Source organism: Marinoscillum pacificum, from assembly GCF_024714495.1.
Classification (GTDB): domain Bacteria; phylum Bacteroidota; class Bacteroidia; order Cytophagales; family Cyclobacteriaceae; genus Marinoscillum; species Marinoscillum pacificum.
Window position 1 is genome coordinate 1 of sequence record NZ_JAMZMJ010000023.1, and the last position, 50474, is coordinate 50474.

General features: G+C 37.3%; 43 protein-coding genes and 1 pseudogene. 41 read left to right on the forward strand and 3 right to left on the reverse strand.

Annotated elements, in window-relative coordinates; all coding sequences use genetic code 11:
- The first annotated feature begins 1114 nt into the window (after positions 1-1114).
- The 38 genes and pseudogenes from NXS00_RS26250 to NXS00_RS26430 all read left to right on the forward strand — a co-directional run bounded on the left by NXS00_RS26250 (position 1115) and on the right by NXS00_RS26430 (position 44117).
- Positions 1115-2269 (forward strand): YjbH domain-containing protein, encoded by a 1155-nt coding sequence (locus NXS00_RS26250; RefSeq protein ID WP_258102276.1) that lies wholly within the window; start codon positions 1115-1117, stop codon positions 2267-2269.
- A 191-nt stretch (positions 2270-2460) separates the two neighbouring features.
- Complete coding sequence (locus tag NXS00_RS26255; RefSeq protein ID WP_258102277.1) at positions 2461-3603, forward strand: hypothetical protein; 1143 nt, start codon at positions 2461-2463, stop codon at positions 3601-3603.
- 35 nt (positions 3604-3638) lie between these two features.
- The gene (locus NXS00_RS26260; RefSeq protein ID WP_258102278.1) at positions 3639-4421 is read left to right on the forward strand and encodes a hypothetical protein; all 783 of its coding nucleotides are present in this window, start codon (positions 3639-3641) and stop codon (positions 4419-4421) included.
- A 42-nt stretch (positions 4422-4463) separates the two neighbouring features.
- Positions 4464-5264, forward strand: a complete 801-nt coding sequence (locus NXS00_RS26265) for a polysaccharide biosynthesis/export family protein (protein ID WP_258102279.1) — start codon at positions 4464-4466, stop codon at positions 5262-5264.
- Between the two features lie 40 nt (positions 5265-5304).
- Positions 5305-5583: pseudogene (locus NXS00_RS26975) on the forward strand (Wzz/FepE/Etk N-terminal domain-containing protein); the annotation flags it as partial.
- Positions 5584-5793: 210 nt separating this feature from the next.
- Positions 5794-7608 carry a GumC family protein gene (locus tag NXS00_RS26270; RefSeq protein WP_258102280.1) on the forward strand — a complete coding sequence of 605 codons (1815 nt, stop codon included), beginning with the start codon at positions 5794-5796 and terminating at the stop codon, positions 7606-7608.
- A 30-nt stretch (positions 7609-7638) separates the two neighbouring features.
- Positions 7639-8409, forward strand: a complete 771-nt coding sequence (gene rfbF / locus NXS00_RS26275) for a glucose-1-phosphate cytidylyltransferase (protein ID WP_258102281.1) — start codon at positions 7639-7641, stop codon at positions 8407-8409.
- An 82-nt stretch (positions 8410-8491) separates the two neighbouring features.
- Complete coding sequence (gene rfbG / locus NXS00_RS26280) at positions 8492-9580, forward strand: CDP-glucose 4,6-dehydratase (protein ID WP_258102282.1); 1089 nt, start codon at positions 8492-8494, stop codon at positions 9578-9580.
- Positions 9581-9585: 5 nt separating this feature from the next.
- Complete coding sequence (locus tag NXS00_RS26285; RefSeq protein WP_258102283.1) at positions 9586-10434, forward strand: NAD-dependent epimerase/dehydratase family protein; 849 nt, start codon at positions 9586-9588, stop codon at positions 10432-10434.
- A 6-nt stretch (positions 10435-10440) separates the two neighbouring features.
- Complete coding sequence (gene rfbH, locus NXS00_RS26290) at positions 10441-11742, forward strand: lipopolysaccharide biosynthesis protein RfbH (RefSeq protein ID WP_258102284.1); 1302 nt, start codon at positions 10441-10443, stop codon at positions 11740-11742.
- 8 nt (positions 11743-11750) lie between these two features.
- A complete protein-coding gene (locus tag NXS00_RS26295; protein WP_258102285.1) occupies positions 11751-12833 on the forward strand; it encodes a glycosyltransferase family 4 protein in 1083 nt (360 codons plus the stop codon).
- Positions 12830-13792, forward strand: coding sequence for a glycosyltransferase family 4 protein (locus NXS00_RS26300; RefSeq protein WP_258102286.1), 963 nt, complete (start codon positions 12830-12832; stop codon positions 13790-13792). The genes NXS00_RS26295 and NXS00_RS26300 overlap by 4 nt, the downstream gene beginning before the upstream one ends.
- 35 nt (positions 13793-13827) lie before the next feature.
- Positions 13828-14847: a CgeB family protein gene (locus NXS00_RS26305; protein WP_258102287.1), complete on the forward strand. Its 1020-nt coding sequence runs from the start codon at positions 13828-13830 to the stop codon at positions 14845-14847.
- Between the two features lie 3 nt (positions 14848-14850).
- Positions 14851-15510 carry a sulfotransferase family 2 domain-containing protein gene (locus NXS00_RS26310; protein ID WP_258102288.1) on the forward strand — a complete coding sequence of 220 codons (660 nt, stop codon included), beginning with the start codon at positions 14851-14853 and terminating at the stop codon, positions 15508-15510.
- On the forward strand, positions 15507-16202 hold the full coding sequence (locus NXS00_RS26315) for a sulfotransferase family 2 domain-containing protein (protein WP_258102289.1): 696 nt from the start codon (positions 15507-15509) through the stop codon (positions 16200-16202). Before NXS00_RS26310 ends, NXS00_RS26315 begins: the two co-directional genes overlap by 4 nt.
- The gene (locus tag NXS00_RS26320; protein ID WP_258102290.1) at positions 16199-16882 is read left to right on the forward strand and encodes a sulfotransferase family 2 domain-containing protein; all 684 of its coding nucleotides are present in this window, start codon (positions 16199-16201) and stop codon (positions 16880-16882) included. The genes NXS00_RS26315 and NXS00_RS26320 overlap by 4 nt, the downstream gene beginning before the upstream one ends.
- A 30-nt stretch (positions 16883-16912) precedes the next feature.
- A complete protein-coding gene (locus NXS00_RS26325; protein ID WP_258102291.1) occupies positions 16913-18403 on the forward strand; it encodes a lipopolysaccharide biosynthesis protein in 1491 nt (496 codons plus the stop codon).
- Entirely contained in the window at positions 18400-19872 is a 1473-nt protein-coding gene (locus tag NXS00_RS26330) for an O-antigen polymerase (protein ID WP_258102292.1), read from the forward strand. Before NXS00_RS26325 ends, NXS00_RS26330 begins: the two co-directional genes overlap by 4 nt.
- A 320-nt stretch (positions 19873-20192) precedes the next feature.
- Positions 20193-21017, forward strand: coding sequence for a glycosyltransferase (locus NXS00_RS26335; protein ID WP_258102293.1), 825 nt, complete (start codon positions 20193-20195; stop codon positions 21015-21017).
- A gap of 11 nt (positions 21018-21028) precedes the next feature.
- Positions 21029-21580 (forward strand): WcaF family extracellular polysaccharide biosynthesis acetyltransferase, encoded by a 552-nt coding sequence (locus NXS00_RS26340; RefSeq protein ID WP_258102294.1) that lies wholly within the window; start codon positions 21029-21031, stop codon positions 21578-21580.
- A 3-nt stretch (positions 21581-21583) separates the two neighbouring features.
- On the forward strand, positions 21584-22480 hold the full coding sequence (locus NXS00_RS26345; RefSeq protein ID WP_258102295.1) for a sulfotransferase domain-containing protein: 897 nt from the start codon (positions 21584-21586) through the stop codon (positions 22478-22480).
- Positions 22481-23224: a glycosyltransferase family 2 protein gene (locus NXS00_RS26350; RefSeq protein WP_258102296.1), complete on the forward strand. Its 744-nt coding sequence runs from the start codon at positions 22481-22483 to the stop codon at positions 23222-23224. It begins immediately after the preceding gene.
- Between the two features lie 21 nt (positions 23225-23245).
- The gene (locus NXS00_RS26355) at positions 23246-24133 is read left to right on the forward strand and encodes an NAD-dependent epimerase/dehydratase family protein (protein ID WP_258102297.1); all 888 of its coding nucleotides are present in this window, start codon (positions 23246-23248) and stop codon (positions 24131-24133) included.
- Between the two features lie 1490 nt (positions 24134-25623).
- Positions 25624-26187 carry a hypothetical protein gene (locus NXS00_RS26360; RefSeq protein ID WP_258102298.1) on the forward strand — a complete coding sequence of 188 codons (564 nt, stop codon included), beginning with the start codon at positions 25624-25626 and terminating at the stop codon, positions 26185-26187.
- Between the two features lie 1150 nt (positions 26188-27337).
- Positions 27338-28450 (forward strand): GDP-mannose 4,6-dehydratase, encoded by a 1113-nt coding sequence (gene gmd / locus NXS00_RS26365; protein ID WP_258102299.1) that lies wholly within the window; start codon positions 27338-27340, stop codon positions 28448-28450.
- A 69-nt stretch (positions 28451-28519) separates the two neighbouring features.
- The gene (gene fcl, locus NXS00_RS26370; RefSeq protein ID WP_258102300.1) at positions 28520-29452 is read left to right on the forward strand and encodes a GDP-L-fucose synthase; all 933 of its coding nucleotides are present in this window, start codon (positions 28520-28522) and stop codon (positions 29450-29452) included.
- On the forward strand, positions 29421-30407 hold the full coding sequence (locus tag NXS00_RS26375) for an MraY family glycosyltransferase (protein ID WP_258102301.1): 987 nt from the start codon (positions 29421-29423) through the stop codon (positions 30405-30407). Before fcl ends, NXS00_RS26375 begins: the two co-directional genes overlap by 32 nt.
- A gap of 152 nt (positions 30408-30559) precedes the next feature.
- Complete coding sequence (locus NXS00_RS26380) at positions 30560-32488, forward strand: polysaccharide biosynthesis protein (protein WP_258102302.1); 1929 nt, start codon at positions 30560-30562, stop codon at positions 32486-32488.
- Positions 32489-32497: 9 nt separating this feature from the next.
- Complete coding sequence (locus NXS00_RS26385) at positions 32498-33205, forward strand: YjbH domain-containing protein (RefSeq protein WP_258102303.1); 708 nt, start codon at positions 32498-32500, stop codon at positions 33203-33205.
- A gap of 61 nt (positions 33206-33266) precedes the next feature.
- Entirely contained in the window at positions 33267-33965 is a 699-nt protein-coding gene (locus NXS00_RS26390; RefSeq protein WP_258102304.1) for an SOS response-associated peptidase, read from the forward strand.
- Between the two features lie 103 nt (positions 33966-34068).
- A complete protein-coding gene (locus NXS00_RS26395) occupies positions 34069-34749 on the forward strand; it encodes an IS4 family transposase (RefSeq protein ID WP_258102305.1) in 681 nt (226 codons plus the stop codon).
- On the forward strand, positions 34703-35242 hold the full coding sequence (locus NXS00_RS26400) for a transposase (protein WP_258102306.1): 540 nt from the start codon (positions 34703-34705) through the stop codon (positions 35240-35242). Before NXS00_RS26395 ends, NXS00_RS26400 begins: the two co-directional genes overlap by 47 nt.
- A gap of 227 nt (positions 35243-35469) precedes the next feature.
- A complete protein-coding gene (locus NXS00_RS26405) occupies positions 35470-37560 on the forward strand; it encodes an OmpA family protein (RefSeq protein WP_258102307.1) in 2091 nt (696 codons plus the stop codon).
- 73 nt (positions 37561-37633) lie between these two features.
- Positions 37634-39166 carry a hypothetical protein gene (locus NXS00_RS26410; protein ID WP_258102308.1) on the forward strand — a complete coding sequence of 511 codons (1533 nt, stop codon included), beginning with the start codon at positions 37634-37636 and terminating at the stop codon, positions 39164-39166.
- A gap of 50 nt (positions 39167-39216) precedes the next feature.
- Complete coding sequence (locus NXS00_RS26415; RefSeq protein ID WP_258102309.1) at positions 39217-41157, forward strand: OmpA family protein; 1941 nt, start codon at positions 39217-39219, stop codon at positions 41155-41157.
- A gap of 49 nt (positions 41158-41206) precedes the next feature.
- Positions 41207-42214 carry a 3-oxoacyl-ACP synthase III family protein gene (locus NXS00_RS26420; RefSeq protein WP_258102310.1) on the forward strand — a complete coding sequence of 336 codons (1008 nt, stop codon included), beginning with the start codon at positions 41207-41209 and terminating at the stop codon, positions 42212-42214.
- Complete coding sequence (locus NXS00_RS26425) at positions 42214-42807, forward strand: hypothetical protein (protein WP_258102311.1); 594 nt, start codon at positions 42214-42216, stop codon at positions 42805-42807. The genes NXS00_RS26420 and NXS00_RS26425 overlap by 1 nt, the downstream gene beginning before the upstream one ends.
- Entirely contained in the window at positions 42804-44117 is a 1314-nt protein-coding gene (locus tag NXS00_RS26430; protein ID WP_258102312.1) for a toxin-antitoxin system YwqK family antitoxin, read from the forward strand. The genes NXS00_RS26425 and NXS00_RS26430 overlap by 4 nt, the downstream gene beginning before the upstream one ends.
- 10 nt (positions 44118-44127) lie before the next feature.
- Here NXS00_RS26430 and NXS00_RS26435 read toward each other — a convergent pair whose 3' ends face one another.
- The gene (locus NXS00_RS26435) at positions 44128-44958 is read right to left on the reverse strand and encodes an alpha/beta fold hydrolase (RefSeq protein ID WP_258102313.1); all 831 of its coding nucleotides are present in this window, start codon (positions 44956-44958) and stop codon (positions 44128-44130) included.
- A gap of 57 nt (positions 44959-45015) precedes the next feature.
- On the opposite strand from NXS00_RS26435, the gene NXS00_RS26440 reads away from it, so the two are divergent.
- Together NXS00_RS26440 and NXS00_RS26445 are read left to right on the forward strand one after the other, a co-directional pair.
- Positions 45016-45726, forward strand: coding sequence for a sulfotransferase-like domain-containing protein (locus tag NXS00_RS26440; RefSeq protein ID WP_258102314.1), 711 nt, complete (start codon positions 45016-45018; stop codon positions 45724-45726).
- 89 nt (positions 45727-45815) lie between these two features.
- Complete coding sequence (locus NXS00_RS26445) at positions 45816-46637, forward strand: phosphate ABC transporter substrate-binding protein (RefSeq protein WP_258102315.1); 822 nt, start codon at positions 45816-45818, stop codon at positions 46635-46637.
- Here NXS00_RS26445 and NXS00_RS26450 read toward each other — a convergent pair.
- On the reverse strand, positions 46634-47719 hold the full coding sequence (locus NXS00_RS26450; RefSeq protein WP_258102316.1) for a glycoside hydrolase family 130 protein: 1086 nt from the start codon (positions 47717-47719) through the stop codon (positions 46634-46636). The genes NXS00_RS26445 and NXS00_RS26450 overlap by 4 nt on opposite strands.
- A gap of 31 nt (positions 47720-47750) precedes the next feature.
- Here NXS00_RS26450 and NXS00_RS26455 point away from each other — a divergent pair, with 31 nt between their 5' ends.
- Positions 47751-48650, forward strand: coding sequence for an aminotransferase class IV (locus tag NXS00_RS26455; protein WP_258102317.1), 900 nt, complete (start codon positions 47751-47753; stop codon positions 48648-48650).
- Between the two features lie 9 nt (positions 48651-48659).
- Here NXS00_RS26455 and NXS00_RS26460 read toward each other — a convergent pair whose 3' ends face one another.
- Positions 48660-50114, reverse strand: a complete 1455-nt coding sequence (locus NXS00_RS26460; protein WP_258102318.1) for an alpha-amylase — start codon at positions 50112-50114, stop codon at positions 48660-48662.
- Between the last annotated feature and the right edge of the window lie 360 nt (positions 50115-50474).

Consider the following 50474-nt stretch of genomic DNA (forward strand, 5'->3'; position numbering starts at 1 on the left):
CCAACCCCTCTAATATCAATCATCCAAAAATTATTACTCCGTCTTGTCTCCCCTTGCTAATGGGAGATGGGTTAAATCCATTAAATGAAATTAGTAGGCGATAACACTAATTTAAATACAACTGTAATGTCGAGGCACGAGACATATATCTCGCCAATACCTATAAATATCGTGTGCGAGCGAATCCAAGCAATCTCATACTACCTATACTAACCCCGCTAATATCAATCATCCAAAATTTATTACTCTGTCTACTTCTCCCCTTGCTAATGGGAGATGGGTTAAATCCATTAAATGAAATTAGATAGGCGATAACACTACTTTAGATACAACTGTCATGTCGAGGCACGAGACATCTATCTCACTAGTACCCTTATCTATCATGTGCGAGCTAATCCAAGCAAGCTCACACCACTATCAGTCCTGTAGTATGAAAGAATTTCATCAAAAACCCTCCCCCAACCCCCTCCCTTAAAATGGAGGGGACTAAACCACAAAATAAAACCAGTTTGTCATGTCGAGGCACGAGACATCTATCTCCCCAGCACCCATAACTATCGTGTACGAGCGCAGCGAAGCAATCTTACACTAACACACCAACCCCTCTAACACCATTCCTCCATAATTTTTTCGTCTGTTTATGTCTCCCCTTCACAAGGGGAGATAAGTATGACTGATAAAACAATGAAAGTTCGTCATCGGTATCGCAGCGAAGCAATCTTACACTTCCGTCATTCCAGCGCAGGCGGGAATCACATAAAGTATCAACTATCTCCAACCCCTCTAATATCAATCATCCAAAATTTATTAGTCTGTCTACGTCTCCCCTTGTTAATGGGAGATGGGTTAAATCCATTAAATGAAATTAATAGGCGATAACACTATTTTAGACACAACTGTCATGTCGAGGTACGATACATCTATCTCACAAGTACCCTTATCTATCATGTGCGAGCGAAACGAAGCAGCCTAACACCATGTCATTACCCTATCTCATCATTCCTCACACTTCAATCATCCGACATCTAACTTATGTCTTCTAACATCCCACTTTCAGCAACTGACATCTAGTTTCCAACATCCATCTAACCAACTATTTCACTATTTTGCAGCCATGTTGAAAAAACTACTGCCATTTATTCTTTTCATCGGATTATTAACATCCAGCAAAGCACAGGAAGTCTCTCATTGGATGATCTCAAAAGGCTTCGAAAATGTCCAAACTTTAAGCAGGAATGACACCTTATTTATTTCCTATGAAAATCGAGTCCATCGTTATGAAGTAGCTGCCATAAAAGAAATATTAAACACCTTACCAATTCCAGATGGAACAAACACGCTGGTAATTTTCCCAAAGTACCAGAACCTACCTACCGTACAGTTAATAATCCCGACAAGTCTGGATCAATATCTCTCTAAAATAACTCTTAAAACAGATCTTTGGTCTTCCACAGGATTTGGAGAAACAGTATCAGAAAACCAATCAACATTCAAAGCTGATTTAAGCATTGGTCCCTGGATTTACGGAACACAAATTGGGAACTATGACGACCCAATCAAAATAGAGCTAGACCTTGCTCCTACCTTGCATTTACAATTAGCAAAAGGTCTCAAACTCACTGGACAACTTCTGGTTCCTGTAATCAACAACTACTCCGACAATGGTATTCGTCCCGGTATTTTGACTTTGGAGCAATCTGTAAAACTTCCTTTCAACACTTATGCCACCGCTTCTTTTGGACAATACAATCCAAGAAGATACGGAGCTCGACTTCATGCGATGACCTATACCAAAGATGGACAGTGGGGACTTGGAACTACCCTGGGTTATACACAACCATCCTCCATATCCGGTGAGCTAACCTATGATTTCTACGAAAACAGAGCGACACACATTGCTCGAGTGAACGCCTCCTGGAGATGGTTAGAACAAGACCTAATTCTGTCGGGAAGTTTCGGCACTTTTTTATATCAAGATTTGGGAGTGAAAGTAGAAGCACGACGACAATTTAAAGAAGCGCAAATTGCGGTATTCCTTCAAAAGACTTCCATTAGAGAAAATGCAGGCTTTTCCTTATTTCTACCAATTCCTACAAAAAAATATTCTTCCATCAAACAATTCAGAGTTAGAACAGCTCGTCATTTGAGGTATCGTTATCGTTTTAGAGGACAGACTTACGGCGGAGAAGAAATGCAACCGTTTTACGATATAGTTTTGAAATTGACAGAACTTAATCCTGCATTTCTATACAATAAAATATTCGAATAAGTCAATTTTTTATGAATTTCACAACGCACCATTGAATTCTTTCACTATTTTAGTATTCTGACAATTTTCCACAATTAATTAATGGTTAATTGATTGAAAGAGAAGGAGTACCGATATTTATTCCTAACTTTACTTTATAGTTGCATAGAATATGCAATGCTGAAGCGAACTCGAGAAAATACTTATCCGTCATGAAACTCATCAGGCAATCAGCTTTTATTACAAGTATCCTCGCTTTGATTATTTTCATTGCGTGCAAGCGAACTATCGGCGGTATCGATAGAGATACACCTCCACTACCTAGTGGAAATCAAATGATTTCGTTACAAGTGGCTACCACGGATGGTTCTGCTCTACCAACTTACACGGTTTTGGTAACAACTCCAGACGGATCTACTAATAGTTCCACCTCTGGCGATCCAGAATTCATTATTGACCCGATAATCTCGGGAACTTACACCATTGAAGTAACTACAGATGCAGGAGGTCATATTGGGCAAACCAAAGAAATCATAGCTAATGTACCTGCTGAACCATCAGATGATTACGTAACTGGTGCCACATTCTTTCTTACTACCAAGAATCCAGCAGTAACCATTGATAATGCAGCAGGTGGTACGATCAATGTTCCCGCGATGGGCACTGGAGCGGGAGGAATAGGATCACTTCCAACCACAATCACAATCCCTCCAGGAGCTCTTCCAGGAAATGGCAGCACCGCCATAAGTGTAACACCAACACCTTCAGACGGCAGTACATCCAATAACGGAATTAAGGGGGTGGAATTCCATTTTGAGCCGACCCCATTACAATTCACCACACCGATTACAATCGAAATGCCTTTAGGCTTATCACAAACAGCTGTAAACAGTGGAGCTGAAGTGGTATTTCAATATGAAGATGGGGAAACAGAACCTGTTACGCTGAGTAGTGATGGACAAATGGGAACAACTCAAATCTCACACTTTTCTACCTGGACAGTGGTACTAGATATGAACCTGATCATTACTAGTAATGCAAGATCTCAGACTTTCAGCTCGATATGTAGTGAGGGTTTAGATGAAAGCTTCACTTTTTCAGGATCATACGGTCCTATAGTTTCCAATTTACTGCAAATACCAACTCAATATCAAACGGTCATCATTAATGGAACTGTTGTAAAAGAGCCAATTGCTTATTTTAGGTTGTCAGGTACCGCTACAGCATTTACTTTTGGATATCGATTGGAAACATCTAATGGCAACCTTCTAGAACAAAGAAACAACATACCTCTTTGCTCTGAATGCTACACCACAACCTACTCTAGTACTGAATGTCACGATTCAGGAGGATGATCTAATGCTTTAACCCGCTAATGAGCCAAACAACTATGAAAAAAATTATTCTAATAGCTTGCGTATTCATCTCGCTTACTGCTTTTAGTCAAAGCAGGTATAGCAGGGGTCCGTCATTCAAAGAATTTGGTATGGGTGTTGGAGCTTTTTGGCCAGCACTAGACTATTATAATGAGCGAACTGGATATGAATTCAATCAAGGGTTGTCTAGCCAGTTATATGGTAACATCGCCTTGAATTCCATCATTGGTGTACGCTTAGGCGTCGGGTACAACTACATTAATGGAACTCAGCAAGTAACCAGCGAATGGGCTGAGGAAACTTCGATTGGTATTATGCCATTAAATGCCGAATTATTGTTTAATTATGGTGTTGGAGGTCGCTCAGGTTCACAGAAATTTTCAAGAAGTGCATTTACACCAAACTTCTATATAGGTGGTGGAGGTGGGTATGATTTCCTTTTCATAAAATACAGTACACCTACCGGTGGCAACCAAAATAATGTTGGAGCTACGTTTTCGTATCATGCTTTGTTAGGAGTTCAGTTCCCGATTGGACCTATGAAGCTTGGGTTAGAAGGACAGTATATTTTTGGTTCCTATTCACAGGCGTTTGTTCTTAACAACGGAAGTGAAAGTGCTGAGGTGGTGTCTATCAATGGCCCCAAAGCCTTTGTAACCATAGCCTACCCGCTCAACAGCATTTCCAGCCACAGTAGAAGCTCCTACGGAAGACGAAGAACTTATCACTCTAAACGTTACAAGCGTGGAGGATTATTCAAGGCACTATTTAGAAGTAACAGACCGAGAAGACGTTAGTCATAGTATTCGATTTTCCATCTAATTATTCGTCGCATTATAATGAAAATCCAGATTGCTCTTTGGAGCATAATACTTATTGGCATAGTAGGACAATCATGCATACCTAATAAAAAGGTGGTTTATCTTCAGCCAAATGAAACCAGCTCTCTTCCTCTTGACTCTTTGATTGAAACCAGCTACAATCAATACCAACTTAAAAAGGGAGATTTGATCAATGTGGAGGTTCGTTCAAGTGACCCCATGCTAGCGCAGATTTTTATTCCTACTATTAATGGAGCTAATCTAGGTCAAGTTGCTACAGCTGGTAATAACCTTAACTATATTCAAGGGTATGCACTGAATGCAAACGGAGATATCGAATTACCCTTAGTTGGCTTTATACATATAGAAGGCCTAACTATTGAAGAGAGTAAAAAGTTGATTTCCTCAGAAATAGCTAAATTCATTAAGTCGCCATATATTTCCGTAAAACTTGGTGGTATTCCCTATGCCACTCTTGGGGAGTTCAATAGACCCGGACGATACTCGGCACTACAATCTCGACTTACAATATTAGAAGCTATAGCCAACTCTGGAGACCTCACTATTCTGGCTAATCGCAAAAAATTCACATTGATTCGTCAACATAAAGAAGGAATTAAAAGGCACCTTATAGATCTCACCGATGAAGAACTACTCATCTCGCCCTACTATTATATACAGCCTGGTGATCAACTATATGCTGAGCCACTTAAAGTCAGACAATGGGGTGTAGGAGTAACAGGCTCACAAACCTTTACTACTATACTGTCTATAGTATCCAGCACTTTGCTGATCATCATTACCGCTAATCAACTTTAAACCAACTGTGAATCAAGAAAATTTTCAACAGCAGTTTTTAATGGAGGAATCCGGAGAATCCGATATCAAACATTACTTATTTTTAGTACTCCAAAACTGGAAATGGTTTGCACTTTCGGTACTTATCTTCCTTTTGGGAGCATACCTACTAAACCGTTATACTACACCTCAATACTCTGTAAGTGGAACTTTACTCATCAAAGAGTCCAAACAGAATGCTTCTGATGAAATTCTTAAGGAACTGGACTTCTTTAGTAGTTCTGTCAATATCGACAATGAGATTGCTGTATTAAAATCCTATTCGTTAACGAAACAAGTTGTTGACTCTTTAAACCTATTCATTTCAGTAAGTAAGGTTGGAAGATTTAAATCCTCAGAAATTTTCAAAGAGCAAACACCATTTGATTGGAAAATAAAAAAAGCATTCGAAACTTTAACTCCACAAACGCTAACCATTTCAATTTTAAGTGACAATAAGCTAAATATAAATATCATAGATCCAGAAAGAGGATCAAGTGAAAACATCATATTGGATATTACTGAAGAATACCAAAACGAGGAATTTAACCTATGGGTAAACCCAGATGAATTCACAACAACAGAACCTGGAGACGTCTTTGAATTAAATTTTGGATCTCCTGAAAAAACTGCTAAAGAATTAAGAAAACAGTTGCAAATTAATCAGTACAATAAAGAAGCAAGCATTGTTAAAATAAGTCTGGAATCACCGAACCAACTCAAATCAAAAGCAATCATTCGTTTAATGATGCAATCTTACATAAACAGAGAATTGCTATTAAAGAATGAGAAAGCTAAAAGGACTGTTGAGTTCATTGATAAACAACTCTCAGGAATTCAATCAGCTTTAAATGAAGCTGAAACAGAGATGGTAGATTTTAGAACAGAAAACAGCCTAATCAACATTAGTCAAGAAGGAGAGGCTTTATATACTAAAATCCAAGAGTTAGAAAAACAAGCACAAGAGACTGATTTGAAATTCGAATATTATCAATACTTGCAAAAGTACTTAAATCAACCAGTTAATAACGAAAGTGTTGTTAGCCCCTCAACAGTTGGTATCACTGACCCCCCGCTAATCAATTCAATAGTTCAATATAATGAATTAAAAAATCAGCTGACTATTACCGATTCCTATGCATCAGATATCAACCCTCAGGTTCAAAGCATCAAATCGCAAATGATTTCGGTAAAGTCAATAATAAGTGAAAATATCAACAACCTGATCAATGCTACCCAACTAACTCAATCAAACTTAAAAAGACAAATTCAACAGGCTGAACATGAATTAGACCAATTACCAAGCAGTGAACGAAAACTAATTAACATTCAACGTCAGTTTAACCTCAATGACAACCTTTATGTATACCTACTAGAAAAGAAAGCTGAAGCAAGTATTGCTTTAGCAAGTACAGTTGCGAGTACTGAGATTTTAGATGAACCTTTACTTGAAGCACGTACAAGACCCAAAAACTTAAAAAATTATCTCCTGGCCCTAGCTTTTGGATTGTTCATACCTTTTGGCTTCATAATTCTGAAAGAATTCTTCACAAATACTATTCAAGATTCTACAGAAATTGAAAAACAAACATCACTCCCCATCCTTTCTTCTATAGCACTGAGTCATAAAGATAAAGAATTGGTAATGAGCCATTTTCCTCGTTCAAGAACTTCAGAAAGCTTCCGTAATATGCGAGCAAGTTTGAAGTATTTAATGCCCGAGAACAAAAATACTCATGCAATCATGTTCACCTCCTTCACTTCAGGGGACGGAAAAACCTTCTGTGCGATGAATACAGCAGTCATGATGGCTCAAGCAGGTTATCAAACAATTCTATTGGGTTTAGACTTAAGAAGACCTAAAATTTATGACACTTTTAAATTGGAGAATTCTAGAGGAATAAGCAACCTGCTTCTAAGTAATGAGAAAAATGAAACTGACGATTTTATTTACGATTCAAATATTGAAAATCTAAAAATTATTCTTTCTGGACCAACGCCCCCTTTACCCAATGAGCTTTTTATGAGAGATTCCTTCCATAAACTAATGAAGGATTTAAGTCAAAATTATGAGTTCATCATAATCGACACCCCTCCTATTGGCCTAGTATCTGATGCATATGAAATCTCGAAATACGCGGATACTACACTTTTTGTCATTCGACATCAATTAACTCCCAAAAAATCAATCGATTTCCTCAAAGACATTCAATCGAAGAACCTTATTAACAATCTCGGAATTCTATACAATGGAGTAGATTACCATAAATTGACCAGCTATTACGGATATAATAATAAGAAGTATAATGCTTATTACGAGGATTAAATTTTAACAAAACATTAAGAGAACTAAAGAATGAAAATTGTAATACTTGCAGGTGGATTTGGTACCCGTTTGTCTGAAGAGACAGCACTTAAGCCAAAACCCATGGTAGAAATTGGAGGTAAGCCTATTATCTGGCATATAATGAAAACTTATTCCCATTACGGGTTCAATGATTTTGTTATCTGTTTGGGCTACAAAGGGTATGTGATCAAAGAATATTTTGCTAATTATTTTTTGCATCAGTCAGATGTTACCATTGATATGAATTCTAATTCTTTCGAATACCATAAGTCAGAAGCAGAACCCTGGAAGGTTTCATTAGTGGATACAGGGGCTAACAGTATGACTGGAGGACGAATAAAAAGGGTAAAAGAATACATTGGTAATGAACCATTTATGCTTACCTATGGGGATGGTGTAGGCAATGTTGACATCAAAAATTTAGTCACCTTCCATCAAAGTCATGGTAAATTGATGACAGTTACCTCAGTACAACCTTCCGGCAGATTTGGCGCATTGAATATTAATTCTGAAATGGAGGTTAAGTCATTTTTGGAAAAACCAAAAGGTGATGGTTCCTGGATCAATGGTGGGTTCTTTGTATGCCAGCCTGAAGTAATTGATTACATTGAGTGTGATGAGACTATTTGGGAACGAGATCCAATGGAAAGAATCGCATCAGATGGTGAAATGAAAGCCTTCAAACACGAAGGTTTCTGGAAACCCATGGATACGCTTCGTGATAAAAATGAATTGGAAAATCTTTGGGGCGAGGGCAGTGCTCCCTGGAAAGTTTGGTAAATAATCTCCTCCCTCGTTAGGTAGAAATTGAGGGCTGTGTCATTCTATCACATTCTAATCACAAAATTTTCATTAGTTGACAATGAACAAAGAGCAAATTCAACTTATTCAATCCTCTTATAAAGGCAAAAAGGTTTTTCTCACTGGGCATACTGGTTTTAAAGGTTCCTGGTTGCTTTACTGGCTCAAACAATTGGGTGCAGAAGTTAAAGGTTACGCTTTGCACCCAGACCAGTCGGAATCTCTTTATAACAGCATGAATGGCGATTCTATGTGTGATTCTGTCATAGCTGACATACGCAATAAGGACAGATTGTCTCAAGAAATCAAGGAATATCAACCAGACTTTGTTTTTCACCTAGCAGCACAACCCCTTGTACGCCTCTCCTATGAGATTCCCGCTGAAACATTTGAAGTGAATGCGGTTGGTACTGCCAATGTGCTGGATGGAATAAGACATCTGAAGAAATCATGTATTGGAGTGATGATCACAACGGATAAGGTCTATGAAAACAAAGAATGGCATCATCCTTACCGAGAGTCAGATCAACTTGGTGGTTACGATCCTTACAGTGCCAGTAAAGCCTGTACGGAGTTGGTCATTTCCAGTTACCGAAACTCTTTTCTCAATCCTTATGATTATCAAAACCACCATAAATCCATAGTTAGTGCGCGAGCTGGAAATGTCATCGGTGGTGGAGACTGGGCAAAGGATCGTATCATCCCAGATATTGTCAAAGCATTGATTGGCAATCGTTCAATAGAAGTAAGAAATCCAAAAGCAGTAAGACCTTGGCAACACGTATTGGAGCCATTGGGAGGTTATTTGCTATTGGGTGCAATGCTCCTAAAAGAGCCTGTTAAGCACTCCTACTCCTGGAATTTTGGACCGCAAATTGAGGACAATCTGGATGTCGAGAGTCTGGTACAAACTGCAATCAAAGTCTGGGGTACGGGTAAGTATGAGACCCAAAAGCAAATAAATCAACCTCATGAAGCAGGCTTGCTTAAGTTAGATATCTCTAAGGCAATGGCGGAATTGAATTGGAAACCAAAATGGTCTGCTGAAACAACCATTGAAAAAACGCTTTCCTGGTATAAAAAGCGCTTAAATGGAGTTTCAGCGAGTGAATTATTGGAGTCAGACATCAATTCATATTCGACTAATTAAAACCAATGATTTTACTTACCGGAGCTACTGGATACTTGGGCAGCCATTTGCTACAACACCTTGTTAAAAAACAAGAAAAAGTTATCGTCCTTAAAAGGTCAACGTCTGATCTTTCGAGAATTGAATCAATTAAAGATCAAGCTATTTTTATTGATATTGATTTAACTGACCTATCCGAAGCATTTAAATATCCAATAGAACGTGTTATTCATACGGCAACTGTATATGGAAGAAAAGGAGAAAGTATTTCTGACTTAATTAATACCAATATCGCGTTTCCTATCAGGTTGGCAGAACTATCGGAAATCCATGGCATTAAAGCGTTCTACAACACCTCTACGAGTCTTGATTCTACCGTAAACCCCTATTCATTGAGTAAATTTCAATTCACCGAATGGTTATCTAAATTCCAAAAATCCTTTAGAGTAATTAATATCGTACCTGAATATTTCTATGGTCCGGGAGATGATAATTCTAAGTTCATTGGAATGTTAATAGAAAAGATGAGTAACGGTACTAACGAAATTGCTTTGAGCCCTTGTACTCAACAGAGGGACTTCATTTATATTGACGATGTAATTTCAGCCTATGATTCAATCCTTTCAAATGAAGACTTATTTGACGCAATGAGTACTTTTGAAGTAGGTTCTGGATCTACTTTATCTTTGAAAGAATTGGTTTTGAAGATAGCAACTCTTAAAAATTTCAACATCAATAATCTAAAATTTGGAGCAATTCCGTTAAGAGAGAATGAGTGTATATTCTCAAAAGCAAACATTCAAAAATTACAAAAATTAAATTGGAAACCATCTGTATCACTAGATTCAGGACTAAAGACTACAATTAGCAAATAATAAATTATGGATTACAAGAATATCAACGAGAAACTACTTGCTAACTTATCTGAAATAGCTAAGACTAATACCTCCAAAGTAATTAAACCAGGAGAAGACTATATTCCAGTAACAGGTAAGGTTATGGATGAATCCGACATTCTTTTAGGTGTAGATGCCATGCTAGATGGTTGGTTAACAGCTGGGCGGTTTGCTAAAAAATTTGAAAGACAGTTTGCTAAATACTTCGGGGCAAAAACATCAATACTAGTTAACTCAGGATCTTCGGCAAATCTTTGTGCATTTTATGCCCTGACCTCTCCAAAACTGGGAGACCGGCAAATAAAACCAGGAGATGAGGTTATTACTGTAGCTGCAGGATTCCCAACCACGGTAAACCCAATGATCCAATATGGAGCAGTACCGGTGTTCATAGATGTTGATATACCAACATACAATGCCAAAGCGGAGCTAATCGAACAGGCAATTTCTCCAAAAACCAAAGCCATCATGATGGCGCACACGCTCGGAAATCCTTTCGATCTAAAAACCGTGATGGAAGTTGCCGAGAAGCATAATCTCTGGGTGATTGAAGATGATTGTGACTCACTGGGAGCAACCTACAATGGTCAAAAAACGGGGACTTTTGGTGATTTGGCTACCGTATCCTTCTACCCTGCTCACCACATCACCATGGGTGAAGGTGGTTCGGTATTGATCAACAACATGAAACTTAAGATGCTTGTTGAAAGCTTCCGTGACTGGGGGCGAGATTGCTATTGTGAACCAGGAAAGGACAATACCTGCAAACAACGCTTTGGTTGGCAACTCGGTGATTTACCTCATGGCTATGATCACAAATACACGTATTCTCACATTGGATTTAATCTAAAAGTTTCTGACATGCAGGCAGCTGTTGGTTTGAGTCAACTGGAAAAAGCGGATGCTTTCGTAGAACGTAGAAGACAAAATCATGCATTACTTTACAATAAGATGAAAGAATTCGAAGAATTCTTTATTCTTCCTGAGGCTACTCCAAATAGCAATCCAAGTTGGTTCGGATTCATGCTAACTCTTCGTGATAGTGTGAATGTATCACGCCATGACTTAGTTCAGAATCTGGAAGAAAATAAAATTGGAACAAGGCTACTGTTTGCCGGCAATCTAATGAGACAACCGGCTTATGCTAGCATCCAAAAAAGAACTGTAGGTACATTCGAGAATACAGATAAAATCATGAATGATTCGTTTTGGATAGGTGTTTGGCCAGGTTTAGAAGAGCAACATTATGACTATATCATTGATGTATTGAGAAAATTCTTAAAATAACAATCAAATTGTCAAAAGTTTCCAAAATTTTCTACTTTACTCCTATAGCTTCTCCATTCCAATTAGAATTTATTTCTAGTTGTAATGAGAAGCTTTGTAACTCAGAGATAATTCCTGTTTTCGTAAAACCTCTTCCGGAACACAGGAAACATTGGGGGAATACGAATATTGGAATTAAACTCTATTCGCTGGCAGGATCTAAAGTTAATAGAACATTGAATCTTCTAAATAAAGAAAATCCGGATTCCTGTTTTCTAAGTTCTTATACTTCTCTTGAAAACTGGGTTACGCGACAATGGTGCATTAAGAACGATAGAAATTTTTTCATTGGCCCGGTGGAACCAATGAATATGCATAATATAGGACTTATTAAACAAAGGTTTCGTCTTATTATATTTAAAAGATTCGTCAAAGGAGCTTCTGGAATAGCTGCCATGGGAAATAATGCATTGCGCATGTATAGAAAAGTGTTTCAAGGTAAAATGATCAATATTAGTTACACGTTCAACCACTCAAAATTATTAAGTAAGAACCCTTTACCAATTGACGAACCCATAACTTTTCTTTATTCGGGAAGATTATCAGCGTTTAGAAACCCCTTACTTGTAATCGAAGCATTTGCTCAGGCAAGAAAAGAACATCCCGATATTCCTATGAAATTAATCATGTCTGGGAAGGGAGAACTCTACCAAGATTGCATTGATTTAATCAATTCTAAAAACCTCACCGATTTTATCGTATGGATGAATGAATTCAATGATTGGCACGAAATACATTCCATATATTCTAAAGCTCATGTCCTCCTTGCCCTTCAACGTTACTCTACTTGGGGAATAATAATACAAGAGGCTATGGCTTCAGGAATGGGAATTATTGCGAGTAGAACTATCGAAGCAGCTGACAACTTAATCATTGATGAGTATAATGGTTACCTAATTTCTATGAACAAAGATGAAGCTGTAAAAGCCATGAGTAATTACATTGATAATCGAAAACTCATAAAACTGCATGGCAACCGGTCAAAAGAGGTAGTAAAAACTGTAGACATTGAATCTCAATCGAAAAAACTTGTAAGTCTTTTTTACTCATGAAGGTACTTTGGATTTTTAGAGCACCAGTTAAGGGAGTATTTAGCATTGAAAATCTTTTTGGAAGTCTCGAACAAGAGATGAGAAAAAAAGTACAACTTGAAATCTATCATTATGATCGAAAGAAAAGCCTAATGAATAATGTAAGAGCCATTAGATCTTACGATACTGATATTTACCACATTACGGGTGGTACAAATTTCCTTGCACTGTTACTCCCTGCCAAGAAGACAGTTATTACCGTACACGACATTGACCACTATCTCCTAACTCTTAGAGGAATAAAAAAGTATTTATTTGGGCTATTATGGTGGAAAATTCCATTGAGAAGGTCCAGAATTACCTGTATCTCACAGCATACCAAAGAAAAATTAATTGACAATTTTAAGATCCCTGATCATCGAATTACAGTCATACCAAATTGTGTAGATGCTCGATACCAGTCGATTACCGATGTAGCTCCTATAAAAAACAGGATATTACAAGTAGGAACTAAAAAGAATAAAAACCTTGAGCGAGTGATTGAAGCTCTTGAGGGAATTGATTGCGTTCTTGTAATTGTTGGTAGATTGAATAATGCACAGCAAATGCTCCTTGAAAAACATAAAATCAAACATGAAAATTTGCTTGATCTGGACCTGGAGCAACTGATAATAGAATACAATAAAGCATCCCTGGTAACATTTATATCTACCAGTGAAGGTTTTGGCTTACCTTTATTAGAAGCGCAAGTAACTGGAACTCCGGTAATTACCTCAGACATTGAACCGATGCGGGCAATTTCAAACGGATGTGCAACTCTTACTGACCCATATAGTATAAGTGATATAAGACAATCAATTGTTAAACTTTTATCTGAGGATAAAGAGCACCTAATAATCTCAGGTTTAAATAACGCCAAAAGTTATTCAGCAAATAGCATAGCTAGTGATTATTATAATTATTATGTAGATAAGTTTTAAGATTATTTTGGTTCAACATAATAACATAATTTATAATGGATAAAATCCTTCTTGTAACGAATTCTCCAGGCCAAAGAGGTCTCGCCCACTACTACTATCTTGCCCTTAGAGATATCGTTCAAGAGAAGAACGTGAAAGCTCTCTTTGCTAAGGATGCAGATTATAATTCAAATAGATCTTTTACTCGGCGTCTGATAAAAAAGGTGGAATCAAAATTCTTTAATAATTATTCCAAGTGGCAAACCAATAGAATCGTTGACCTAGTTGATAAGAATGATATGACTCATGTAGTTCTTTTCAACTCCGCTGGACTAGAACCTGATGACATTAGCAAACTATCGAAGTTGCCAAAGCTTAAACTTTACCAGTACTTATCCGATAGTCCTTCTGGGATGAGTTCAGAAAAATTTAAAAACGCTATACCCACATTAAAATATTTTAATGCCGTATTTGTTTACGCTAAATCCTTGATTCCTGTTATTTACCAATATGGAGCAGCAAAAGTCTTTCATTTACCTTTTGGATATTGCAAATACACTCATTTGAAAGCTCAACCCAATTCCAAAACACAACATCAAGGAATCTATTATTTTGGCACCTGGGGTCCATTGATAGAGGATTGGTTGAGCCCACTTGCTACCTTCGGCTTAAAAATCGAAGGAAATAGCTGGGATCGATCAAAATTCGCTTATTTGAAATCAGCTGCACAAAAGGGAGGAATAGTAGAAGGTGGAATGGCCGAAAAAGCAGCTCAGTCGGCAATAGTCATCAACTTTATTCGTGCACAACATGGTTGTTTTAATTCCATGAAAACTTTTGAACTAGCTGCTGCAGGAGCATGTGTGATTACCAATCGCACCGAAGAACAGATAGATTACTTTGAAGATATGAAAGAGATAGTCTATTTTGATAGCCAGCAAGATATGCTTCAGAAGGTTGAGCATCTACTTAATAATGAAGACCTGCAAGCAGCTATAAGGACGAATGCTTATAACAAAGTCCAAAAACATTCCTATCACGAAAGAGCAGAAATGCTCATTGGATTAATTGACTAAACTATGTCATTAAAATATAACTTGGAAGGAGCAAGATTATGCTACCGAAGATTCCAGCAAAAAAGACTTATTTCGAATTGGATTCAGGACATCAATGAGGAGAAATATAACTTCATTTTCATTCATATTAATAAAACTGCCGGAATAAGTATACAGAAGGCATTAGGAATGCCAAAACAACTACACGTTCTTAGTTGGCATCTATACAAGAAAGTTAACAGACAGCAATGGGATAATTGCTTCAAGTTTGCCATTGTTAGAAATCCCTTTGACCGTGCAGTTTCCGACTATCACTATCGATGTAAAACAAACCAGCATAACATGGGAAGCAACCCCATCTCATTCAGCGAGTGGGTCAACAAAACTTTTGTGGAATGTGATCCTTTTTATCATAATATGAGATTTACCTTTATGCCTCAAATTGAGTGGTTAATAGCCCCAAATGGAAAACTACTGGTGGACTATATTGGTCGATTTGAGACACTCTATGATGACTTTTCGTTCATTTGTGAGAAACTTGGGGTTAAGAATAATTTGAAACATGAAAACAAGTCCATCAGGAATGATTTCAGGAGTTATTATGATAACCAAACCTATGAAGTGATCTCCAAATGGTATAAGAGAGATCTAGAATTTTTTAATTACTCGTTCGATACAAAATGATTAGTCATAACCACAAATGTATATTTGTACATATTCCAAAGACCGCTGGACAAAGTGTTGAGAATTTTTTTTTAAGTGACTTAGGGTTGGATTGGAAGGCACGGCTACCACTACATCTAGGATCTAATTCAGAAAAATCAATAGGCCCACCCAAGCTCGCACATTTAACAGCATTAGAATACGTGCAACATCATTATGTAAGCAAAAGTCTATTTGATAATTACTTCAAATTTGCCTTCGTAAGAAACCCGTATGATCGAACCTATTCATTTTACAAATGCATGTATTATAATCGGATCATGAGCTTCAATACTTTTGTTGAAGAAAAATTACAAAACAAACTATGGGAGGAAGAATTTTGGTTTTTAAGACCTCAGGTAGATTTTATCTTTGATTCTGATCTAAAAAAGATCGTTGACTTTGTAGGTAAATATGAGACACTTAATCAGGATTTCGAAACTGTACTATCCTCATTAAATCTTGTCAAAAACAATCTTCCTCATAAAAATAAAACTTCAGATAAAATATCGTTGGGTAGATTAATCTATTTGATTAAAAAGGATTTTTCCTTCCTGAAACTCCCGTTGTCCATCAATGTGAATTCAAAGTATGAATATACTCCGAAAGTTAAAGCAATAATAAATAGACTTTATGAAAAAGATTTCGAGGCGTTTGACTACCAAGTACTATGATAATTTCTCATAAACATAAATTCATTTTTGTTAAAACAAGAAAAACCGCAGGCACTTCATTCGAAACACTTCTTGCTTCTATTTGCGATTCGAGTGATGTGATTACCGAAATTTCTGAAGAGAAAATAAGGCTTGAAAAATATGGCTTGAGGTTCCAAAACACTACAATTCATTTTAAGTATTATACTCTAAAAGACTGGCTAAGATTAATTTTTAAATTCAAAAAAAAGAAATTTCACTCCCATATGCCTGCACATGAGATTCAAAAATACGTTTCAACTTACGTCTGGAATAATTATTTTAAATTTTGCTTGGAAAGAAATCCTTGGGACAAAACTATATCACACTTTTTTTGGCGAGGAGGGTATGACAAATACAATTCAATAGAAGGTTACCTAAACTCTAGAGATTTTGAACGAACTTCAAATTTCAAGTTATACTCTGAGGATGGAAAAATAATTATTGATAAGATTTATCAGCTTGAAAGTATTGACGAATGCATTGAAGAGTTATCGGAGAAATTTAGGTGTGAATTTAATTACACATTTAGTGATATAAAATTCAAGACAAATCAAAGAAAAGATAAAAGAAACTATAAAGATGTACTTAACCCTAATTCAGCGGACAGAATTGCCCGCTTACATGAAAAAGAGATCACTCTTCTAAATTACAAATATTGAGTTGATAACCCAACATTCAAATCATTAACATTGTCAACACTTAAACGATTAACAAAATCAATTTCCGTACAGGGCTCTCAATTTGTACTTGCAATTCTACAAAACATTTTACTTGTCCCTTTTTTCATCCAGAACTGGGGCCAAACTACATATGGAGAATGGCTTACGCTATATTCCATTTTCAATCTTTTAATGGCTTTGGATAATGGTTTTGGACAATACTTCAGTAATGAGTTTAACCTTCTTTATCATCAAGACGAATTAAAAGCAAAAAAACTTTTAGGTTCCAGCTTAAGAGTAACATTTTTCTCAGGGCTTATACAAACCTTCATAGTATTAGGATTTTTACTGATAGACTTGAATGAAAATTCTTCAATGTATTTTATTCAGAAAGCTATTGCTCCATATGTTCTAATTCTTATTCTATACAGGATGTGTCTTGGAGGGTTTAAAGGAATTCTAGTTAAAACTCCCATTGCACTAGGTTTTTATCATAAATCAGCCTTTATAGGTTTAATAGAATTCACTTTGGAGCTTCTGGTAATTGTTTTGGCTAGCTGGAAAAATTTAACTCTTCTAGAAACATCATTGGTCTTCGTTTCCACTAAAGCATGTTATGTATTTATCTCGCTGTGGTTAATAAAATCCTGGACAAAATCTTTATTTCCATGGTGGAAATGGGGATCACTGAAAGAAGGATATTTACACTATATTAAATCAATACCGCTCATTCTTAAATTCATTTCTGATAAGTTTTCTGTTGATGGAATCAATATTCTTATCTCAGCTACGCTCGGCCCTAACATATTACCTCTTTTTACTACCACTAAAACCTTATCTTCTACAATTACTAAGTTAAGCAGTCTAATTTTTGACCCATTAGTTCCTGAAGTCGGACGTTTACATGCAAAAAAAGGTTTTAGTAAAATTAGAGACTTTATTCAATTGGGTTGGATTACAAACGGTTTGATCGCTTTGGTAATTCTCATATTCTCTGTATTTGCTAAAGAACTATATAATTATTGGTTGAAGGGAGAATATTCACTCAATGAAAATCTTTACATATCCATGATGGCCGCAACCATTCTATTCAACTTTGGGAGACCTATCTTATCCTACCTCACCAGCATTAATCATATCAAGGGATTATTAACAATTACAATTTTGAAAGCAATAATAACTTTCATCTTAGCTCACTTATTGATCTCTGAAATAGGTTTATTAGGGGTAGGAATTAGTCTATTCACAGCGGAGTTGTTGACAGGTGTTCTTGGACCATACTTATTTTATAATAGTACCTCTCAAAAGCAATATCAGATTAACATGGGTGAAATTGCATGGGCGGTAGTTCAATTACTTTTTATCTCTATTGGCCTTTACTTAGTTGTTCACGGTATTATGAATTCTACTGTTCTCATTATTATAATATCCGGCGTAACATTATCAATCTCTTATATAATTTTTAATAATTTAACATTAGATACTAAGAAGAAGCTTAAAAGTCAAAGATTAAATAAATGAAAGATTTTAGGATAAATATTCTGTTCTTGTCCATATCTGTCATTATTTATTTAATTAGTGATTCTTTCATAACCAATGATCAAAAATATGTTATTCTACTAACCTCACTTTTAGTCTACACTATCTCTTCCATTATAGCCATTTATAAAAGAACAGAAATTTTATTAGACCCCTTAATACTTAGTCTAATAATAAATCAACTTGTCTTTCTAGGAGGATTTACTTCCTTCCTCATTATTGAAAATGGTATTTTTCAACCTGGTCGCTCAGCTAGTTTAATACCTTGGAATAGTCAATATTTAGCAAAGACAGGTATGTTAATAAATATTGGGACCATATGTGTGACATATGGCTATTATTCAAAACTTGGTACTAAATTTTCAAACTTCAATACTAAATATTTAATAAAATCAAGAATATCCAAGATTCATCTTTCCAAAAAAATGCTAATCATAATAGCAATAGTAGGAGTATTAATAAAGTTATATCTAATGAAGAACGGACTGTTTGGCAGATTGCTCAATCCAGATTATACCACTTATGGTGAGTCCGCAAGTTACTTAGCTAGTCAGTTAGCACCTCTGAATAGACTAAGTTTAATATCATTCACATTCGTTTTTTTCAGGTATTTAAAAAAGGACAAAGGATATACCATACTATTCCTTTTTTTAGTATCAATTGAATTATTTTTTGCGTTTATTGAGGGATCAAGAAGACCTATATTAGAACTTTATGTTCTGATTTTTTTAATTTACTATTATGTTAATCAAAGAATAAAAATATCACTATTCCTCAGTGGATTTATTGTTCTTTATATAGCATTCACACTAATTCTTGAATTCAAAACATTTGTATTGGATAATCAAATTAGTAGTACTGATCCTATCAGCCTTATCCAAAAGTTCTCAAACTATAGAGAGTTAAATAAAAATGAGCTTAATGAAACTGTTTATGAAAATGTAGAAAAAAACATTTACTATAGAATAAACCTAATAACTCAAGCCACTTCCGCAATTAGACATGCAGATTTAAACAAACTTGATGACAAGGATCCAGATTTCTTTTTAACGCTCTTATTAGTTCCTATAGATGTAGTAATTCCGAAATCGATTCAAGGTACAACAACTGTCAATTGGGGTGATTGGTTTAGATATGCAGTATTAAACAGAGGGTATTACTACACAACTTATAGTATACCATTTTCACCAGTCGGCTATTTATATTTTTTAGGAGGAACACTTGGTGTCATTGTAGGCTTCTTCATTTATGGAATAATGCTTAAATCAATTTCTAACTTACCTCAAATAAGTTTTATAGGATTTCTGTTATTCCTACTTCTTTTGACGTGTATAGGTATGTTTGAAACTGCAATCCCTCAAAGCTTGGTCAGATATGCAAGATATATGTTTGTCTTGCCTTTCTTTTATAAGTTTACGACTGAGTTACTTCGCAAAAAACAGACTATTTAAAAGTGCAAAAGGTTCTACTCACATACAACTACTTCTACCCTGCCTTTCGAGCTGGCGGTCCTATTCAATCATGCACTAATCTGGTAAGAAGCCTTGGAAATGATGTTGATTTTTATGTTTTTACTCGAAATTCTGATCTAGGACTATCAGATGAGCTAGAAGGAATCCCATCCAACTGCTGGATTAATTTTGAAAATGTTGCCAATGTATTTTACTATGGCAAGAATTGGCTTTCGCTGAACAACATACGAAAATTACTTAAAGAAGTATCCGCATCTCATATGTATATTAATGGTATCTATAACATCGATACTGTCTTTATGCCCATCCTACTGAATAGGCTTTCAACTAAAAGTGCGAAATTAATTATAGCTCCAAGAGGAATGTTTCAGGCAGGAGCATTATCTCATAAATCCCTAAAAAAGAACATATACATAGCCATATTTAAATGGTTGATTCCACAAAAAAGCACAAAATGGCACGCGACAGACCAACAAGAAGCTCAAGACATTAAAAATATTTTTGGCATCAACAGTAGTATACAAATTATCCCAAATATCCCATCAGTAGTCAAACCATTAGGAAAAATATTGAAAAAAGAAGTAGGCTCAATTAGGATTGTGAGTATTTCTCTTATCACGGCAAAAAAGAATTTATTACTTACACTTAATGCTCTAACTGCTCTTAAAGGAGATATTGTATTTGATATTTATGGTCCGATTAAAGACAGAGAATATTGGAAGGAGTGTGAATTAGTTATAGATCGGCTTAATAATGAAGGAATAAAAGTCCAGCATCGCGGTGCAATTAAACATGAAGATGTTCAGGAGACAATAGAGCAATATCACCTATTTATTTTACCAACAAAAGGTGAGAATTTTGGTCACGCCATTTTTGAATCCTTTTCTGTGTCAAGACCGGTTATTACTAGTAAATTAACTCCATGGGTAGATCTGGAAAGTAAAAATGCAGGATGGAATATTGACATTGAAAATGCAGATCAGCTAGCTAATACTATAAAGAAAGCCATAGAGCTAGATCAAAACTCCTTCCAACTCCTTACATCTGGAGCTCAGGAGATAGCCCAAGAGTTCTGGAAATCAAATCGATTCAAAGAGAGGTATAAAACTTTATTTAACAGCTAATTAATAGACTTTTGGATATAGTAGATAAATCGACCTTCAATAATAGTTGGTACAATCCAGGAGGATCAACGTTTAAAAGGTACACTTGGTATTTTGTGAATGTACTTGTTTTCATTAATCCATTGGTACCATTCTATGGGATCAAAAGAAAACTACTTAAGTTATACGGTGCTAAAATTGGCAAACGTTTAATTATCAAACCTGGTGTGAATATCAAGTACCCCTGGTTACTTGAAATAGGGGACTATGTTTCCATCGGTGAGAACGTATGGATAGACAACCTGGGTAAGACAACTCTACATGACCATACGACCATCTCACAAGGCGCTATGTTGCTAACCGGCAATCATGATTTCAAATCAACGTCCTTTGATTTGATTGTAAAAGAAATTGTCATTGAAAAGGGGGCATGGATTGGAGCACAATCAACTGTTTGCCCGGGGGCTACGTGTAGAGATCATAGCATCCTCACTGCGGGCAGCGTAGCCACCAAAGATCTTGAGGCTTATGGGATCTATCAAGGAAATCCCGCTGTTAAAGTTAAAACTCGTCAAATAGTCTAACTGATGATCAATAAAGAAAAACTGGCACAAAGATTTATGACACCCAAACTAGCCGGGTTGATTAAAAATGGAATCGCTTATCCTAGATTCAAGAATCAGCTAGCACAGGCCAAAAAAGGATACCAGGAATTCGGTCATCAATACAAACAACCTACGCTCTTTGTAGCAGGATTACCTAAAAGCGGCACAACTTGGTTGGAGAAAATGCTTAGTACAATACCAGGCTTTCATGAAATAATGATTCCAGAAGCGGTATACTATGAGCAAAAAAGTATTGGAAGTCATGATTTTGATTATCCTGCCGACACTTTTTCCAGATTATCAAAAAGTCTTTCTGTAATAAAGTTACACGTTCACGGATCGTCAAATAATCAGGAAATATTAGCGAAGGAAGGTTTAAAGTATGTTGTTCTTTTTAGAGACTTACGTGATGTTGCTGTGAGTTACTACTTCTATGTGCGAAATACTCCATGGCATCCAGAACACAAGACTTATTCCAAATTCATGACCGTACAGGAAGGTCTCCATGAGTTTTCAAAGGTTCTATTACCAGAATACACGAATTGGGTGGATTCCTGGAGGTCTGCTTCGAAAGAACTTTGCCTTATCGAGCGGTATGAAGACCTAAGAACTGATCCCCATACCGTAATGAATCGGATTATTGACCATTATCAGCTTAGATTATCCAATGAGCTTCTAGAACAGATAATTGAAAAAAATTCATTTGGTAATTTGGCTTCAGGTAGAAAAGCAGGAGAAGACAACTCTAGCAGTTTCTTTAGAAAGGGAGTTTCAGGTGATTGGAAGAATCACTTCGATGAAGAATTGAAAGCTATCTATAAAAACCAAATTGGTGACTTCCTCATTTCGGAGGGTTATGAACTAAATGACAAATGGTAAATGATAAAAGTTTCAATAATTACGGTTGTCTATAACAACAAATCCACATTAATGGATGCAATCAATTCAGTGACAAATCAAGACTATGAAAACATTGAATACATTGTTATTGATGGAGCATCCAAGGACGGGACTTTGGATTTGATCAAAGAGGCGAAGGGAATCACTAAATGGATTTCCGAACCTGATAAAGGACTCTATGATGCCATGAACAAAGGACTTCAAATGGCCTCTGGTGATATTGTAGGCATTCTCAACTCAGATGATGTTTACACCTCAAATACCGTAATCTCGGATGTTGTTAAAGAAGTTATTCGCACAAGATGTGATGTCATTTATGCAGATATTAATTATGTAGAGAGAGATGATGTGACGCATGTCGTGCGTAGTTGGGAATCTGGTGATTTTTACCCAAAATATTTCCAGGATGGCTATGTTCCAGCGCATCCTACGGTATTTCTCTCTCAGGATTTGTCCAAAAAATTCCAATTCGATCTTACCTACAAATTGGCGGCCGATTATGATTTCTTATTACGACTGTTCCACACCCCTAACTTGAAGCTTAATTACCTATCTCAAAAAATTATCAATATGAGATTGGGTGGTGTAACTAGTAAAAACTGGAAAAATATTGTAAAAGGAAATTTAGAGATCGCAAGGTCCTGGATGAAGAACCAAAAGAAATTACCACTTCTCACTCTTTTGGTAAAAAGACCGAGAATAAAATTGAAACAATACGTCTAGAGAGCATCTATCATATTTTCCATGAAATATTTAATAACTGGTGGTACTGGATTTTTAGGAAAAGAGATTTGTAACCAGCTTAATGAAGAGACATTTCATACGTTAGGTCGTAGCAGTCAAAATCATATCCTGGCAGACTTAGGAAATGACATACCTAATTTAAAAGAGAAATACGATCAAGTATTTCACTGTGCCGGAAAAGCACATATTGTTCCTAAAACTGAACAAGAAATTGCCGAATTCTTTCAACTTAATCACCAGGGAACGATCAACCTACTCAAATCACTTGATAACTCTCCACCTAAACGGTTCATTCTGATCAGCACGGTTGCGGTCTATGGTCGTGAAACCGGTGCCGATATTGATGAAACCCATCCGTTAAACGGATCTACACCATATGCGTTAAGTAAAATAAAAGCCGAAGAAGAAGTACAGAGATGGGGAAAGGAAAAGAAGGTCTCCATTCTAATTTTAAGATTACCATTGATTGCTGGTCCCAATCCTCCAGGAAACCTCGGTAAAATGATTGCTGGGATAAAATCTGGCAAATACCTAAGCATTAATCATGGAAAAGCTAGGAGAAGTGTGGTCATGGCTTCTGATATTGCTGCACTGATTAAAAATTCAGATTCAGCCGAAGGCATCTATAACTTAACGGATGGGTATCATCCGTCTTTTAAAGAACTTGAACAAGTTATTTCCACCCAACTCAACAAAAGTCTGCCTATATCCATTCCAGGTTGGATAGGAAAATTATTGGGACATATTGGTAATTTAATTCCCAAGAGCCCAATCAATTTAGATACAATCAACAAAATGAGTCAAGACCTGACTTTCAGTGATCAAAAGGCGCGAAATGAGATAAGTTGGGTTCCTTCTAATACACTCAAAAAATTTAAAATCAACTAACAAATTACTCCTCTTTACAGCTCCAAAGGCGGCATTCTTGATGTGTGGACATTTTTCTTTCGCTTCTTTAAAAAACAACCTATCTCATGAGATTCCCGCATTCGCGGGAATAACGTTTAAGAAAGTAATACCCGACAAGACATTCACTTGATGTGTAATCATTTTTCTAGGTGTAGTTCATATTATTTTAGGTCAATACAGGGGTTCCTTTAACAATAGATTCCCTTAGAGTGCTTATCAATGACATATCATCAATTCCGCCTTACCATGCATTCAAGGAATGACGAATAAATGAACTGAATATAGATCTTTTGGACAATCCAATTCTCCCCATTTTCAAGGGGCGCACGGCTAGTGGGAGACACAGAGGGGGTTCATTTAAGAGTAAATTTTAATCAACCCTTCCAAAAAGCTTCTACCTATTACCAAAATCGGTCAGCAATTAATAGGTCTGATAAAACCTGCCTTTTCCCAACGCTTATTCAAGTCCTTAATTGTTGACTCTTCAGAAAGCTATTCTAACCTAAACTTCACTCCTCCTTATTCTTCCAAGGATGGCATTCGATTGATGTGTGATCATTATTTGGAAAGCAAATAATGGTATTTTGACAATCAATTCTCCCCTTCTACGAGGGGGAGATTGAGAGGGGGTTCATATGACTACATATTTTTGTCAACCTTCATTTCTCCTTGTCAACGATGGCGCACATCCAGTGGTGCACGGCCAAAGGAGCTGCCGAAGGCTGAGGGGTTCCGTTAAAGTTTATAACATCAATCTTATCAAACTCCTCTTTTCACAAATATCCAATCATCATCAGAACCGTCATTCCCCGAATTCTAGCAGCAGTAATCATTGATTCACAAATCACCTTGAATTCTAGGGGAATCTATAGGCTCCAGGATCTGATTCCCATAGAATGCTGATCAGAAGACTAATCGATAATGACATACCTCGCTTCAGGGAATAACGAATAGTTTATTTTAGAGAATCTTGTTCCACATAAGAATATTGAATTAAAATAATTTAACAAGCCAACTCACCAGACCTTAAACTTCCACTCCCTTTAGGGAAAGGGGTAAAGGGAAGTTTAATACACCTGGAATCAATTTTCGATTTCTGACCTACCATAGCAGACCAGCTCAACTTGAATAGCAAATTCCGATATGGCATCCAAATTACCTCCCTTTAGTGGCGCATTGCCAGTTGAGTCACTTATCACAAATTCACCCACCTACCGATTCACTGATTACCAAACCACCGACTTACTTCGTCCAGTCTTCTCCCAGTCTTCCTTCAGTCCGTATCCTGTTAATAGCATAAAAAATGCTCCTTGAAACCTTTATAATGAAGGGTTAAATCAAGTGTGTAAATAATTATAAAAACGATCGATATTTTCAACCAAAAAGAAGCTTTCTGGCATAGTAATTGATGTTTTGATCACAACGGAGGCCTCCCTTTCTTTTTTTTCAAACCTTTTAATTTTAAGACAATGGCACAATTACAAAACAACTTGTTTTTACAAGGCGCCAGAGGCATGCTAGGCAAGCAACTGGTTTACAAAACAGTGGGTGGTAAATTAATCGTCTCTACCAGACCTGTTCGAAGCGGAGAAGCAACAGAAGCACAGAAGCAACAAAATACTCGATTCAGATATGCTTCGTTCTATGCAAAAAAAGCGATTAAAGATCCGATACTCGGCCCAATTTACGAGAGTGCGGTGAAACGATTAAGCAAGTTCAATAGCGCATATCAGTTAGCGCTCACGGATTACCTAAAAACACCGGAGATTGGTGATATCAGTATAGCAAGCATAACCAGCGGTTCAATGGTACTGGTAGAAGCATTCAAAGACCCTGAGCTAAATAAAGTCGAGGTTGCGATCCTTGCTAAAAACAAATCGGTGATAGCAGCTGGAGAAGCAACACCTACTATCAATGGCATCCAATGGGAATTCGAATTACCTGTAGATATTCCAGAAGGAGGCAAACTGGAAGTGAAAGCATTTGACCTTCCAGGTAATGTGGAAACAAAAACCTTCGATGTAGAACTATAAAACTGTGAAGTGAATACCAATTTAATATCCAGTTAAAACCTCTTTTGCATAGTGTGGAAGAGGTTTTCATTTATCAGGCTAGAGGTGCGTGGCCATTGAGGTTCTAATTTGAACGTCATTGAGCACAGCGAAGCAATCTCCTCCCACACCGATATCTGAATTGATTACGAAATTACTGTTTCAACAATCTACCAATCACTTATTCACTGAGTTCAATTCGAGCTGTAAGCTCTTTTAATACTCGTCACATGGCTAAGCCATGCGACTGCTAAAGGGAGATACAGAGGGGGTTCATCTAACAGTATATTTTCTGAATACTCACGATGCGATTCCTGTCTGCACAGGAATGACGTAATTATTGATTCTTAAAATTGTGGCTCCTCTTTTGAAGGGGAGCTGCCGAAGGCTGAGGGGTTCCTTTAACAATAGATTCCCTTAGAATGCTTATAAATGACACATCATCAATTCCACCTCACCTTGCATTAATGGAAAGACGAATAGATGAACTGAATATAGGTCTTTTGGACAATCTAATTCTCCCCATTTTCAGGGGTTCACGGCCAGTGGAAGATGCAGAGGGGGTTCATATAACTGCTTATTTTTCTGAATAGACAAGGTGCGATTCCTGCCCTACCACGGTAGGCAAGCTCCGCAGGAATGACGCTCTCTATAAGTGAAAATTATGAGGAATTTCATTTGGCACCAGATTCCCAAATAAAACAAGCCTCAATTACGAGCTGTAAGCTCTTTTAATACTCGTCACATGGCTAAGCCATGCGACTGCTAAAGATTTAGGGAGGGTTGCATTATATGATATTTAAGAATCAATTTCCCCGATTATAAAAAGGCGAACGACTTATAGTGCGCGGCTAGTGTAGCTACCAAAGGCTGAGAGGCTCCTTTAGCAAAATCATTCTAATTTGAAGATCATTGTGAGCACAGCGAAGCAATCTCCTCCCACACCGATATCCGAACTGATAACCAAATTACTGTTTCAACAATCTACTAATCACTTATTCACTGATCACCGAATTACCAACCAACCTCCTCACCTCCAACATCAAACCTCCAACATCATACAATATCTTTAACCTACATTCACTAAACTTGCAATTCATTCAATGAATGCTGCTATAAATTAGAAACAACTATGAAAAAAGCACTGATTACAGGGATAACTGGTCAAGATGGAGCTTATCTTGCTGAGCTACTGTTAGAAAAAGGCTACGAAGTTCACGGAATCAAAAGAAGATCTTCTCTTTTTAACACAGACCGAATAGACCACCTGTATCAGGACCCTCACAAGGACAACACCAAATTGTTCTTGCATTATGGTGACCTAACGGATTCAATGAACATCACGCGCTTAGTACAAGAAATCCAGCCAGATGAGATTTACAATCTAGCGGCTATGTCTCATGTTCGTGTAAGTTTTGATACTCCTGAATATGTTGCCAATGTGGACGCACTGGGTACTCTTAGAATATTAGAAGCAGTTCGCTTACTTGGATTGACTGAAAAAACAAAGGTATATCAGGCTTCTACTTCAGAACTTTATGGATTGGTTCAGGAAGTCCCACAAAGTGAAAAAACACCGTTTTACCCTCGTTCTCCGTATGCGGTAGCAAAAATGTATGGATATTGGATCACAGTGAATTATCGTGAAGCCTACAACATGTACGCATGTAACGGCATTCTATTTAACCACGAATCTCCGTTAAGAGGTGAAACCTTTGTTACCCGAAAAATCACTAGAGCTGTTGCTAAAATGGCCTTAGGTCTTCAGGATTGTGTGTACATGGGGAACCTGGATTCTAAAAGAGATTGGGGACATGCCAAAGATTACGTCAGAGGAATGTATTTAATTCTTCAGCAAGACAAACCTGAAGATTATGTATTGGCTACAGGAGTTACTACCACCATTCGAGACTTCATGATCGCTGCATTCAAAGAGGTTGGTGTAGAAATCGGTTTTAAAGGTGAGGGAGTTGATGAAGTAGGTTATGTGGTGAAAGCTACCAACAGCAAATATGACCTTAAAGAAGGTCAGGAAGTGGTAAAAATAGATCCTAAATACTTCCGACCTACTGAGGTGGATCTACTGATCGGTGATCCAACCAAAGCGAATGAAAAACTAGGCTGGAAACCTGAATATGATCTACCTATGTTGATAAAAGAAATGATGGAGTCTGACTTGAAGTTGTTCGAAAGAGACAAATACCTCATGGAAGGTGGTCATGACATCTTAAATCAAGCTGAATAATCAAGTTTTAGTCATGCTGAAGAATTTCAGCATCTTTACAATGATTTTCAAGATTAAAATCACTCGGATTTGAACAAAGAAGATAAAATATACATTGCCGGCCACAGGGGCATGGTAGGTAGTGCAATTGTTCGCCTTTTAGAGAAGCAAGGCTACACTAACATTCTTACCAAAACATCCAAGGAATTGGATTTACGAAATCAGGCGCAAGTTGCTTCATTCTTTGAAGTAGAAAAACCGGATTACGTATTCTTAGCTGCTGCTAAAGTAGGAGGCATTCATGCGAACAACACCTACCGTGCTGAGTTTCTTTACGACAACTTGATGATTGAATCCAATATTATTCATCAGGCCTATGTAAATGAAAGCAAGAAATTACTCTTTCTGGGTAGCTCATGTATCTACCCCAAGATGGCAGCACAGCCTATTCATGAGGATAGTTTACTGACTGGTCCTTTGGAATATACCAATGAGCCTTATGCAATAGCTAAAATTGCAGGGATCAAACTGTGCGAAACCTATAGAGATCAATACGGAGTTGATTTCATCAGTGCAATGCCTACAAATCTCTATGGTCCTAATGACAATTATGACCTGAATAATTCGCATGTTCTTCCTGCCTTGCTTAGAAAATTTCATACAGCCAAAGTAAATAACAGTGCCACTGTAGAGGTTTGGGGATCAGGAAGTCCACTAAGAGAGTTCTTACATGTAGACGACCTGGCGGAAGCTTGTTTCTTTTTAATGGAAAATTACAATGATGGCCAAACGATGAACGTTGGTTATGGTGAAGACATCACGATCAAAGATCTCGCTTTAACAATTAAAGAGATCGTTGGTTTTGAAGGCGAATTAGTTTTTGACAGCACCAAACCAGATGGTACACCTCGTAAACTGATGAGTAGTGAAAGAATCCATTCACTTGGTTGGAGTCCAAAAATAGATCTCAAAACGGGCATCAGTTCAGTCTATGCGGCAGTTGAAAAGTCTGACTGGCTCTAATGCATTGGGTATAGAGTTATCCATACTGACCTTTGGCTTATTTGTAGCGGTGTATTCCTATCTCTACATCGCACGCAAAAAGCAAATTCTTGATTTACCAAATCACAGAAGTTCACATCAGCATATTACGATACGTGGAGGCGGCATAGTTATTCCTGTAGCCGTGCTTTGTTTTTGGGCGGTATATCAGCAATATCATTTTTTTGTAGCGGGGGTAATGATCATCAGTACGATAAGTTTTCTGGATGACATCAAACCACTATCAAGCAAGGTTAGAATCCTATTTCATTTCCTTGCAGTTTGCTGCCTCTTTTATGAGCTCAACTTAGGACAACTACACTGGCTCATACTACCTGTAGCACTTATTTTGGTGATTGGATGGATCAATGCTGTGAACTTCATGGACGGTATCAATGGAATCACAGTTACCTACTTCTTAACAGTAGTAGGATCCTTATACTATGTCAATCAGAAAATAACTTCATTTGCTGAACCTGCTTTGTTACTGTATACACTCATAGCACTTGGAGTATTTGCGTTTTTCAACTTTAGAAAAAAAGCCTTGTGCTTCGCTGGTGATATTGGCTCTGTCTCGATTGCTTTCATAGTGGCTTTTCTCATGATGGCCTTGATTATCAAATCTGGCCAAGTGATTTATATTGGATTTGTTCTCATCTATGCGATCGATGCTGTTGGTACGATCATTGAGCGATTAATCAAAAAGCAAAACATCTTTGAGCCTCACCGCTTACACTTTTATCAAAGACTGGCCAATGATAAAAAGATTCCACACCTTTTTATCAGTTCAGGTTACGCAGTAGTACAATTAACCATTAATATCTCCTTATTTCAATTTGTCGATTCAAATTATTCAACAATTATAATTCTGGGAATGCTGATTTTTTTATCAATTACATATGTGATGATAAAACAGCGATTATTCAAGATACTTTGATTTAAAGATTATTAATTCTTTACCTGATTTTTAAAAGAACTGCACCTTCATTAGAATTTTACTGATACTTCTATGATCTCATCAATAAAATTCATAATTTTATCTAGCAATCCGTAGTGAACACAGATTAATCTCATCAAACAGCGCCGCAAATGAAAAGAATGTTTAACTATTATTCGGATAAGTACCTTGCGTCCTGGATAATAAAATTCCTAGATTTAATTGTAGTATTTATAGGCTTTATTGTAGCAAGTCTGTTAAGGTTCAATTTTGAACTATCGGCAATAGAACCATCCAGATTACTTCAGCAATCACTTATTACATGCCTGATTTATCTGATCGTTTTTTCTTTCGGAAAGACATCTTCCTTTATCATGCGACATACCAGCTTTACGGATATTCATAGCATTTTCAAAGCTGTTATGTTTAGTTTGGCTATCATGATGGTGACTGATATCTTTCTTTATGAGGCACTAAACTACACGGGTTTTTTTCTTATCCCCAAATCAATTTTAATCATTCAAGCATTATTGATCATGCTCGGAGTTTCGGGCTACCGACTTTCAGCTAAATACATCTATGCTTCTTTTTTGAATAGTAGCTCTGCTTTAAAAAGCAATGTACTGATAGTTGGTGCTGATGTATCCAGTTTAATGACCAAGAATACTTTGTTAAATAGCTCTAAACATGCAATTAGAGTAATTGGTCACGTCGATAATCATCCTAAATTAAAAGGAAAGAAATTAGATGGTAGCCCAGTATTTGCCTTAGATCAAGTACTGAATACAGCTTTTCTGAAGAACAAAAAAATAGATGAGGTAATCATTTCAGATGCAACCTTAAAACCATCAGAAAAAAGAGCCGTCATCGATACTTGCCTTCAATTTAAAATCAAAGTAAAAGAAGTTCCTCCTCATGAAAAATGGGTTAATGGCGAATTAACCGAAAACCAAATCAAACCTGTGAAAATTGAAGACCTTTTAGGAAGGTCAGAAATCAAATTAGATAGTATCAACATTCAAAATGAATTAACAGGAAAAACAGTCCTAGTGACTGGAGGCGCTGGGTCTATCGGAAGTGAAATTGTACGTCAGGCTCTTCACTTCAAGCCAAAGAAAGTAATTGCACTTGATCAAGGAGAGACTCCTGCTTATGAATTAGGAAACTCTTTAAAAACACTTCCTGACGAAATCTCCAATAGATGTGAAATTGTCATTGCAGACATTACACATTTCAGAAGAATGCAGCAAATTTTCAGCAAATACAATCCTGACATTGTATTCCATGCTGCCGCTTATAAGCATGTTCCTCTTATGGAAGGAAATGCAAGTGAAGCTGTAAACACCAATGTATTTGGAACTAAAAACATAGCTGACCTATCACTTAGATACAAGGTAGATAAATTCGTAATGATTTCTACTGACAAGGCAATTAATCCGACCAATGTGATGGGTGCTTCTAAAAGATCAGCTGAAATTTATGTTCAAGCGCTTAACAGCGAGCAAACACATACTCACTTTATCGTAACGCGTTTTGGAAATGTTTTAGGCTCTAATGGATCTGTGATCCCATTATTCCAGAAACAAATTGAAAAAGGTGGCCCAATTACCATTACTCACAAAGACATTACACGTTACTTCATGACCATTTCTGAAGCATGTAATCTGGTTTTAGAGGCAGGTTCTATTGGTGCTGGAGGAGAAATCTTTGTCTTTGACATGGGTGAATCAGTGAAGATTCTGGATTTGGCAAAGAAAATGATCCAACTTTCAGGACTTCAAGAAGGAAAAGACATTGACATTGAGTTCGTTGGACTAAGACCAGGAGAGAAGTTGTATGAAGAACTTTTAGCAGTGGAGGAAAACACCTTGTCTACCCATCACCCTAAAATCATGCGGGCACAGATTCAACCAGTAGTATCAAGTGAAGTGAAAAGCTTGATGGACAAACTTCATGAAAATGTACAACGTGGAGACGATGAAGGAATCGTTAGTGGATTAAAAGAATTGGTTCCTGAATTCATAAGTAAAAACTCTGTATATTCAAGGCTCGATAAAAAGTCGAACCAGGCCTATGCATAGACCATTTTCATGAAAAAACTCTTCTTTTTAACTTGCTTATTTTTATTCATCCAATACCAAGTCCCTGGTCAATCACTAACCGGACTGCAAGGATTAATCGTTACACCATCAGCTGAGATGCATCCAAATGGAACTTTCGTTCTGGGCACCTCATATTTTGATCATCACAATTTTGAATACGGTTTCTATGAATACAATGGCTTGGCTGGTTATGCATCATTGACATTTTTACCATTTGTGGAGCTGTCTTTTCGGTATACTTCTCAAATCAGAACAATCTCAAGGGAGAATAGAAACTTTCCTGACAGGATGCCATCCTTCAGAATTAGAGCTCTCAAGGAATCTAAATGGTTACCTGCAGTTGCCTTTGGATTACATGACATTTCATCTGTAGACGGTGGAGGAGCTAAACACTTCGAAGCTTCATACTTAGTGCTAACAAAGAATTTCACCATCATCCAGTTAAATATCAAAGCCAATTCTGGTTATGGATTTGGAATTTTAAATGCCAAACACCACGAACTACTCGGTTATTTTGGTGGCTTTACCTTAAGTCATGGAAACTTCAATCATCTACAAGCCATCATCGAATATGATAGCCGTGATATTAATGCTGGTTTGAAACTACTTCTTTGGAATCATCTTCAATTGTTGGCAGTGACCCGGGAAATGAAATACCTGGAAGGAAGCATTTCTTATAGAATGACTATGAAGTAACTCCTTCATAGGAACAGATCGATTTGGTTCACTCCCAAAATCGTTCGTATCTTTCCGCTACATGTATGATCGCTATACCATATTCTGCGAAAAACCCGAGTTAGAAAAATTCATGGGAGCCGAATTACCGGTAGATGAATTCATTACCTACAATGCTGCTCCTACTCAGCCCTTGCCGGTGGTAGCTCTAAATCGAAAAGACATGATCCAGTTTTTTCATTGGGGTCAAACAGCTAAAATGGCCAATAATAAAACACTTTCTACTAAATTATTTAATCTTACTAGTGATAATGCACTTCAGCGACCAACGTATAAAAAAGCAGTTCAGAACTCACGATGCTTAATAGGTGCTAACGGGTTTTACGTATGGAAACAAGTAAGTAAAAAACAATTGGTCCCCTACTTCTGCTATAAACAGCACCACATCCCTTTTGGAATTGCCGGAATTTATGAAGAGTTTGAAGACTTTGATGGTAATTCCTACCACACCTTTAACATGATCACCGTTCCTGCAGGGAATAGAATTTCATCATATAGCGAAGACATGCCTGCTATTTTAGATAAGCAACAAGCAGATCAATGGCTCAATCCAGAACAAAACATTGAGCAACTGACAGACATACTTGGCGGTATATCTGATGCTCAGTTAATCATGCATGCCGTGAGCCCTAGAATTACTGAAACAGCGATCAACGATCGAAGCTTAATCCAACCATCAACTCCTTCTGATCAATTTGGTAACTACACGTTATTCAACTAATACTTCAAGTCCATCTCAACCCTGTCCTAAATAATAAAAGAAGAGGTTGCGGATTTTCCTAGATCGTATAGATTTAGGTTTTGACAAAACCCCAGAACCTCTCATGAGCAATGTAACGCTGTTTAGCCAAATTATTCATAAGATTGATCGCCCCCTTTTCAATAACCTAGTAGCCAAAAAGCAAACAGATAAAAGTTCTAAGGGCTTCAACAGTTGGACACATCTAGTTTCGATGTTGTTTTGCCATTTCGCTAAAAGTACCTCTGTTCGAGATATTTCTAATGGCTTACGCTCAGCAACGGGCAACCTCAATCATTTAGGGGTAAATCGCGCACCCTCTAAATCAAGCATCAGCTATCAAAATGAACGCCGGGATGCAGATTTGTTTAAAGAACTCTACTATGGCTTGTTGAAACGTTTAGGACAGCAGGCTAATCAAAAACGTGTAAAGCTCAGGATCAAGGTGCCCGTTTACCTATTAGATGCTACAGTAATAAGTCTGTGCCTTTCAGTATTTGACTGGGCCACTTTTAGAAGAAGCAAAGGAGCAGTTAAAATGCATACTTTACTTGAATACGATGGCAAAATGCCTACCTACGTTAATATCACAAAAGGAAGTGTTAGTGATAATAAAGGTGCTTATGATATCCCTTTGCAGAAGGGAGCAGTCATTGTTGCAGATCGCTATTACAACGATTTTCCTATGCTCAACGTTTGGGAAAGAAAAGGGGTCTATTTTGTCATTCTCCACAAACACAATCAATCTTGCTTACCAAAATATTGAAGAAAGAGAGCTGCCTGAAAACACCGCTCAGCATGTCTTAAAAGATGAAGTAATAGAGCTTAGTAATCCCACATCAAAGCATAAGTATCCAAAACAACTCAGAAGAATCGCGGTATGGGATGATGAAAATAAACAAACCATTGAGCTAATCACCAACAATCTCAAATGGGCTGCCCAGACCATTGCTGACCTTTATAAAGCCAGATGGGAGATTGAGGTATTCTTTCGAGACATAAAGCAGTTACTGCACATCAAAACTTTCATTGGAACATCCAAAAACGCAGTGATGATACAAATTTGGACTGCTTTGATCACCATACTAATAATCAAAGCCATGAAAAACCAAGCAAAGTATGGATGGCATTTGTCTAACCTTGTCGCATTTATCCGGCTCAATATTTTTGTGAAAATTGAACTCCAAAAGTGGCTTGATCAACCGTTTGAAGACCCTCCTAGTAAGATATTGAATCCAAAACAAGGGGTTCTTTTTTAGAAGCAGCCCTAAACCGCCTTCTATTCAACAATTACTTACATAATTCTTTGAACTCAATTTATTTAGGACAGGATTGAGTCCATCTTAATTAATACACAGTATATCCACCTTTCATTCCCAGTCATCTATTGACATTTGTCTATACAAATATGTTCCTCTAGGTTTACATTACTTAAAATATACTTAGATTGTTAGTACCCCTAAAGTTGAACATAAATATTTCGCTAATGCGTAAGCTATTATTTTTTATTATAGCACTTACTGCTGGTGCATTTCATTTTGCTCAGGCACAAAATAGAGATAAGATTTACAGTAAAGGCATGGAAGCTTTTTACAAAGAAGACTTTACTGCCGCAATCATCCTTTTCGAAGAACTTCATTCTGTTGGAGTCAAAAAACCATTAAAGGATTCAGAATACCGATTGGAAATAGCCTACTTGGTATTGCCTGAAAACAGAGAGCGATCATTAGATAAAATGATCAAATTTGAAGAGTTTAAATCCAGGTCTGACAAATTCTACTACTATTGGATGGGACGAATTTATGCCAATAGATACATGTTTCCGGAAGCTGTAGATGCATGGCAGAAATTCTTAAGGAAAAAAGATTATAAAAGTGAGGAGATCGTCACCGAAACCAAAGATTACATCTCAGAGACGGAGCTTCTCGTTACTTATTTCGACAACCCTGATAACTACGAAATTCATCAACTTGAAGCTCCGATCAACACCGAATACGCAGAAATGACACCTGTTTATTCTGAAAGTAAGAATGAGCTCCTTTTTGCTTCCAATCGAGAAAATCCATCAAAGGATGAATTCAAAATATATCATAGTGATGGAAGTTCTACAGGCTGGGCACCTCCTACAGCTATAAATGTATTAGGAACATTCGATCGAGATCAGGCTAATGTAGAAGTAGTTAATGAAGATGGTAAATTATTCATTTATCAAGATGTAAGTAAGGGAGATTTGTTTTATAGTCAGCCTAGCGAAAATGGATGGACTACACCTGTAGAGTTTGATAGTGAATTAAGCTCTACTCGATTGGAGTCACACTTTTACATCAATGAACATGAAGATCGAATCATTTTCTCGACAAAGAATAAAGATTCTGGGCTTGACCTAATGGAGTCTTTTAGAGATGCTGCAACAGGAAAATGGGAAAAACCCCACCCTTTCGCACTTAATTTAAACACCGAATATAATGAGGATAGCCCTTTCTTATCTCATGATGAAAAGGTGTTCTATTTTCTTTCTAATCGACCTGGTGGTGTTGGAGGGTATGATGTCTATGTTTCAACTTTTGATGAATCTACAAGTCAATGGACAGATCCCGTGAATATGGGTTGGCCAATCAATTCACCAGATGATGAAATTCATTTCAAAATGAATCCTGATGAGACTTCAGGATACTTTAGCTCTAATAGAATACACTCTAAAGGAGATTATGACATTTTCTTTTTCTGGAAAATTGAGAAAACCAAAATCAAAGGAAGAGTTATTAATGCGGCTACACAGCAACCAATTACAAAAGGAGAAATTAGATTTCACCCTTCTCAATATTTAGATGAATATTTTAGATCACCTATAGATTCTACAGGCCAATACAGTACAGACATCATTTCCAATGAATCATTCCGAGTAGAAGTAACTAGCTATACGGATACTCTAATGACCGAAGACTTTGAAATACATGATGCTAATGGAGAATCTATCACTCATTACAAAGATTTCTACGTCATCCCTAAAGACTTGTCGAAAGAAGAGCGTCAAGCACTTGAAGCGAAATACAAAGTCAAAGAAGAAAAACCGGAACCGATAAAATCCATAGTGAAAGAATCAAAACAGGAAATTAAACCTCAGGAACAGCTTCCAAAAACTGATCAAACAGAGAAAAAACAAGAAGTTGTTGCTGAAGTGAAAAAGCAGGAGGAACCACGAAAATCAACTCCTACTTCGTCGGGAAAACTTGGCAAAAAAGTGTTCGTTGGCAGCATTTATTTTGAGTTTGGAACCAGCAAAATTCGTGACACTTCACTCCCCCGACTAAATGAGATCTTGGACTACCTTAAAGCCAACCCGAGTCATCAAATTGAAGTTGGAGGCCACACAGACAATGTAGGCTCTGAAAGAATAAACCAGGCCATGTCGAAAAATAGAGCTGAAGCTGCTATGCAATGGTTGGTTGAACATGGAATTGATAACAGTCGAATTACTGCTGTGGGATATGGTTCTTCACAACCACTAGCGTCCAATGATGATGAAGTAAATGGCCGTGAATTGAACAGAAGAATAGAGATCAGATTAAAAAATTAAAAATTTTTCAACCATATGAGCTCCCCACTAGTTAGATTTTTAGATAAATTGTATACAAATGTGAAATAGGGAAATGAATAATTCACGAATTACCAACCAGCTTAAGGTAGTTATTATTTGTATCGGTATATTCAGCTTCAGTGCCGTCTACGGTCAAAAAGAAGTAAGACTATACGATAAAGCAGAGTCCGAACTATCAGACCATCAGTATACTGATGCTCTAAGCTTATACAATGAAGTCAAAAGTATTAGCTCTGATTTTGGAGACATAGACTACAAAATAGCAATTACTTCTTACCTCTCTGGAGCGAAAGATGATGACTCAATTGCAGACTTCCTTGCTTTTGAAAAAACCTATGGTTCCACTGATAGTCACTATTACTATTGGTTAGGTCAGATTCACTTGAGAAGATACAATTTAGAAGAAGCCACCAAAGCGTTCAATAAATTCGAGCAAAGCGTAAGTTATTCTGGCTCTGGCAATAAGGACGAATCCACAGCTAAAATTGAGCACGTTCAGCAATTGAAAGACTTCTTTGAAAACCCTGACAATTACTCAATTCATCAACTGGAAAGCCCTGTAAATTCTGCATCTGCCGAAATGAGTCCTGTTTTCTTTGAAGAAGAAAACGAATTACTCTTTGCTTCAAATAGAAATAAAGCGGGAGAAACTCCATTCGTTATTTATTATTCAAAAAGCGGCCCCAACGGCTGGGAAGAGCCAATAGAATTAAAGAACCTGGGAAACTTCACTAGAAAAAATGCAAACATTGAAGTTGTCAACGATGATGGCAAACTTTTCATATTCAAAGAAGACAATGGGGGCGACTTATTTTATAGTCAAGCAGACGGAGCCAAATGGACTACTCCTGTAGAGTTTGACGCAAGAATATCTAATAATCATCTAGCATCACATTTCTTTATGAACGAGCACGAGGATCGAATCATATTTGCATCTGATGAAGGAAATGATGGCCTAGACCTGTATGAGTCTTTTCGCGATCCTCAAACCGAAAAGTGGAGCAAACCAAGTCCGTTCTATTCTAGTGTCAACTCAAGATTTAATGAAGACAGTCCTTATCTGTCTCCCGATGAACAAACACTTTATTTCTGTTCAGACAGACCTGGTGGAATTGGAGGGTATGATGTCTATGTATCTAAATATGACGCAACATCGTTTAGTTGGTCAGAACCCGAAAACCTGGGTTGGCCAATCAATTCACCAAACGATGAGTTTCATTTCAAAATGAATTTTGATCAATCGTCTGGATATTTCGTATCAAATAGATTACATACAAAAGGAGACTTTGACATCTACTTCTTTTGGGAGATAGATAAAGTTAAGATTCAAGGAAGAATATTTGATCAATCAGCCAATGGACCATTGACCAATGCAGAAATTAGATTCCACCCCAGCCAGTATCTAGATGAGTATTTCTCATCAACTATAGACAATACAGGTAGATATAGTACTAAGATAATATCAGATGAAATCTTTAAGGTAGAGATTCTTCAAGATGGTAAAGTGATACACGAAGAAAAATTCGAAATTCACGATACCTCGGGAGATCCAACTACACATATTAAGGATTTTTCTGTTAAGTAAACCGTTTATAGATCGTCCGCCAAAGTTATTTATCGTTTAATCCGATCATTATGAAAAGGTTATTATTTTTTATCGCAACCGTTGTTTGCATATTCACAGTATCGGCACAGTCTAAAAGACAGATGCTTAAAAAAATGGGAACAACTTTTTACCAGGAAGACTTCAAAGAAGTGCTGGATATGTGTGTCCAGTTTGAAAAGGACCATCCAAAAGAAACAGATCACCTTTATTATAAATACATAGCAGAAATGCTAACCATTGATAGAGGTGGGGATCTTAATAATTTACTCGACTTTGAAGCGAGCAAAGGTAAGACAGATAAATTCTACAACTATTGGCTAGGTCGCATACACTTAAGCCGATATGAATTTGACGATGCTAAAGAGCACTTAGATGCTTTTATGAAATTGGATGTGTACAAGAGCAATATTATCTTGAAAGAAACCAGAACGATGCTTCGTACAATAGATAAAGCACGTCCATTTTATGACAACCCTGATGACTATGAAGTAGAACGATTACCTGAAGGAATCAATACGATTTATTCTGAAATTTCTCCTGCATTCTTCAATGGTCATGAAGAGTTGGTTTTCGCATCCAACAAAAACCCAAAAGACTCTTACCATGAAGCACCTGTTTATTCTATCTTCCATAGTGTCAAAACAGGTGAAAAATGGTCAGATCCATCCCCTATTAGCGTGTTAGGTACCTTTGATTATGAAAATGCCAAGATTGAAATCATCAATGAACATAACAGACTATACATGTACAGTCCGCAAAATGGTGGGGACTTAATCTATAGTGAGTTCAGAAACAACAACTGGACAGAACCTAAGGAATTCGATCAATCACTTAGAGACAGATACATCGAAAATCACTTTTTCATTAACGACGCTGAGGACTTAATCTTATTTGTAAAAGATTACAACATTTGGGAAACTCGATTGCAAAATGGTGCTTGGAGCGTACCAAAACCCATTAAAGGCAAGGTCAATACCAGCTATTATGAAGAAAGCCCATTTTTGTCACATTCTGGTACCACACTTTATTTTAGCTCTAACAGACCCGAATCTATGGGAGGGTATGACATCTTCAAATCAGAGTTTGATGAAGCTACACAAAGCTGGGGTGAACCAGAGAATATGGGATTCCCGATCAACACCATTGATCATGACATCAATTTTGAAGTGACACCAAATGACTTAAATGGCTATTTTAGTTCAGACAGGCTACACTCTGTTGGTGGGTATGACATTTATTACTTCCATAAGGAAGACAAAATTACAGTGAAGGGCGTAGTAACAGATCTAAATACAGGACAACCAGCCAAGGATGTGGATGTACGCTTTATGCCTGTTGTATATGAAGATGAAGTTTTCCATCATAAGACGAATTCTAAAGGAGAGTATAGCATTCAGATATTCAATGGAGAAAATTTCGATACTGAAGTTTCTATACAGGGAGAGTCTTTATTTAAAGGAACTTTCAAAAGTGATATTTCCCTAGAGCAACCTTATTTGACTCAAAACTTTGAGGTAAGAGTCCCTTCTCAACTCAAGGCTAAAACTGACTACACTAAGCTCTATGAGGGAACCAAAGAAGATAGCAGTGTCGATATAGAAATGCTTGGAAACAAATTTAGAGGAGGGCGTAAAGCAGTTGTGAACAACATCTACTTCGACTTCCAATCTTATCATATCACTTCTGAATCCTATCCTGTCCTACAGCAGATATATGACGCCTTGCAGAACTCACCTGATTTGGCAGTAGAGATTGGTGGTCATACAGATAATGTTGGTACGCACGAGTATAACATGGAACTATCTCAAAAACGCGCTGAAGCGGTTCGTGATTGGATTTTAAATAAAGGAATAGACAGCTCCAGAGTGAAAGCTGTTGGTTATGGAGAGACTCTTCCTCTTGCAAGTAACGATGACGAAGAAAATGGTCGTGAACTCAACAGAAGGATAGAAATCCGAGTCTTGGAGTAACCTTTTTGCACAGGTAAGTTATATTAGCGTGATCTAAATATTAAACAACATGTATACCTCACGCATAAAAGGAATTGGTCATTACGTACCTGATAACGTAGTGACCAATAAAGACTTAGAAGCTTTCATGGATACCTCAGATGAATGGATTCAGGAAAGAACCGGAATAAAAGAGAGAAGGTGGATTGACCCAACAACCGGTGACATGCCTTCTACCATGGGAACCAAAGCTGCTAAAATTGCAATTGAAAATGCAGGTTTAACACCCAATGACATAGATTTCATCGTTTTTGCCACCCTCAGTCCTGACTACTACTTTCCTGGCCCCGGAGTGCAAGTACAAGATCAACTGGGAATTAAAGAAATTGGAGCTCTAGACGTAAGAAATCAATGTAGTGGTTTCATCTATGGTCTTTCAGTAGCTGACCAATTTATCAAAACAGGAATGTATAAAAACATTCTGGTGATCGGCAGTGAATACCACTCCGGTGGATTAGAAAAATCAACACGCGGCAGAGGTGTTACCGTTATTTTTGGTGATGGTGCTGGAGCTGTTGTCTTATCTCGTTCAGAAGACGAGAAAAAAGGTATACTTACCACTCATCTTCACTCCGAAGGAAAACATGCTAAAGAACTTGCTCTTATTGGCCCCGCCACGAACAGATGGGTGGATCAAATAATGACTGAAAATGACCCGGAGGACACAAGTTATTATCCATATATGAACGGAAATTTTGTCTTCAAACATGCAGTTACAAGATTTAGCGAAGTGATTTATGAAGCATTAATGACGAATGGATACAAACCAGAAGACATCAATATGCTTATCCCTCATCAAGCTAATTTGAGAATCAGCCAGTTCATTCAAAAGCAACTGAAACTTGGTGATGATCAAGTGTACAACAACATTATGCGTTATGGTAATACCACAGCTGCTTCTATTCCAATTGCCCTGAGTGAAGCTCACCAGAAAGGCAAAATAAAAGAAGGTGACCTGGTTTGCATGGCGGCATTTGGAAGTGGATTTACCTGGGCTTCAGCTTTAATTCGCTGGTAATGACACCTACAGATGAAGAGCTCGAAATATTAAAAGATAATCACTTTTTAAAAGTGAAAAATGAATTATCATCTAAGGTCATTATGCACCTTTCAGAAATTGAAAGAGCTCTTCACTCAGAAATAGAAAAAACCAACTTCAATTACCCGGATGAGACTTTTATAAAAGCCGGAAAAATATCTAAAGGGGAGCAATACCAGGGGCTCCCCTATTTTATTCTGGACTACCCACGACTTTTTAAGCAAAATGAAGTGTTTTCTTTTAGAACCATGCTTTGGTGGGGCAACCACTTTAGCTGTACACTTCATCTAAGTGGACCGCTTTTGCAAAACAATAAAGAGAAAATATGTGTTCAATTAACAAGAATGAAGGATATTTATTTTTGTGTAAATGACACCCCTTGGGAATATCATTATAAAAAAAGCAACTACCTCAATATCAATCAATTATCCAAAGATAAAATACTTAACCAAATAGAAGAAAATGGCTTTATTAAGCTCAGCAACTACATTTCCCTGGACTTATGGAATGAATATAAATCATTCACTTTAACCACTTTTGCCCGATTTTTGAGGTGTGTAAATCCCATATGAATAAACTTGTAACTCTCCTTTTATTAATCCAATCTATTACTGCCTTCAGCCAGAATGATACAGAAACAGTAGATGAACGATTATTTCAAGCGGACACTATGTCCGATGGTGCCTACATCTCAAGATATCCTAATGGCAACATCTTGTATATGGGACAAATTGAGAATGGGAAAAAAGTCGGCGTTTGGAAATATTACTATTCACACGGAGCACTTAAAGAAGTAATCACTTTTGAAAAAGGTGTAAAGAATGGTGTTTCCAGAAAACTGGATCCATATGGAGTGGTTGTCAATGAAAGCAACTTCAAAAGAGGAGTCCTCAACGGTCCTTACCACGAATTTTATGAAAATGAAAGTTTAGCGCTGAAAGGACACTACAAAGAAGGTCTTAAAGACAGTATTTGGATTGAATATAGTCCAGATGGTGACGCACTTTTTTATAAAAGTTATAGCAATGGAAAACCTGATGGCAAGTGGACATACAATTACAGCTATGGACGACTAAAAGCTGAAGAATATTATACCAATGGAATTAAATCTGGCACCTGGAAAGAATACTATCCAAACAAAAGAGTTAGCAAGGAATACAGCTTTAAAAATGGTGTCCTCAATGGTAAATATGCGGAATACTTTGCAGATGGCTCTGTAAGTGTCCAGGGCACCTACACTTGGGGTTTAAAAACAGGAAAATGGCTGAGTTTTGTTGAAGCTAATAAACTTTATTCCATAGGTGATTATGCAAACGATCAAAAAACCGGATTGTGGAAGTATTTCAAGCCAAATGGAGCTTTAGATTATGAAGGAAAGTTCAAAAATGGATTGAAAGAAGGACAATGGATTTATTATCATGACTCAGGAAAGCCAAGAATGATAGGAAGTTATGTCCTAGACGAAAAAGATGGACTCTGGGGACTTTTTTATGAAAATGAGCAACTCCAAATGGAACAGATGTGGAAACTTGGAGCACTTATGGAAGTAAGTCCTTTCTATACCTCTAAAGGAGAGGAGCTAGACGCAGGAACTCTGACTAATGGAAATGGGCAACTTTATATGTACCATGAAGATGGAACCATTCAACTAAACGAAACCTATAGAAATGGACGATTGAACGGAAAATCCACGTACTATTATGAAGATGGCACACTTCAAGTAACCGGAGAATACATCAATAATCAACGTACTGGTACCTGGCAGGAATTTAGTGACAAAGGGCGCTTGATTGCCGAAGGTATGTATAAACTTGACGAGAAAGTCGGCACCTGGAAGTATTACAGCTCAAGAGGAAAACTAGTCGATACAGAAGAGTATTGATAGCATAGGACTAATCTACCTTCTTTAAATCAATTATTCCTTTGACAACCCATTCAGGATAAGTCCATGGAATGAAATGATTTGCTCCATCTATGTAGCGAATATCCACTAATGAATCGTTCAACATCCGTCGCGCAAATTCAGCATTTTCTTTGGGCACTAAATTGTCCTTGGTTCCTTGAATGACAATAGAGGGAACTGAAATATTTCCCCACAATGGCAGCATTTTTTCAAGTTCACCTTTCAGTGGAAGTATCTCTTCATTACTTACCCAAAAATCAGTTGGTGTAAGCCAACCACCTACTTTGGTTTCAATCCAACTTCGATACCATTCATATTTCTCCTGCTCTGGATCTATAGAAGGAGCCAGAAATAACAAACCATCTACCAATTCAGGATTATCCATTGCCACTCGAGCGATAACAGGGCCACCCAAAGAATGACCAACCATAATTACTTTTGGTTGATCAAACAGTTTGATTACTTCAGAAATTAAGAATGCCTGTCTTTCCAAAATTGGTTCTGGACTTCCCTTATCGGACATGCCAAAACCCGGACGATCAATAGCCAAGACATCAAAATGAGACAGTAAAGTGTCATTTTTAAAATAATCTATAAAAGCACTCCATGATCCTGGGGAGCCATGAATGAATACAACCAAATTATGTCGATTGTTATCTATATAGACATAATGAACTTGTGACGAATCAATCGTTAGTGTATTAGATTCTGGCTGATACATCTCACCATCAAACGCCTGCTGCATCTCCTTTTCATCAATAGAAAAGTCCATACATCCAGACAGAATGACCGTCAGCATAATGTATAAAAGATAGCGCATGAATTGAAAACGTGTATAAATTGGATATAGTTATATTGAGCTCATAATCTCAATCATATGATCATCAACCTGATTTCATCTCCAAGAAACATTTCTACAGCTACCATGTATGCATTTGCTAACCATGGTCAATTTAAAGTGATTGATGAGCCATTTTATGCATATTACCTCAACTTAACAGGAATCAAACATCCAGGAAGAGAAGAAATCATTAAAAGTCAACCAGTGAACATTCCAGGAGTTTTGAAATGGATAGATGAGCTACATGAACAGCATGAGCATGTTTTTGTCAAAAATATGGCCCATCATCTAATTGACACCAGTCTGGATTTTCTACATGATTATGTCAATGTGCTGCTTATTCGAGACCCAAAAGAACTTATCACTTCATTTGCTAAAGTAATTCCTAATCCAAAAATGAGTGACATAGGTATTCAAAGACAATTTGAGATTTATGAATTTCTAAGTAAAGAATGCATCATCTTAGATTCAAACGAAACTTTAAAAAATCCTGAAGGAATTTTTACACAGTTTTTTGCAAAAGTTGGTATACAATATAACCCACAAATGCTGCACTGGACTCCTGGCGCCATACCTGAAGATGGTGTTTGGGCGAAATATTGGTATGAAAATGTACATGCATCATCAGGTATGGGAATGAAGAAGAATAACACCAGTCCATTTCCAGAAAACAGCCTTGATCTCCTCAATGAGTCTTTACCCTACTACGAACAATTAAAGGAAAAAGCGCTAAAGGCAGATCAATAGAAATTAACAGTCAATTAGCTATTTCTTAACCCAATTAATTCTTCTACTAGTCTTGATCAAATCTAGTTTCGTGGAAATTTTAATCAACCATGAAACCAGTTTTATATATCTTATTATTAAGCCTTTTCTTTTCGGCATGCCAGCAAATCAATAACTCTACTAGCTCTACCATAAAAATGAAAGGTAGCGAGTCAATGCACGCTGTTTTCCAAGAATTGAAAGAAAGCTTCGAAAAATCAAACCCCGATATTCAGATCATACTTGAAGGAGGTGGAAGTAGAACAGGACTAAATGCCATTCGTGAACAAAGTGCTGACATTGGTCTCTCCTCTTTTGAATTTGATTTAAAAAAAGAACTCGGATCAACAAGTAAAGTGAAAGAGCAAGTGATTGCCTTTGATGGTGTAGTCTTAATTACCAATGAAAACAACCCACTCGACTCTCTAACCGATGAACAAGTGGAAAAAATTTACGAAGGCCAAATAAATGATTGGAGCGAACTCGGTGGAAATCCTGGCAGCATTCTCCCTATAGTGCGTGATGAAAACTCTGGAACGCAAAAATTCTTTACAGAACATTATGCTATCAATGGTTTGAGCAACTCAGCCATTACTCTGGATGAGAATAAAGACATTGTCAATAAAGTACATTCAAACGTTAATGCGATTGGGTTTATTGGGTTTGCCTATTTTGCTCATGGTGTTCATGAAATTAAATTGGCTGCTGACAGTTTTAAATTTCGTTCGCCAACAAAGTCGAACCTACTTAACAATACTTACCCACTAAAAAGAGGTCTTCGAATTTACTACAATGATCAACTGAGTGATTCCACTAAAGCGTTTCTTGTCTTTTTGAATTCTGATGAAGCCAAATCAATCATAGAATCATTTGGCCTTATTCAAACGAATTAATTCAATTCTTGGGGAGACACTGCCACTGCAATCTTGGAATCTGCGGTTCCATAATACAAGAACCACTGATTTTTGTAATGGCAGAGTCCTTCTACAAAACAGACATTATTTACTTGGCCAGTAATCTCATAGGGCTTATCCGGTGTGAAGAAGTAATCTTCTGATCGGCGAATAAGTTTTATGGGATTCGTGGGATCAAACAAGGCTTGACCAGCGCTGTAAGTACCATCTGGTAATGTCTGATCCCCGTCAGCCAGTCTATTTCTACTGTTATATATCAGAAGAATTCCATTGCTTGTAGTGATCGCTGGTGGCCCAGGCTCCACCAGATCACTATCGAATTTACCCGCACGAGGTGATAATACTTTGAGCCATTCTCCAGTTTCAGTTTTAACAGGATCCCACCGAATCAGGTCATTTGATTGCGCAATGAACAAATCCGTATCTCCAAAATACATCCAGTATTTTTGGTCAATTTTCTCAGCGACCAATTCATCATCAATGGATCGTGACACGATAGATCCAGATTTTGACCATTGGTTAATATCTACACTATCCTGAAAAACGGAGCCATGCTTTTTCCAGTTTCTTAAATCATAAGTAGTTGCGACTAATAGACGAGCTAGATTTCCATCATATGCGGTATAGGTCATCACATACAATCCATCTTCACGCTTCACAATTCTTGGATCTTCCGATCCACCTTCCCACTCCAACCCTTTATACTCATCTTCGTCTGGATAGAATACCGGTTGAGGTAAACGAGTAAAATTCAAACCATCAAAGCTAAAAGCAAGTCCAATTCTAGAAGTTCCGTTGTACTTCCCAACAAAATCTTCTGCCCGATAAAGCATGAATAAGGTATCATCCTTTACAAGAGAAGCAGGATTAAATACATCTTTTCCTTCCCATTTCACCAAACGCTGTGTGATTGGATCTCGAAACAAAGAAGAGGTATCAGGTGTCATTATTGGATTTACATCATCTTGCTTTTCGAAACCAATTAATTGCCACTCATCAACTTTTTCTGGAGAACAACAGAACATATTAATGACAGCAAGGAGTTGTATTATTTTTCTCATAATTTTCAGGTTCAACTAACACGCTCGTAATATGCTGCAAAAATTTAATCCTAAAAATGAAAATATCCAGGTTTGGGTAGGAAATGGCCTGGTTCATAGAAAAGATGCTAAAGTTTCCGTCTTTGACTCATCAGTACAGGGAGGTGACGCCATCTGGGAAGGATTAAGAAGGTACAAAGAAGGAGTTTTCTGCCTGGACAAGCACATTGATCGGTTATTTGAGTCCGCTAAAGCACTTGCATTTACTCATATCCCAGAGCGTAGTTTTATTAAAGAAGCTGTGAAAGCAACCTTGGAAGCGAATGACATGTCTCATGACGCACATATTCGATTAACCCTTACTAGAGGTGAAAAAGTGACCTCAGGTATGGATCCTCGATTGAACCAGAATGGCTCTTGCCTGATTGTGTTAGCAGAATGGAAGCCATTAGTCTATGACAATGAAAATGGGATTAAAGTCATTACCAGTACGCAGAGAAGAAATAACCCACAGTTTCTTGATAGCAAAATTCACCATGCCAATTTATTGAATAACATTCTAGCTAAAATTCAGGCAAATTTTGCCAATGTGGATGCTGCAATCATGTTGGATCACCAAGGGTTTGTAGCAGAGCTTAATGACACCAACCTGTTCATGATCAGAGATGGAAAATTATTTACTCCATTTGCTGATGCATGTCTTCATGGAATTACAAGAGGTCTTGTGCTTTCCACCGCTAAAAAGCTTGGTGTTGAAGTAGAAGAAAAGAACCTTAGCCTGGTGGAGTTTTACAATGCTGATGAAGTCTTCGCCACAGGAACCATGGGAGAACTTACCCCGGTGAATGAAATAGATGGAAGAACCATTGAAAATAAATCAGGAATGAAGCTAAGAGCACAGCTTCAAGAAGCCTTTTCAAAACTCATCCCTGATTTATGTGAACAACTTTAGTGTTACAGTTTAGATGTTTGGAGACCAAACACTGTATCCATTAGGAGGACATTGAATTTTCACCCAACCACCGCTCTGTGTGGTTGGATACCATCCAGAGTTTCCTGTAAAGTCTTTGATCTGAGTACTGTTCCAATTAGTAGGAACCCAACGTTCTACCCAGCTATCAGAGTTGTTTATATAGACAATTAGGCCCGGATTCCCACCATAACCATTTCTTCTGGCAATGTATTCATCCGTGTCAGTATACAAGATACTAGTATTACCTGTTGCTTTGTTATTGTGAATCCATATCAAGTTGTTCAACTTGTTTTTATCCAACCACGCTTCATAATCCTGGTAGAAGATACATGGATAACCTTCATGCGTCAAGATGTAAGCATAGGCTAGAGTCTTATTCCAGATTTCATCGGTATCATGATTAGCAACGAAGGTTACAGCCTTATATGGGTTTCTCTTCCACATCATATCATCGTTAAGCAAATTCAAATTGTTGCCGTCAAATGCATCGTTCATCTTGTAATACGCTGCAAAGTCAAAAACGGAACTATTGGCTTCATTAGCCCACCAATTCAAATAATCGACATTGGAATCCCATAGCTCTCCTACCGAGAAACCACCAATATTGCTATTCCATGTGTTGACAACCCAAGGACCAAATCCTTTCACATAATCGAACCTCCAGCCATCAAAACCCATGACGTTCTTGTAATACTTACCAACGGCATCAGAACGACCCCAGAGCCAATCTTGAACGTTAGGAACTTCATGACACATGTCTGCGAAACCTCCAAATACCCCTTCGTCATTAGAATGAATACCATTTGGATGGAAGTCATGCTGACTTCTTGGAAACTTTCCAGATGCAATCCCTGTATAGTCGGTATAAGTGCTTGTACCGGTATATTGGTTGGTCTCCAGTGCTCCGCCGCTGTTATGATTTAGAACAATATCAGCGTATACTTCCATATTTTCACTATGAGCTGATGCTATTAGAGCTTCAAGCTCTAATCGTGATCCAAACCGTGTCTCTACGGTTCCATTTTGGTTATAATCACCAAAATCATAATAGTCTGTAGGATCATACCCCATGGAGTACGGGCCATTTTGAGCTTTAGATACTGGAGGCAACCATATAGCGCCAATACCGGCAGATGACCAGGCTGCTGTTTTACTCTCTACTACATCCCACCAGGTACCTCCAGCCGGAACATCCCAATAGAAACCTTGCATCATCACTCCACCTCCTGGCCCAGCAGTAAATCGACCGTCTGCGGAATTGGATTGTGTTCTAAAAGGACGCCCATCATGTGTGGTAACATCTACCACTTTAATTTCATTTTGCGCATCAAGCAAATCAGATTCTGGCGACTGATCTTCACATGACCAGAAAGTAATGGCTAATGATAAAATGGTTAAGGACGGCCATTTTATGAGTGAGTTTTTTAATTGTGAATTCATCATTTTTTTGAATTAGAGTTTTAGTTTATAAGGTTTCTAATCATCTGGGGTCGGAATTAATAAAGTGGAAATTATGAGCAAAACAGGCACTATTCGCCTCATTTTATAAATTGATACTTTTACACATATAGATATCATTTCTTGCTAAATCCTTACAATCACTCTTTTCATTAGATTTAATTTTGAGATAATTACAATTTCATATCAGTTAATCGTGAATTGGAAAGCAATACTTGTGGTCGTTGGATTGTTCGGAATTCTGGAGGCAGATGCTCAAGAGGATACTGTTACCATCACATTTATCATTAATGATCTACCCGCTAATACACCGCATGATGCTTCCATCTACCTTGCGACAGATGT

Coding starts and splice junctions, on each gene's coding strand:
- NXS00_RS26250 (WP_258102276.1), top strand. CDS start 1,115: ATGTTGAAAAAACTACTGCCATTTATTCTTTTCATCGGATTATTAACA.
- NXS00_RS26255 (WP_258102277.1), top strand. CDS start 2,461: ATGAAACTCATCAGGCAATCAGCTTTTATTACAAGTATCCTCGCTTTG.
- NXS00_RS26260 (WP_258102278.1), top strand. CDS start 3,639: ATGAAAAAAATTATTCTAATAGCTTGCGTATTCATCTCGCTTACTGCT.
- NXS00_RS26265 (WP_258102279.1), top strand. CDS start 4,464: ATGAAAATCCAGATTGCTCTTTGGAGCATAATACTTATTGGCATAGTA.
- rfbF (WP_258102281.1), top strand. CDS start 7,639: ATGAAAATTGTAATACTTGCAGGTGGATTTGGTACCCGTTTGTCTGAA.
- rfbG (WP_258102282.1), top strand. CDS start 8,492: ATGAACAAAGAGCAAATTCAACTTATTCAATCCTCTTATAAAGGCAAA.
- NXS00_RS26285 (WP_258102283.1), top strand. CDS start 9,586: ATGATTTTACTTACCGGAGCTACTGGATACTTGGGCAGCCATTTGCTA.
- rfbH (WP_258102284.1), top strand. CDS start 10,441: ATGGATTACAAGAATATCAACGAGAAACTACTTGCTAACTTATCTGAA.
- NXS00_RS26300 (WP_258102286.1), top strand. CDS start 12,830: ATGAAGGTACTTTGGATTTTTAGAGCACCAGTTAAGGGAGTATTTAGC.
- NXS00_RS26305 (WP_258102287.1), top strand. CDS start 13,828: ATGGATAAAATCCTTCTTGTAACGAATTCTCCAGGCCAAAGAGGTCTC.
- NXS00_RS26310 (WP_258102288.1), top strand. CDS start 14,851: ATGTCATTAAAATATAACTTGGAAGGAGCAAGATTATGCTACCGAAGA.
- NXS00_RS26315 (WP_258102289.1), top strand. CDS start 15,507: ATGATTAGTCATAACCACAAATGTATATTTGTACATATTCCAAAGACC.
- NXS00_RS26320 (WP_258102290.1), top strand. CDS start 16,199: ATGATAATTTCTCATAAACATAAATTCATTTTTGTTAAAACAAGAAAA.
- NXS00_RS26330 (WP_258102292.1), top strand. CDS start 18,400: ATGAAAGATTTTAGGATAAATATTCTGTTCTTGTCCATATCTGTCATT.
- NXS00_RS26335 (WP_258102293.1), top strand. CDS start 20,193: ATGCCCATCCTACTGAATAGGCTTTCAACTAAAAGTGCGAAATTAATT.
- NXS00_RS26345 (WP_258102295.1), top strand. CDS start 21,584: ATGATCAATAAAGAAAAACTGGCACAAAGATTTATGACACCCAAACTA.
- NXS00_RS26350 (WP_258102296.1), top strand. CDS start 22,481: ATGATAAAAGTTTCAATAATTACGGTTGTCTATAACAACAAATCCACA.
- NXS00_RS26355 (WP_258102297.1), top strand. CDS start 23,246: ATGAAATATTTAATAACTGGTGGTACTGGATTTTTAGGAAAAGAGATT.
- NXS00_RS26360 (WP_258102298.1), top strand. CDS start 25,624: ATGGCACAATTACAAAACAACTTGTTTTTACAAGGCGCCAGAGGCATG.
- gmd (WP_258102299.1), top strand. CDS start 27,338: ATGAAAAAAGCACTGATTACAGGGATAACTGGTCAAGATGGAGCTTAT.
- NXS00_RS26375 (WP_258102301.1), top strand. CDS start 29,421: ATGCGGCAGTTGAAAAGTCTGACTGGCTCTAATGCATTGGGTATAGAG.
- NXS00_RS26380 (WP_258102302.1), top strand. CDS start 30,560: ATGAAAAGAATGTTTAACTATTATTCGGATAAGTACCTTGCGTCCTGG.
- NXS00_RS26385 (WP_258102303.1), top strand. CDS start 32,498: ATGAAAAAACTCTTCTTTTTAACTTGCTTATTTTTATTCATCCAATAC.
- NXS00_RS26390 (WP_258102304.1), top strand. CDS start 33,267: ATGTATGATCGCTATACCATATTCTGCGAAAAACCCGAGTTAGAAAAA.
- NXS00_RS26395 (WP_258102305.1), top strand. CDS start 34,069: ATGAGCAATGTAACGCTGTTTAGCCAAATTATTCATAAGATTGATCGC.
- NXS00_RS26405 (WP_258102307.1), top strand. CDS start 35,470: ATGCGTAAGCTATTATTTTTTATTATAGCACTTACTGCTGGTGCATTT.
- NXS00_RS26410 (WP_258102308.1), top strand. CDS start 37,634: ATGAATAATTCACGAATTACCAACCAGCTTAAGGTAGTTATTATTTGT.
- NXS00_RS26415 (WP_258102309.1), top strand. CDS start 39,217: ATGAAAAGGTTATTATTTTTTATCGCAACCGTTGTTTGCATATTCACA.
- NXS00_RS26420 (WP_258102310.1), top strand. CDS start 41,207: ATGTATACCTCACGCATAAAAGGAATTGGTCATTACGTACCTGATAAC.
- NXS00_RS26425 (WP_258102311.1), top strand. CDS start 42,214: ATGACACCTACAGATGAAGAGCTCGAAATATTAAAAGATAATCACTTT.
- NXS00_RS26430 (WP_258102312.1), top strand. CDS start 42,804: ATGAATAAACTTGTAACTCTCCTTTTATTAATCCAATCTATTACTGCC.
- NXS00_RS26435 (WP_258102313.1), bottom strand. CDS start 44,958: ATGCGCTATCTTTTATACATTATGCTGACGGTCATTCTGTCTGGATGT.
- NXS00_RS26440 (WP_258102314.1), top strand. CDS start 45,016: ATGATCATCAACCTGATTTCATCTCCAAGAAACATTTCTACAGCTACC.
- NXS00_RS26445 (WP_258102315.1), top strand. CDS start 45,816: ATGAAACCAGTTTTATATATCTTATTATTAAGCCTTTTCTTTTCGGCA.
- NXS00_RS26450 (WP_258102316.1), bottom strand. CDS start 47,719: ATGAGAAAAATAATACAACTCCTTGCTGTCATTAATATGTTCTGTTGT.
- NXS00_RS26455 (WP_258102317.1), top strand. CDS start 47,751: ATGCTGCAAAAATTTAATCCTAAAAATGAAAATATCCAGGTTTGGGTA.
- NXS00_RS26460 (WP_258102318.1), bottom strand. CDS start 50,114: ATGATGAATTCACAATTAAAAAACTCACTCATAAAATGGCCGTCCTTA.